Annotated in this window: 53 protein-coding genes and 2 riboswitches (2 of these 55 cut by a window edge); of the genes, 30 read left to right on the top strand and 23 right to left on the bottom strand. The window is 59.3% G+C overall.

What is annotated here, in order from left to right; genetic code table 11:
* Both nosP and ACP86_RS06470 read left to right on the top strand, forming a co-directional pair.
* Window positions 1-309 carry the 3' portion of a nitric oxide-sensing protein NosP gene (gene nosP / locus ACP86_RS06475; RefSeq protein ID WP_053115480.1) on the top strand. The gene continues 861 nt to the left of window position 1, outside the view, so the window shows 309 of its 1,170 coding nt (coding positions 862-1,170); its start codon lies off the left edge, out of view; it ends in the stop codon at window positions 307-309.
* Complete coding sequence (locus ACP86_RS06470) at window positions 287-2,548, top strand: hybrid sensor histidine kinase/response regulator (protein WP_053115479.1); 2,262 nt, start codon at window positions 287-289, stop codon at window positions 2,546-2,548. The genes nosP and ACP86_RS06470 overlap by 23 nt, the downstream gene beginning before the upstream one ends.
* Window positions 2,549-2,621: 73 nt before the next feature.
* On the opposite strand, the gene ACP86_RS06465 is transcribed toward ACP86_RS06470, so the two are convergent.
* A complete protein-coding gene (locus ACP86_RS06465) occupies window positions 2,622-3,299 on the bottom strand; it encodes a response regulator transcription factor (protein WP_041646379.1) in 678 nt (225 codons plus the stop codon).
* 334 nt (window positions 3,300-3,633) lie between these two features.
* On the opposite strand from ACP86_RS06465, the gene ACP86_RS06460 reads away from it, so the two are divergent.
* From ACP86_RS06460 to ACP86_RS06450, 3 genes are read left to right on the top strand one after another with little or no spacing between them, the layout of a single operon-like run.
* A complete protein-coding gene (locus tag ACP86_RS06460) occupies window positions 3,634-4,587 on the top strand; it encodes an ABC transporter substrate-binding protein (protein ID WP_082220546.1) in 954 nt (317 codons plus the stop codon).
* The gene (locus ACP86_RS06455; RefSeq protein ID WP_053113115.1) at window positions 4,584-5,360 is read left to right on the top strand and encodes an ABC transporter permease; all 777 of its coding nucleotides are present in this window, start codon (window positions 4,584-4,586) and stop codon (window positions 5,358-5,360) included. The genes ACP86_RS06460 and ACP86_RS06455 overlap by 4 nt, the downstream gene beginning before the upstream one ends.
* On the top strand, window positions 5,353-6,024 hold the full coding sequence (locus ACP86_RS06450) for an ABC transporter ATP-binding protein (RefSeq protein ID WP_053113114.1): 672 nt from the start codon (window positions 5,353-5,355) through the stop codon (window positions 6,022-6,024). Before ACP86_RS06455 ends, ACP86_RS06450 begins: the two co-directional genes overlap by 8 nt.
* A 133-nt stretch (window positions 6,025-6,157) precedes the next feature.
* Here the strand turns inward: ACP86_RS06450 and ACP86_RS06445 are convergent, their stop codons facing one another.
* From ACP86_RS06445 to ACP86_RS06430, 4 genes are read right to left on the bottom strand one after another with little or no spacing between them, the layout of a single operon-like run.
* A complete protein-coding gene (locus tag ACP86_RS06445) occupies window positions 6,158-6,961 on the bottom strand; it encodes an ABC transporter permease (RefSeq protein WP_053113113.1) in 804 nt (267 codons plus the stop codon).
* A 1-nt stretch (window position 6,962) separates the two neighbouring features.
* The gene (locus tag ACP86_RS06440; RefSeq protein ID WP_053113112.1) at window positions 6,963-7,685 is read right to left on the bottom strand and encodes an ABC transporter ATP-binding protein; all 723 of its coding nucleotides are present in this window, start codon (window positions 7,683-7,685) and stop codon (window positions 6,963-6,965) included.
* Entirely contained in the window at window positions 7,682-8,656 is a 975-nt protein-coding gene (locus ACP86_RS06435; RefSeq protein WP_053113111.1) for a YVTN family beta-propeller repeat protein, read from the bottom strand. Before ACP86_RS06435 ends, ACP86_RS06440 begins: the two co-directional genes overlap by 4 nt.
* Window positions 8,657-8,697: 41 nt before the next feature.
* Window positions 8,698-9,870 (bottom strand): ABC transporter substrate-binding protein, encoded by a 1,173-nt coding sequence (locus ACP86_RS06430; protein WP_176443031.1) that lies wholly within the window; start codon window positions 9,868-9,870, stop codon window positions 8,698-8,700.
* Between the two features lie 260 nt (window positions 9,871-10,130).
* Between ACP86_RS06430 and pedF the strand changes: the two genes are divergently transcribed.
* The 3 genes from pedF to ACP86_RS06415 all read left to right on the top strand — a co-directional run bounded on the left by pedF (window position 10,131) and on the right by ACP86_RS06415 (window position 13,574).
* The gene (gene pedF, locus ACP86_RS06425; RefSeq protein WP_053113110.1) at window positions 10,131-10,559 is read left to right on the top strand and encodes a cytochrome c-550 PedF; all 429 of its coding nucleotides are present in this window, start codon (window positions 10,131-10,133) and stop codon (window positions 10,557-10,559) included.
* A gap of 89 nt (window positions 10,560-10,648) precedes the next feature.
* Window positions 10,649-11,605, top strand: coding sequence for a substrate-binding periplasmic protein (locus ACP86_RS06420; protein ID WP_053113109.1), 957 nt, complete (start codon window positions 10,649-10,651; stop codon window positions 11,603-11,605).
* A 193-nt stretch (window positions 11,606-11,798) separates the two neighbouring features.
* Complete coding sequence (locus ACP86_RS06415; RefSeq protein ID WP_053113108.1) at window positions 11,799-13,574, top strand: PQQ-dependent methanol/ethanol family dehydrogenase; 1,776 nt, start codon at window positions 11,799-11,801, stop codon at window positions 13,572-13,574.
* A 64-nt stretch (window positions 13,575-13,638) separates the two neighbouring features.
* Here the strand turns inward: ACP86_RS06415 and ACP86_RS06410 are convergent, their stop codons facing one another.
* The 3 genes from ACP86_RS06410 to ACP86_RS06395 form a co-directional block, all read right to left on the bottom strand.
* Window positions 13,639-14,424 carry an ABC transporter ATP-binding protein gene (locus ACP86_RS06410; protein ID WP_053113107.1) on the bottom strand — a complete coding sequence of 262 codons (786 nt, stop codon included), beginning with the start codon at window positions 14,422-14,424 and terminating at the stop codon, window positions 13,639-13,641.
* The gene (locus ACP86_RS06405; protein ID WP_008171002.1) at window positions 14,424-15,239 is read right to left on the bottom strand and encodes an ABC transporter permease; all 816 of its coding nucleotides are present in this window, start codon (window positions 15,237-15,239) and stop codon (window positions 14,424-14,426) included. The genes ACP86_RS06410 and ACP86_RS06405 overlap by 1 nt, the downstream gene beginning before the upstream one ends.
* A gap of 66 nt (window positions 15,240-15,305) precedes the next feature.
* A riboswitch (guanidine-I (ykkC/yxkD leader) is annotated at window positions 15,306-15,414 on the bottom strand.
* A gap of 184 nt (window positions 15,415-15,598) precedes the next feature.
* On the bottom strand, window positions 15,599-16,630 hold the full coding sequence (locus ACP86_RS06395) for an alpha/beta fold hydrolase (protein ID WP_053113106.1): 1,032 nt from the start codon (window positions 16,628-16,630) through the stop codon (window positions 15,599-15,601).
* A 154-nt stretch (window positions 16,631-16,784) separates the two neighbouring features.
* Here ACP86_RS06395 and glnT point away from each other — a divergent pair, with 154 nt between their 5' ends.
* Window positions 16,785-18,143, top strand: a complete 1,359-nt coding sequence (glnT, locus tag ACP86_RS06390; protein WP_053113105.1) for a type III glutamate--ammonia ligase — start codon at window positions 16,785-16,787, stop codon at window positions 18,141-18,143.
* A gap of 18 nt (window positions 18,144-18,161) precedes the next feature.
* Here the strand turns inward: glnT and ACP86_RS06385 are convergent, their stop codons facing one another.
* A complete protein-coding gene (locus ACP86_RS06385; RefSeq protein WP_008171006.1) occupies window positions 18,162-18,932 on the bottom strand; it encodes a class II aldolase/adducin family protein in 771 nt (256 codons plus the stop codon).
* A 138-nt stretch (window positions 18,933-19,070) separates the two neighbouring features.
* Here ACP86_RS06385 and ACP86_RS06380 point away from each other — a divergent pair, with 138 nt between their 5' ends.
* On the top strand, window positions 19,071-19,970 hold the full coding sequence (locus tag ACP86_RS06380) for a bifunctional transcriptional activator/DNA repair enzyme AdaA (RefSeq protein ID WP_053113104.1): 900 nt from the start codon (window positions 19,071-19,073) through the stop codon (window positions 19,968-19,970).
* Here the strand turns inward: ACP86_RS06380 and ACP86_RS06375 are convergent.
* The 5 genes from ACP86_RS06375 to ACP86_RS06355 all read right to left on the bottom strand — a co-directional run bounded on the left by ACP86_RS06375 (window position 19,953) and on the right by ACP86_RS06355 (window position 26,918).
* Window positions 19,953-20,564: a TetR family transcriptional regulator gene (locus ACP86_RS06375; protein WP_008171010.1), complete on the bottom strand. Its 612-nt coding sequence runs from the start codon at window positions 20,562-20,564 to the stop codon at window positions 19,953-19,955. The two genes, ACP86_RS06380 and ACP86_RS06375, sit on opposite strands and share 18 nt — an antisense overlap.
* A gap of 222 nt (window positions 20,565-20,786) precedes the next feature.
* Complete coding sequence (locus ACP86_RS06370; RefSeq protein ID WP_053113103.1) at window positions 20,787-21,854, bottom strand: putative urea ABC transporter substrate-binding protein; 1,068 nt, start codon at window positions 21,852-21,854, stop codon at window positions 20,787-20,789.
* A 69-nt stretch (window positions 21,855-21,923) separates the two neighbouring features.
* The gene (gene uca / locus ACP86_RS06365) at window positions 21,924-25,550 is read right to left on the bottom strand and encodes an urea carboxylase (RefSeq protein WP_053113102.1); all 3,627 of its coding nucleotides are present in this window, start codon (window positions 25,548-25,550) and stop codon (window positions 21,924-21,926) included.
* Window positions 25,541-26,179 carry an urea amidolyase associated protein UAAP2 gene (locus ACP86_RS06360; protein WP_008171021.1) on the bottom strand — a complete coding sequence of 213 codons (639 nt, stop codon included), beginning with the start codon at window positions 26,177-26,179 and terminating at the stop codon, window positions 25,541-25,543. The genes uca and ACP86_RS06360 overlap by 10 nt, the downstream gene beginning before the upstream one ends.
* Window positions 26,180-26,192: 13 nt before the next feature.
* Entirely contained in the window at window positions 26,193-26,918 is a 726-nt protein-coding gene (locus ACP86_RS06355; RefSeq protein ID WP_008171023.1) for an urea amidolyase associated protein UAAP1, read from the bottom strand.
* Between the two features lie 57 nt (window positions 26,919-26,975).
* Window positions 26,976-27,082, bottom strand: a riboswitch (guanidine-I (ykkC/yxkD leader).
* Window positions 27,083-27,458: 376 nt separating this feature from the next.
* Between ACP86_RS06355 and ACP86_RS06350 the strand changes: the two genes are divergently transcribed.
* Window positions 27,459-28,979: an aldehyde dehydrogenase family protein gene (locus ACP86_RS06350; RefSeq protein WP_008171025.1), complete on the top strand. Its 1,521-nt coding sequence runs from the start codon at window positions 27,459-27,461 to the stop codon at window positions 28,977-28,979.
* A gap of 185 nt (window positions 28,980-29,164) precedes the next feature.
* Here the strand turns inward: ACP86_RS06350 and ACP86_RS06345 are convergent, their stop codons facing one another.
* From ACP86_RS06345 to ACP86_RS06335, 3 genes are read right to left on the bottom strand one after another with little or no spacing between them, the layout of a single operon-like run.
* The gene (locus ACP86_RS06345) at window positions 29,165-29,743 is read right to left on the bottom strand and encodes a peroxidase-related enzyme (RefSeq protein ID WP_053113101.1); all 579 of its coding nucleotides are present in this window, start codon (window positions 29,741-29,743) and stop codon (window positions 29,165-29,167) included.
* A gap of 44 nt (window positions 29,744-29,787) precedes the next feature.
* Window positions 29,788-30,771: an MDR family oxidoreductase gene (locus tag ACP86_RS06340; RefSeq protein ID WP_053113100.1), complete on the bottom strand. Its 984-nt coding sequence runs from the start codon at window positions 30,769-30,771 to the stop codon at window positions 29,788-29,790.
* Between the two features lie 44 nt (window positions 30,772-30,815).
* A complete protein-coding gene (locus ACP86_RS06335; protein WP_014578351.1) occupies window positions 30,816-31,457 on the bottom strand; it encodes a TetR/AcrR family transcriptional regulator in 642 nt (213 codons plus the stop codon).
* Window positions 31,458-31,734: 277 nt separating this feature from the next.
* Between ACP86_RS06335 and pqqA the strand changes: the two genes are divergently transcribed.
* From pqqA to ACP86_RS06280, 12 genes are all read left to right on the top strand, one after another.
* Window positions 31,735-31,806: a pyrroloquinoline quinone precursor peptide PqqA gene (gene pqqA / locus ACP86_RS22050; protein WP_007153157.1), complete on the top strand. Its 72-nt coding sequence runs from the start codon at window positions 31,735-31,737 to the stop codon at window positions 31,804-31,806.
* Window positions 31,807-31,859: 53 nt separating this feature from the next.
* Window positions 31,860-32,789: a pyrroloquinoline quinone biosynthesis protein PqqB gene (gene pqqB, locus ACP86_RS06330; protein WP_053113099.1), complete on the top strand. Its 930-nt coding sequence runs from the start codon at window positions 31,860-31,862 to the stop codon at window positions 32,787-32,789.
* A complete protein-coding gene (gene pqqC / locus ACP86_RS06325) occupies window positions 32,786-33,541 on the top strand; it encodes a pyrroloquinoline-quinone synthase PqqC (protein ID WP_053113098.1) in 756 nt (251 codons plus the stop codon). The genes pqqB and pqqC overlap by 4 nt, the downstream gene beginning before the upstream one ends.
* Window positions 33,541-33,816: a pyrroloquinoline quinone biosynthesis peptide chaperone PqqD gene (gene pqqD / locus ACP86_RS06320; protein ID WP_053113097.1), complete on the top strand. Its 276-nt coding sequence runs from the start codon at window positions 33,541-33,543 to the stop codon at window positions 33,814-33,816. The genes pqqC and pqqD overlap by 1 nt, the downstream gene beginning before the upstream one ends.
* Window positions 33,813-34,976, top strand: coding sequence for a pyrroloquinoline quinone biosynthesis protein PqqE (gene pqqE, locus ACP86_RS06315; RefSeq protein WP_053113096.1), 1,164 nt, complete (start codon window positions 33,813-33,815; stop codon window positions 34,974-34,976). Before pqqD ends, pqqE begins: the two co-directional genes overlap by 4 nt.
* Entirely contained in the window at window positions 34,942-36,864 is a 1,923-nt protein-coding gene (locus tag ACP86_RS06310; RefSeq protein ID WP_008171043.1) for a prolyl oligopeptidase family serine peptidase, read from the top strand. The genes pqqE and ACP86_RS06310 overlap by 35 nt, the downstream gene beginning before the upstream one ends.
* A gap of 44 nt (window positions 36,865-36,908) precedes the next feature.
* The gene (gene ercA, locus ACP86_RS06305; protein ID WP_053113095.1) at window positions 36,909-38,072 is read left to right on the top strand and encodes an alcohol dehydrogenase-like regulatory protein ErcA; all 1,164 of its coding nucleotides are present in this window, start codon (window positions 36,909-36,911) and stop codon (window positions 38,070-38,072) included.
* Window positions 38,056-39,822: a NahK/ErcS family hybrid sensor histidine kinase/response regulator gene (locus tag ACP86_RS06300; protein ID WP_053113094.1), complete on the top strand. Its 1,767-nt coding sequence runs from the start codon at window positions 38,056-38,058 to the stop codon at window positions 39,820-39,822. Before ercA ends, ACP86_RS06300 begins: the two co-directional genes overlap by 17 nt.
* A 115-nt stretch (window positions 39,823-39,937) precedes the next feature.
* On the top strand, window positions 39,938-41,728 hold the full coding sequence (locus tag ACP86_RS06295; RefSeq protein WP_053113093.1) for a CotH kinase family protein: 1,791 nt from the start codon (window positions 39,938-39,940) through the stop codon (window positions 41,726-41,728).
* Entirely contained in the window at window positions 41,725-42,483 is a 759-nt protein-coding gene (locus tag ACP86_RS06290; RefSeq protein ID WP_053113092.1) for a polyphosphate polymerase domain-containing protein, read from the top strand. The genes ACP86_RS06295 and ACP86_RS06290 overlap by 4 nt, the downstream gene beginning before the upstream one ends.
* On the top strand, window positions 42,467-43,051 hold the full coding sequence (locus tag ACP86_RS06285; RefSeq protein WP_053113091.1) for a DUF4956 domain-containing protein: 585 nt from the start codon (window positions 42,467-42,469) through the stop codon (window positions 43,049-43,051). Before ACP86_RS06290 ends, ACP86_RS06285 begins: the two co-directional genes overlap by 17 nt.
* Window positions 43,041-44,165 carry an OprO/OprP family phosphate-selective porin gene (locus ACP86_RS06280; RefSeq protein WP_053113090.1) on the top strand — a complete coding sequence of 375 codons (1,125 nt, stop codon included), beginning with the start codon at window positions 43,041-43,043 and terminating at the stop codon, window positions 44,163-44,165. The genes ACP86_RS06285 and ACP86_RS06280 overlap by 11 nt, the downstream gene beginning before the upstream one ends.
* Here ACP86_RS06280 and ACP86_RS06275 read toward each other — a convergent pair.
* Genes ACP86_RS06275 through ACP86_RS06265 form a run of 3 tightly spaced genes read right to left on the bottom strand, consistent with a single transcriptional unit; the run spans window position 44,137 to window position 47,623 of the window.
* A complete protein-coding gene (locus ACP86_RS06275; protein WP_053113089.1) occupies window positions 44,137-45,507 on the bottom strand; it encodes a sensor histidine kinase in 1,371 nt (456 codons plus the stop codon). The genes ACP86_RS06280 and ACP86_RS06275 overlap by 29 nt on opposite strands.
* Window positions 45,504-46,145 carry a helix-turn-helix transcriptional regulator gene (locus tag ACP86_RS06270; protein ID WP_227507829.1) on the bottom strand — a complete coding sequence of 214 codons (642 nt, stop codon included), beginning with the start codon at window positions 46,143-46,145 and terminating at the stop codon, window positions 45,504-45,506. The genes ACP86_RS06275 and ACP86_RS06270 overlap by 4 nt, the downstream gene beginning before the upstream one ends.
* Window positions 46,145-47,623 carry a response regulator gene (locus ACP86_RS06265; RefSeq protein ID WP_053113088.1) on the bottom strand — a complete coding sequence of 493 codons (1,479 nt, stop codon included), beginning with the start codon at window positions 47,621-47,623 and terminating at the stop codon, window positions 46,145-46,147. Before ACP86_RS06265 ends, ACP86_RS06270 begins: the two co-directional genes overlap by 1 nt.
* 192 nt (window positions 47,624-47,815) lie before the next feature.
* Between ACP86_RS06265 and ACP86_RS06260 the strand changes: the two genes are divergently transcribed.
* The 3 genes from ACP86_RS06260 (at window position 47,816) to ACP86_RS06250 (ending at window position 50,054) form a co-directional block, all read left to right on the top strand.
* Entirely contained in the window at window positions 47,816-48,100 is a 285-nt protein-coding gene (locus ACP86_RS06260; RefSeq protein ID WP_008171059.1) for a hypothetical protein, read from the top strand.
* 67 nt (window positions 48,101-48,167) lie between these two features.
* Window positions 48,168-49,544 carry a class II fumarate hydratase gene (locus ACP86_RS06255; protein WP_053113087.1) on the top strand — a complete coding sequence of 459 codons (1,377 nt, stop codon included), beginning with the start codon at window positions 48,168-48,170 and terminating at the stop codon, window positions 49,542-49,544.
* A 27-nt stretch (window positions 49,545-49,571) separates the two neighbouring features.
* Window positions 49,572-50,054, top strand: a complete 483-nt coding sequence (locus ACP86_RS06250; RefSeq protein ID WP_008171063.1) for a CDP-archaeol synthase — start codon at window positions 49,572-49,574, stop codon at window positions 50,052-50,054.
* On the opposite strand, the gene ACP86_RS06245 is transcribed toward ACP86_RS06250, so the two are convergent.
* The gene (locus ACP86_RS06245; protein WP_008171065.1) at window positions 50,051-51,025 is read right to left on the bottom strand and encodes a metallophosphoesterase; all 975 of its coding nucleotides are present in this window, start codon (window positions 51,023-51,025) and stop codon (window positions 50,051-50,053) included. The two genes, ACP86_RS06250 and ACP86_RS06245, sit on opposite strands and share 4 nt — an antisense overlap.
* Window positions 51,026-51,190: 165 nt before the next feature.
* Between ACP86_RS06245 and chrA the strand changes: the two genes are divergently transcribed.
* The 3 genes from chrA (at window position 51,191) to msrB (ending at window position 53,575) form a co-directional block, all read left to right on the top strand.
* Window positions 51,191-52,372, top strand: coding sequence for a chromate efflux transporter (gene chrA, locus ACP86_RS06240; protein WP_053113086.1), 1,182 nt, complete (start codon window positions 51,191-51,193; stop codon window positions 52,370-52,372).
* 112 nt (window positions 52,373-52,484) lie between these two features.
* Window positions 52,485-53,138 (top strand): peptide-methionine (S)-S-oxide reductase MsrA, encoded by a 654-nt coding sequence (gene msrA / locus ACP86_RS06235; RefSeq protein ID WP_008171069.1) that lies wholly within the window; start codon window positions 52,485-52,487, stop codon window positions 53,136-53,138.
* An 11-nt stretch (window positions 53,139-53,149) separates the two neighbouring features.
* Window positions 53,150-53,575 (top strand): peptide-methionine (R)-S-oxide reductase MsrB, encoded by a 426-nt coding sequence (msrB, locus tag ACP86_RS06230; protein WP_053113085.1) that lies wholly within the window; start codon window positions 53,150-53,152, stop codon window positions 53,573-53,575.
* Between the two features lie 32 nt (window positions 53,576-53,607).
* Here the strand turns inward: msrB and ACP86_RS06225 are convergent, their stop codons facing one another.
* Both ACP86_RS06225 and ACP86_RS06220 read right to left on the bottom strand, forming a co-directional pair.
* The gene (locus ACP86_RS06225) at window positions 53,608-53,928 is read right to left on the bottom strand and encodes a c-type cytochrome (protein ID WP_053113084.1); all 321 of its coding nucleotides are present in this window, start codon (window positions 53,926-53,928) and stop codon (window positions 53,608-53,610) included.
* A 58-nt stretch (window positions 53,929-53,986) separates the two neighbouring features.
* Window positions 53,987-55,213, bottom strand: coding sequence for a sulfite oxidase (locus ACP86_RS06220; RefSeq protein WP_053113083.1), 1,227 nt, complete (start codon window positions 55,211-55,213; stop codon window positions 53,987-53,989).
* Between the two features lie 214 nt (window positions 55,214-55,427).
* Here ACP86_RS06220 and ACP86_RS06215 point away from each other — a divergent pair, with 214 nt between their 5' ends.
* Window positions 55,428-55,718, top strand: the start of a protein-coding gene (locus ACP86_RS06215) for a lysophospholipid acyltransferase family protein (RefSeq protein WP_053113082.1). The gene runs 474 nt beyond the window's last position; 291 of the gene's 765 nt are visible here — the first part of the coding sequence; its start codon is at window positions 55,428-55,430; its stop codon lies beyond the right edge, outside the window.

Raw genomic sequence — 55,718 nt, 5'->3', positions numbered from 1 at the left:
TGCGCCGTGGAAACCGGAATCGTGATGACGGCCATGGAGCCGGAATCCCTGCTGGACAGCGTTCGTACCCAGATAGAAGCCGCAGAACGGGTTGTGGGGCCACCTCTGGTGACCATCGGCTGCGATTGTTTTCTGCGCAGGCTGGAGGCTGAACTGACCGGGGAGGTGGAAGCGGTCTCGCAGTTCCTCCGCCACCACAATGTGATTGGCTTTAACACGTACGGCGAGCAGTTCGACGGTATGCACATCAACCAGACGTTTACGGGGGTGGTCATTGGCCAGCCTGATGTCCGTTCCGAACAAGATTGAAGCACCCGTTGAAGACAGGCGGGATCTCCGGATTGCCGAACTTGAGGCGGAGAACGAGCGCCTGCGGCGGATTCGCGATGCCCTGATTGTCCGGGTGGAGTCCGGCTCTGCCCATAAGCCGGAGCCCTACGCCGCCTTCGAGCACTCGGTGGTGCTTGCCGAGCAGGTTCGGGAGCGGACCGAGGCGCTGAACCAGGCCATGGAGCAGCTCAAGGGCAGCAACAAGGCCCTGAACCGGGCCAGGGAGGAAGCCGAGACAACCCGCCAGAGACTGAGTGATGCTATAGAGAGTATTGCCGATGGCTTCGTGCTCTTTGATAACAAGCATTGCCTGATCCAGAGCAACAGTCGGTTCCGGAGCTACTGGCGACACGCCGGCGTTGATGCGCCGGGCCAGGGCACCCGGATTTCAGACGTAAAGCGGCAGGCGGTGGCCTGCGGTCTGGTCCTGGAGGAACACAGCCATCCGGATTCGGAAGGCGTGGTGTTTCTGCTGGCCAACGGCCGCTGGGTTCAGGTTACCGAGAGACCGACCCGGGAAGGTGGGTTGGTGGTGCTCTATTCCGACATCACCGATGTGAAGAACAGCGAAATGGCCCGCCGGATCAAGGCGCTCGAAGAGAGCGAGCGCTGGATCCGGGTGGTGACCGACCATGTTCCCGCGCTGATTGCCTATATCGGCGCCGACATGACCATCCAGTTCTGCAACAAGGTCTATGAGTCATGGTACGGGCGCAAAGGCGAGTCGCCCCTCGGCAAACGTCTTAACGAGGTGCATTCGCCAGAGTTCTACCAGCGCCTGCTTCCCCAGATTCTCGATGTCATGGACGGCCACAACGTGACGTTCGAATTCGAGGAGACCGGTGAACAGGGTGAGGTACGCCACATGCTGCGTTCCTACGTGCCGAATTTCGATGAGCAGGGCGACATCATCGGTTTCTTCGTGCTGATCCGGGACATTACCGACCGTCGAAAGACCGCCCTGGCTCTGGAGCAGGCCTATGACAATCTGGAGCGCCGGGTGAAGGAACGCACCGCGGCCCTGACCGGCCTGAACAACCAGCTGCGCCAGGAAATCACCGAGCGGGCGGCGGTAGAGGCACGGCTTCGGGATGCCAAGCTCGAGGCCGAGCGGGCCAACCTCTCGAAAACGAAGTTCCTGGCGGCCGTCAGCCACGACTTGCTGCAACCCCTGAATGCCGCACGGTTATTCACCAGTGCATTGCTGGAACAGTCGTTCGGGCCCAAGGCTGAAGGCCTGGTTCGATCGGTGAGCACCTCTCTGGATGACGTTGAAAACCTGCTGGGCACCCTGGTTGATATTTCCAAGCTCGATGCCGGCGTGATCAAACCGGATGTCACCGCCTTTGACCTTCGGGACCTGCTCAATAATATCGCACGGGAATTCCGCCAGATGGCCATGGCCGAGGGGCTGCAACTGGACTTTATTGCCAGCTCCGCGATTGTGGAGTCCGATTCCCAGTTGCTGGCGCGGATTCTCCGGAATTTCCTCACCAACGCCATTCGCTACACTGGCAACGGCCGGATCCTGCTTGGCGTTCGCCGACAAAAGGATCATGTGCTGTTGCAGGTGTGGGATACCGGCCCGGGGATTCCCGAAGACAAACTCACCGAGATCTTCCAGGAATTCAAGCGTATTCGCCCCGCCGGTTCACAGCCTGATAAAGGCCTGGGACTCGGTCTGGCCATCGTCGACAAAATATCCCGAATGCTGGGGCACGAGGTGACGGTGAATTCCAGCGAGGGCAGGGGGTCAGTCTTCAGCGTCCGGGTCCCCGTCGGAAAGCTGAAGCCCAGGCAAGCAGCGCCCGACCAGAACCGGGCCCTGTCTTTCGATAGCGGTCTGGGTGGGTCCCGGATTTGGGTGATCGACAACGACCAGTCTATTTGCCAAGGCATGCAAACCCTGCTCGAAGGTTGGGACTGCCAGGTAGTGACGGCGGTATCCCTGGAAGATCTCGAACGCCAGTTGGACCCGGCCAGCAGCGCGGTGGACCTTATCCTGGCGGACTACCATCTGGACAACGATGAAAACGGCGTGGATGTGGTTGCGGAGATCAATGGCCGCCGGAGATGTCCGGCGCCAGTGGTGATGATTACGGCTAACTACACCAACGAACTCAAGCAGCATATCCGCGAACTTGGGCACCTGCTGATGAACAAGCCGGTGAAGCCTCTGAAGCTGCGCAGTGCGCTGAGTCATCTACTGAGAAGCTGACGGCGGTCTCATACGAAAAGGGTCAGATGAACATGTCACCTGACCCTTTATAGCCTTTGAAGTCCTGACTTTATTACCGCTTCAGATACTGACTGAAATCCACATCGCTGGCAGACAGAATCGCCTGCACCCGGTTGTGAACCCCGAGCTTGCGTAGGATTGCGGAAACATGGGCCTTCACCGTGGTTTCGGCGATGTTCAGGTTATAGGCGATCTGCTTGTTGGATTCGCCCTTGGACATGCGCTCGAGCACCAGCAGCTGCCGACGTGTCAGTGAGTTGAGCAGCTCCGGTGAAATCGGGTTGTCTTCATTGCGGCCACGACGAGTATTGCTCTCCTTGCCGGTTCGGATGATGTCCGAGGGCAGGTAGACATTGCCGTTCAGTATCTGCTGGATGGCCTCGGTCATCTGGGCCCTGGGCGAGGACTTGGTAATGAATCCGCAGGCGCCGTAGGTAATGGCCTGCAGTACCACCTGCTTGTCTTCCTCGGCAGAGACAATCACCACCGGAATGGTCGGGGCTTCGTTGCGCAACGTGATCAGGCCGTTGAGACCATGCATGCCGGGCATGTTCAGGTCCAGCAGGATCAGGTCCAGGTCGTCATTCTCACGGGTAATGTCGAGAGCGCTGTCCAGATCGTCGGTTTCGATGATCTCGCTGCCCTCAAAGCCAGAGGCGATAACGCTGCTGATGGCTTCCCGGAACAGCGGGTGGTCGTCGGCAATCAGGATCTTGTAAGCCGGCTCCATGGATGGGTCTACCTGTTTGTTTTCAGTGTCGGGAATGGCTTCCGAATCATGATAACGGTTTTCGGAAGAGAGTGCGGCATCGAGCTCGTTCAGCATAGCGGCCTCCTGTGCAGAGAATCGCCGGAGTCGGAGTTGATCCTCTGTTTATTATTGTGATGGTTTCATTACACGCCATCTTGGTCTCGGGTTGAATGCGACCATCGCACCAAAAAACAGGCACCAAAGTACTATTCTTACCGGGCTGTGGGCTTCGTATCGTGGAGCAATGAGCCTACAACCAACAATAACCCCAGTCTCCCAACCCTCTCTTGCCGATCGCTGGATCAAAAAGGGAGTGACAGCCCTGGTGTGTCTTATCTTCAGCCTCGCAGGTGGTGCCCAGGCCGGGGAGGGAGCCTCTGAGCTGCCCGTACTGTCCGTCAGCGTATTGCAGTTCGGCACGGCCCACTGGGAGCTTGACCATATCCTGCATCGGGAACTGGATCGGGAGAATGGCTATCGGCTGGACCTGAAACCGGTGGCGAACCTGCCGGCCTCCAGGCTCGCGGTCACCAGCGGTTCGGTGAATGGCGCAGTGGCCGACCTGCTGTGGGCGCAGTCCAGGTTTCAGGCAGGAGCGCCCTACCTTTATGTGCCTTTTTCATCCCAGATCGGCGATATCGTTGTCGCCGAGACCTCCCTGATCCGCTCGGTGGCGGATCTGGCGGACAAGCGCATCGGCGTAGCCGGCGGGCCGGACAGCAAGGGCTGGATACTGCTCCAGAAAGTCGCAGAGCGGCAGGGTATCAATCTGGACGAATCCGCAGAGATCCAGTTCGCTGCTCCGCCGCTGCTCAGCCAGGCTCTCAAGCGGGGACAGGTAGACGTGATCGTCACCTACTGGCATTTCGCTGCCCGTCTCCGGGGTGAGGGCGGCTGGCGGTCGGCCTTCAGCATGGCCGATCTGCTCACTGAGCTGGACCTGGATCGCAACCTGCCGGTGCTGGGTTATGTCTTCCCTGCGAAATGGGCGACCGATCACGGATCGTTGATAGATGGTTTCGCGGCCTCCCTTCAAGAGGCCAAAGCCGAGCTGGCGGACAGTGAATCACCCTGGCAACGCTTGCGTCCCCTGATGGGTAATCCTGAAGATGGCGTCTTCACGGCATTGCGCGAGGGCTTCGTCGCCGGCACGCCTGCGCCACAAACAGAACAGCGTATTGCAGACCTGCAGCGATTGATGACCCTCACAGGTGCCGACCCGGACCGCCTGATGCCCGCCAATCTGTTTTACCGGAGCCAACCGTGAAAGGCCCTCCCGGCCGCCCGCCGCTCTGGAGCTACTGGATAGTTCTGCCCTCGTTTGTCGTGCTCTGGGCGCTGACGGCGTGGCTCCTTCAGTCGCCTCTGTTACCAACGCCAGTGAGCGTGCTCGATACCCTGGTTCGGGAATCAGCGTCCGGCGAACTCTGGCATCACCTGGGGGCGACCCTGGCCCGCGTGGTGGTCGCCTTTGTTCTGGCAATGGCGATTGGCATCGCCATCGGCATTGTGATGGGCCGGTCACAAACCACCAATGCCCTGTTCGATCCCCTGCTGGTGTTGTTACTCAACCTGCCGGCGCTGGTCACCATCATCCTTATGTACGTGTGGTTCGGCCTGGTGGAAGTGGCTGCCGTGATGGCGGTGGTGATCAACAAAGTGCCCAACGTGGCGGTGACGGTTCGCGAAGGCGCCCGCAGCCTCGACTACCGGCTTGAGGAAATGGCCACCGTTTACGAGTTCACCCGCTGGCAACGGTTGCGTGAAGTGTGGGTGCCGCAGCTGTTTCCCTACCTCATGGCCGCCACCCGGGGTGGTCTTGCCCTGATCTGGAAGATTGTCCTTGTGGTGGAACTGCTGGGTCGCTCCAGTGGCGTCGGCTTCCAGCTGCATATGGCATTTCAGGTATTCGACGTGGCCGCCATTCTGGCATACAGCCTGGCCTTTATAGCCGTGGTCCAGCTGATCGAGCTGGCCATCCTGCAGCCCCTCGAGCGTCGATCCAGCCGCTGGCGCCAGCCGGAGGCCGCTCATGCTTGAACTTAGAATCGCGGGCCGAGAATTCGGTCAGCCAGTCCTGGGAGAGATTTTCGCAACCATAGGACGAGGCGATCGAATCTGCCTGCTGGGCCCCTCGGGTATCGGCAAGACCACACTGTTGAACGCCATTGCCGGTCTCGATAAATCGGTGCCAGAGAGCGCCGTTATCGGCCGGGAGCAGCTCCGGGTGGGCTACCTGTTTCAGGAGCATCGCCTGCTGCCATGGCGGACTTTACACGCCAATCTCAGGCTGGTTGGTGCCAGCGATGACGAGGCCGGGACGTTGCTGGGCCAGGTTGGCCTGGCCGGATACGGCCATTATCTCCCGGACCAACTATCACTCGGTATGGCCCGAAGAGCCGCCCTGGCCCGCTGCCTGGCGGTGAAGCCCGACTTGCTCTTGCTGGACGAGCCGTTTGCCTCGCTGGACCCTGTGATGGCGGGAGAGCTCAAGGCGCTGATTGCCCGGATTCTTGATTCGCGTCCGAAGATGGCGATGATCTGCGTTACCCATGATGGCGAGGATGCAGAAGTACTGGCAAACCGTCTGTGGTACCTGGATGGAAAGCCCGCCCGATTGCAGTGGGATGATCCGATTTGTGAACCCGGATTGATCGATGGGCTGCTTGGCAGGCTTCGTGGTCTGGACTTGGCCGGCTCCTGAATCCGTGCGAGTCAGTTGTCGGGCAGGGCTTTCCAAAACACGCTCCTTGCGGCACATCCATGTGACGCTTGGGCTCCGCCATCCATGGCTCCGCACAGTTTTGGAAAGCCCTGCCCGACAACTGCCCCGAGCATTATGCTGGCTTCCCGCCCAGTATTTTTGTGCGTTGCGGGCGAAAGCCAGCTGTGGCAAATAACGCCAGGAAAACAGTCACACCTGCTGTAATCCCATAAGCCATCGGATTCCACTCCAGGTAAAGTGAAAACCGTATCGCCTCTACCGCGTGGGTGAACGGATTGAACTGGCAGATCCAGTACAGCCAGGGGCTGGCCTCGTTCATGCGCCAGAGCGGATAGAGCGCAGAGGACATGAAGAACATCGGGAAAATGACAAAGTTCATCACCCCGGCGAAGTTCTCCAGCTGCTTGATCCAGGTGGCGATCAGCAGGCCCAACGCGCCCAGCATCAGGCTGGTGAGAATCAACGCCGGCAGCACGGACAGGTAGCCCCAGAGTGGTGGCTCCACATCCACCAGCAGCGCCAGCAGCAGGAACACATACACCTGGCCGATGGACACCACACCCATTGCCAGCAGTTTGGTCACCAGCAGGAAAGGTCGGTGCAGGGGGCTCATCAGGAGAACCCGCATGCTGCCCAGCTCCCGGTCGTACACCATGGACAGGGCGCCCTGCATACTGTTGAACAGGATGATCATGCCGCATAGCCCGGGGGCAATGTAGGTCTCGTAGGTGATGTAGGTTTCATAGGGCGGGATGATGGAAATGCCAAGAACCGCCCGGAACCCGGCGGCGAACACCACCAGCCAGAGCAGTGGCCGGACCAGGGCACTGGCAAAGCGGGTGCGCTGCTGCCAGAACCGCAGCCATTCACGGGTCTGGATGCCAACAAAACAGTGCCAGTAGTGCGCTGCGTTCATATCAGCCGGCTCCGGTCAGGGCATGGAAGGTTTCAGCCAGGTCGCGGGTGCCTTCGGCGTCGCAGATGGCCTGGCCGTTGCCGTCGGCGAGCAACTGGCCCTGATGCAGGATTAGCACGCGGTCGTCGGCGCGGACTTCTTCAATCAGGTGGGTGGCCCAGAGCACGGTCAGGCCGTCTTCTTCGCACAGAGTCCGGACGTGCTCGTTGAGCGCTTTGCGGCTTGCAACGTCCAGCCCCACCGTGGGTTCGTCGAGCAACAGCAGCGAGGGTTCATGCAGCAGGGCCCGTGCTATTTCCACTCGCCGACGATGGCCGCCGTTGAGCTGGCGGACAGCGTCGTTGGCCCGGTCCTCAAGGCTAAAGCGTTCCAGTTCCCGATCACCCCGAACCCTGGCTTCCTTGCGGGACAGACCGTGCAACGCGGCGTGGTATTGCAGGTTCTGGCGCACGGTCAGATCAAGGTCCAGGGCGTTCTGCTGGAATACGACGCCGATCTGACGCATGGCCTCGGCCGGCTGTTTTTTCAGGGATTGCCCGGCCAGCAGGAGTTCGCCCTGCTGCAGGGCCAGCAGTCGGGTGAGCAAACCAAACAGGGTTGATTTGCCGGCGCCGTTGGGCCCAAGCAGCGCGTGAAAACGGCCAGAGGTCAGCGTAAAGCTGACCTCCCGGAGCACCGGCTTGTCGCCGTAACGAAAGCTGAGGTTGCTCGCTTCGATGGTCATGACGTCGGATCGATGACCACACCCCAGGGGTAGCGGCCTACCTTGATGGACTTGATGACCTTCAGGTCTTCCACATCGATCACGGATACATCGCCGGACACGCCGTTGGTGGTGTAGAGGTGCTTCTCGTCCTTGTCCAGATCCAGCTGCCACACCCGGGCGCCCACCAGCAGGTAATCCAGGACTTCATAGGTCTGGGCATCAACAACCGCTACATGATTGGAGGGGCCGAGCGCTACGAAGGCGTATTTGCCGTCTGAAGTCAGTTCAATACCCACCGGCTGGACCCGATCCTGATTAACGCCAGGCACCTTGAAGGACATCTCGTGAATCTGCTCCAGGTTGTCGACATCGATGATGTGCACGGTGCCGCCGATTTCCGCGGAGGCCCAGGCAATCTTGCTGTCCTTGCTGAACTCCACGTGGCGCGGACGCTGGCCCACTACGATGTTCTTCTCGATCTCGAAGGTCTCGGTGTTGATCCAGTGCAGCATGCTGGTGGTTTCGGAGGTGTTCACGGCCCACTTGCCATTCGGGCTCACCGCCATGCCCTCCGGCTCGATACCTACGTCAATCTGGGCGAGCACCTCTTTGCTGTCGACATCCACCACGGTCACGATGGCGTCGTCCTCGTTGGCGATGTACAGGTGCTTGTTATTCGGATGCAGCGCGAATTGTTCCGGATCTTCACCGGAAGGCAGGGTGTCGACAATCTTGCGGGTAGCCAGATCCAGCACCTGAACCGTGTCATCGTCGCTGGCGCAGATGTAGAGCTTGGTATAGTCCTTGGAGAGCAGAATGCCCCGGGGCCGCTGGCCGACATCGATGGTTTCAATCACTTCCTGGGTTTCGGTATCAATCACCGACAGTGTGTTGTCCTTCTCGTTGGACACATAGGCGACGCTGGCCAGTGCCGGTGTCGATAGGCCGATCATGGCGGCCAGTGCGGTCTGTTTGAACAGGGTTTTCATGGTGTGACTCCTTCTTGTTTTGAACGTTGGCCGCCATGGGCTCAGCCGTTAATTCGACAATCGCTTTCAGGTCTGTCGAAACCGAGGGTGTCCATCTGGCTGTTGGGGTGGAGAAAGCCTTCGAAGGGTGCGCGCGCCACCAGTCCCCGGGGATGAACCAGCGGAATTGGTTGTCTCAGCTGGCCATTCCAGTTGCGGAAGGTGAGCTTACGGCCCTTGAACGCAGCCAGTTGGAACTTGTCACTGAACAGGTAATTCCGGATCTCGGCGGGACTGGCGGAGTTCAGGTCGGTGATGGCGGTACCGATGGAGCGAACGGCTGTCCAGGCGGCGTAGTCCTCGCTGTTCATGTCCCTGCCTGCCAGCTCGCGAAAACGATTCTGGAGCTGCGCAGCCCCCCAGCTCTCCACCACCCGGTGCCAGGTAACGGGTGACATGCCCTGTGTACCCACCACCGGTCGCGGCAGCCAGGTATTGAAGGGCACGTACTCGCCAAAATCCCCGCGTACATCAGCAACCACCACAGCGTCGTAATCGCTGGCCTGGGTGAATAGCGGCAGCTCCTTCGAGGCGGTTCGGCGCAGGTCGGCGTCAAAGGTCCAGGGCTTGTCTTCGACGATCTCCAGCCCGAAGCGCTTCGCTGAACGGCGGAAGGCATCGGCCCAGCCTTTGTCAGCTTCGGTTGGCCCGGTAATCAGGAACACCTCATCCCAGCGTCGCTGGTTCAGCCACTGGCCGAGGGCATCGGTGAGCATAGAATAGCTGGGCATTGTGTGCAGCAGGTTCACGTGGCACTGGCCGGTGCGCAGGGCGTCGTCTTTGGCGCCGGCATTGAAGATCAGGGTGTTGTCGCCTGCTTTTTCCGTGAGGGTTTTCAGGGTCGAGGCCGGCGCGTTCACCACGAACAGGTCGAGACCGCTTTCGCGCATGGTCTCAAAGGCCGCGATAGCCGCTTCTTCGGTATCGGCAACGTCACTCTGGAGTGAGTAGGTCTGGCCCAGAAACTTACCGGTGGTGCTGTTGTCGTTCATGGCCAGTTCGGCACCGCGAAGGCCGGCATCGTCCGGCTCCGGGATCACGTTGGAAAGTACCGGTCCCTGGTCCGGAATCCACTGTAGATAGCCAATCTGCACGTCCAGGGATTCCGCGTGCAGCGGGCATGCTGCTGCCATGGTGATTAATGAAGTGGCCGCTGTCCGGGACAGAAAAGACATGGGGTTCTCCGGTTTGTTGTTGTGCTTCCAGCTTATGGAAGGGGGAGAGGCCCGGAAATATTCAGAAAGTAGGAATCAGGCAGTACCAAAGGATGAGATTTCTTCTCGCAGACCAAAAATCTACTACCAAGGAACTAAACCAAAAACCTTAAAGTGGCATTCGGATTGGGCATCGGGATTCCTAGACTGGTGATCAGCAAGTTGGCAACTGACAAATCCAATAGCCAACCACGGGGAATCCAATAACAGAGGTAAGACCAATGGCAATGTCCTTTTCACTCAAAGCAATCGTGGCTTCGGCCATGTTTGGCCTGGCCGGCTTCGCTATCGCGCATGGCAATGTCACCCCACAGGAAGTGGATACGGGCAATCTGCCGGAGCTGGGCGATGAGGTGCGCATCGAGAACCCCTTCCGCGAGGGCAATGAATTCGGCGAGTTCAACGCCCAGGCCGCGAAAATCGGCGAAAGTGCCTACGCTGGCAACTGCGCCGCGTGCCATGGCATTCGGGCGATGTCCGGCGGTCTCACGCCGGATCTTCGCGAACTGACCGAGTGGGATGACGAGTACTACATCGGACGCGTGATGAACGGTACCGATCGCGGAATGCCGTCCTGGAAAAAGAGCATGGACCAGAACGCCATGTGGGCAATCCGCACCTATGTGGAATCCCTGCCCAAGCCAGAGTGATGAGCGCGGCTACTGTCAAAACGAGCGCCTGAATTCGGGTCGGCCATGTGCCGGCCCTTCGTCGTTGGGAGAAAAGGTGGGAGAAAACAATGAAAAGTCTACTTGGAATACTTGCCCTGTTGCTGTTCGCCCAGGTGGTCCTGGCCCAGGAGGTTAACGACGGGAACGAACTGCTCAACCGGCCTGCGGAGCGCACCTACGACATCATCCTGGATTCCGGCTACCTGAAGGTCGGTGTCTATGAGAATTTCCCGCCTTATTCCTACGAGGTTGATGGTGAGCCAATGGGTATCGACATCGAACTCGGGCGGCGGATTGCCGAGGAAATGGGCGTTGAGTTCAAGGTGCACTGGATCATCCCCGACGAGAATCTCGGAGACGACTTGCGTAATAACGTCTGGAAAGGGCACTACCTGGCCAAACAGCGGCTTGCGGATGTGATGCTCCGGGTGCCCTACGACAAGACCTACGCCTACATGCAGGATTCCACCGGCGAATACATCAACGAACAGGTCGTTCTGTTCGGCCCGTATCAGCAGGAAACCTGGCAGATTGCCTACAACCCCGAGAAGCTCGATGCCGTCGAAACCGTGGCGGTTTTTCAATACAACCGTATTGGCGTCGAGATAGATACCTTGCCTGATTTTTATCTGACCTCCGCGTTCGGCGGCCGCATGCGGGAACAGGTTCGCCATTACACCAACGTGGCGGACGCGTTCGAGGCCATGCGCAAGGGTGAGGTAAGTGCCGTGATGGGTATGCGCTCGGAGATCGATCACGAACTGGCCAAATCCGAGAACGCCATGTTCGAAGCCGCTGGAAACGGGTTTCCGGGTATCGGCAAACAGGTATGGGATGTGGGTATGGCGATCAAACACACCCATCGCCAGCTGGGCTATGCCCTTGAAGCCATCATCGACAGGCTGGTGAAGACCGGCGAGATGAACGAGCTGATGGCCAGCCAGAAACTCCGATACAGCGTGCCGGGTTATTACCGGGAATTTCTGGATGAGCAGGCTATCGCCAGGGCCGAAGGGGATCTCTGAGGGGTTGCCCCGAACGCCGGGGCCGGAAGAGCCGGTGTAGTCGTACTACCAAGTGATGAGAAAACCTGTTCCGGCGAGCAATTGTTGGTTTTTTCCACAAAGCGAAGAATCGTATCAGAGGCGGGAAAAGTTCCCGGTTCGGCCTGAAACGAACTCAAGAGAACTGAAAACAAGAGACTTGGAGAGCGCAACCATGAGAACCAACAAGTTCGGGATTCGCATTGCGGCCAGCGCCCTGGCCATGGCAGTTTCCTACGGGGCCCATGCGGTAACCGACGAAGACATCATCAACGATCACAAGACCCCTGAAGACATTGTCAGCTATGGCATGGGTACCCAGGGACAGCGCTACAGCATTCTGGAAGATCTGAACACCAGCAACGTTCAGTATCTGCAGCCGGCCTGGGCTTTCTCCTTCGGCAGCGAAAAAATGCGTGGCCAGGAATCCCAGCCGCTGATCAAGGACGGCGTCATGTACGTGACCGCCTCCTACTCCCGCATCTATGCCATCGATGCCAGAACCGGCGAAGAGATCTGGCAGTACGATGCCCGTCTGCCCGATGGCATCATGCCCTGCTGTGACGTGGTTAACCGCGGTGCCGCCATCTACGGCGACAAGGTGATCTTCGGTACCCTGGACGCCAAACTGGTTGCCCTGAACAAGGACACCGGTAAGCCGATGTGGATCAAGAAGGTAGCCGATTACCAGGCCGGTTATGCAATCACCGCCGCGCCCATGGTCATCAAGGGCAAGGTCATTACCGGCGTTTCCGGTGGTGAATTCGGTATTGTCGGCAAGGTGGAAGCCTACGATGCCAATACCGGTGATCTGGTATGGACCCGTCCGACGGTAGAAGGCCATATGGGTTACGTTTACAAAGACGGCAAGAAGATCGAGAACGGCATTTCCGGTGGCAAGGCAGGCGTGACCTGGCCCGGCGAAATGTGGAAGAACGGCGGCGCGGCTACCTGGCTGGGCGGCACCTACGATCCGGACACCGATTCCCTGTTCTTTGGTACCGGTAACCCGGCGCCCTGGAACTCGCACCTGCGCCCCGGCGACAACCTGTTCTCCTCAAGCCGACTGGCGATTGATCCGGACGACGGCAGCATCAAGTGGCACTTCCAGACCACCCCGAACGATGGCTGGGACTATGATGGTGTTAACGAACTGATCTCCTTCAACTACGAAGAGAACGGTAAAACCGTGAAAGCAGCGGCCACCGCCGACCGTAACGGGTTCTTCTACGTACTGAACCGCGAGAACGGTGACTTTATTCGTGGCTTCCCGTTCGTGGACAAGATCACCTGGGCAGAGGGCCTGGATCCGAAGACCGGCCGTCCGATTTACACCGAGGGCGGACGCCCGGGCAATCCTGCCGATATGGAAGGTGGCAAGGGTGAAATGGTTCTGGCTCAGCCAGCCTTCCTCGGCGGCAAGAACTGGATGCCCATGGCCTTCAGCCAGCAGACCGGTCTGTTCTACGTGCCCTCGAACGAGTGGTCCATGGATATCTGGAACGAGCCTGTTTCCTACAAGAAGGGCGCTGCGTTCCTGGGTGCAGGGTTCACCATCAAGCCGGCCAACGATGACTACATCGGCGTACTTCGGGCCATGGATCCGAAAACCGGTGAGGAAGTCTGGCGTTACGAGAACACCGCACCGCTGTGGGGTGGCGTGATGACAACGGCCGGTGGTCTGGTGTTCACCGGTACGCCCGAGGGCCATCTGAAGGCGTTTGATGCCAAGACCGGCGAAGAGCTCTACCGCTTCAACACCGGTTCCGGTGTCGTGGGCACGCCCATCACCTGGACCATGGATGGCGAGCAGTACGTCTCTGTGGCGTCCGGCTGGGGTGGCGCGGTTCCGCTCTGGGGTGGCGAAGTGGCCAAGGTAGTGAAGGACTTCAACCAGGGCGGTATGGTCTGGACCTTCAAGCTGCCGAAGGATCGGGTTGCCAGCAACTGATCCAAGCGAAAGTGAAAAAAAAGGTCGCCCTGGGGCGACCTTTTTTATTGAGCTGTCCGTTAGATCAGGCGGCCTGATTACGGGCTGTCTCGCTGACCGACTGGTGAATGTCTTCGAACAGTTTTCGATCTGTCTGCCCGATCGGCAAGTCGTAGGTGATGGTGGCACCAAATGCCTGTGGGTCATGGGGATCGTTGCGCACCTTGTCGAACACCAGCAGTCGGGTGCCCAGGTAAAAACCTTCCTTCAGATCGTGGGTCACCATGAAGATGGTGGTGCCGGTTTCCTGCCAGAGTTTCAGCAGCAGGTCGTGCATGTCACCGCGAATCCCCGGGTCCAATGCGCCAAAGGGCTCGTCCAGCAACAGAACCCGCGGGCGCATGATCAGCGACTGGGCGATAGCTAGGCGCTGCTGCATGCCGCCCGACAGTTCGTGGGGCCATTTGTTGGCGGATGGGCTCAGGCCCACCGACTCCAGCATGTCGTCCACTTTTTCGAGAGCTACCTTGCGGGCGCCGCCGAACAGCTTGCCCAGCCAGGGTTTCTGTTCGAGTTCCAGGCCCATCAGCACGTTCTGGCGCACTGTCAGGTGCGGGAACACAGAGTAGCGCTGGAATACGATACCCCGGTTTCTGTCCGGCTCGCCGGGGAAGGCCTCGCCCTCCAGTAGCAGTTCGCCGCGGGTTTGGGTTTCCTGGCCCAGAAGCATTTTCAGGAAGGTGGACTTGCCGCAACCGGAGGCGCCCACGAGGGTGCAGAACTCGCCCTGTTTCACGCTCAGGTTCAGGTTCTCCAGGATCACCTGATCGCCGTATTCCTTCCAGAGATTGTTAACGGTAATAAAGCTCATCAGTGGCCTCCTGCGTTGTACCAGGGGAACAGCCTGCGGTTTGCCAGACGCAGGCACTGGTCGATAACAATGGCGAGAATGGTGATCCAGATGACATAGGGCAGGATCACGTCCATGGCCAGGTAGCGCCGCACCAGGAAGATCCGGTAGCCGAGGCCTTCGGTGGAGGCAATCGCCTCGGCAGCAATCAGGAACAGCCAGGCGGGGCCAAGGCTAAGGCGCACGGCGTCGATCAGGCGGGGCAGCACCTGGGGCAGGGCCATGCGGGTGATCACCTGCCAGGAATTGGCACCCAGGGTCTGGATCTTGATCAGTTGCTCGCCGGGAAGTTCGCGGACCCGCTGGGCCACATCCCGCATCATGATGGGCGCGGTTCCGATTACGATCAGCATGACTTTGGAAAGCTCGCCCAGCCCGAACACAATGAAGAGAATCGGTAGTATGGCCAGCGGCGGCACCATGGAAAGGGCAGAAACCAGAGGAGCAAGGTTGGCCCTGACCAGTGGCAGCACTCCATTGAGAATACCGACCACCAGCGCCAGCGAGGCGGCGATACCGACGCCCATTCCAAGGCGCGCCAGACTGGCGGTCGTGTCCTGCCACATCAGGTAGTCGCCGCTGCGACGGTCCTCCTGAAAAGCCATGCGATCCACGGCCGCGGTCATCTGCTCCAGGCCGGGAAGGAGTTTGTCGTTGGGGTTGTCTGCCAGGCGCTCCTGGGAGGCCAGGCTGTAGATGAGCATGATCAACAGAAAGGGCAGCAGGCCCAAGAGGGTAGCGGAAACACGCCCGGGGTGATGGTTGATCATTCGCATGAATCGTCTCCTCTGGTTACACAACACGGCAAGGTCATCGCGGGTAACAGCGTCCCTTGCGATTCAGTCTCCCGGGCTTTTGTCCCGCCGTGTAACCTCCCCAGAGGTCGGTAACTCTCGGACCAGCCATCCGGGAATCTTGACTGCCCGGACCGGAACCCTAGTCACCCATTTTGTCCGTCGCTCTGTCTGCGGTGTTGTGAACAGTGCTTTGAACGGATCGGGTTTTTGAAAACCGTCAGTCGGAAACAGTGCAGATGGCATGCCAGATCCGAAGAGCGGGCGAAAACGGGTCATCCCGGCAAAAGCATCGGCAAAAATATGCACCGGGTTGGTGCGGCATAGGTTCGGATGCTCGATCATGACGCCTTTCCCGAGAGCAAGGCCCGGGCGGCCGCAAGGATGCGATTGTGGCTTGCAGCCTCCCGGCCCGCACCACCGGCAACGTGGCCCCAGTCCGATTCCAGCGATTCCACGGTTGCGCCGGGCATCCGGCGGCCATCCTCACTGGCGTCCTCCTCGGTAAAGTAGAGATCGGTGGTGCAGAGCATCATTCGGGTAGGCATGGCAATGGCAGAGAGCGCCGCTTCGTAATCCATGCCAAATACGGGGTTGTCGCTGATATCACCGTTCTGCCAGGTGTTCAGTACGGTGAGCAGATCATTGGCGTCCTGGCCCAGATGATCCTGCTCCCAGAATCGAAGCAGCTCTTCAATGGAGCCAAAACCCTGTTCGCGCCAGAGCTCGTGACGGAAAAACGCCTGGGAATAAGCCCAGCCCGCATAAACCCGGCCGAAGGCCCGGAGTCCGCGTTCGGGTGGACTCCGGTAACGGCCATTCTCGAAGGCGTGGTCACAGGTCAGTGCCGCCTTTACGCCCTCAAGAAATACCCGGTTGTGGGGATAGCACCGTGCGGTGCAGCAGGTAGCCAGCACCGCGCGCACCTGCGTCGGAAACAAACAGCCCCACTGCAGTGCCTGCATCCCGCCCATGGACCAGCCCATTACCAGCGCGATCCGGGCGTCTCCGAAGATGTCCTCCACCAACCGCTTTTGTAGCATCACGTTGTCATTCAGGGACACGGCAGGAAAGCCCGGGCCGCGCTGCGCTCCGGCGGTGTTCGAGGGTGAGGATGATTCGCCTGCGCCTAACAAAGCGGGAATAACGATGCAGTAACGGTCTGGATCGAGGGGGCTGTTGCCTCCAACCCACGGGTGATTACCCGCGGCTGCACCACCGTAGTACGTGGGCAGCATAATCAGGTTGTCTTTTGGTGCGTTCAGCTCGCCGATGCGGTGGTACCGCAATCTCGCGGAGTGCAACGTTTCGCCGGAAGTCAGAGGCAGGTCACCTGCTTCGTAATCTTCTACAAGCCATTGCTTCGACGCCATTTTCCCCTCTCTTTCAGGCTGACTGTTTGCCTGAAGTCTCTCGCCTTCGCTCTTATATATACACGCTGGCATGTAAGTTGAATGGCAAAAACAAAGAAAGAAACGTGCCAGAACCCAAACTGATTGCCCGCATGACGGGCCGGAGAAAAACAGGATGACGGAATTGACCAACACCCAGGCCCTGAAAGAGAAGCTCACAGAGGAAGGTGTGAAATACGCCATTGCCAGCTACGTGGACATCCACGGTGTGACCAAAGGCAAGTTCGTGCCCGTGGCTCACTTGGGGCAAATGATGGAAGGCTCGGAGCTTTACACAGGCGCCGCCCTGGATGGCGTGCCCCAGGATATCTCCGACGACGAGGTCGCCTCCATGCCGGATGCCGATGGGCTGGCCATCTGCCCCTGGAATCGCCAGCTGGCCTGGTTCCCGGGCAATCTGTTCCTGAACGGCGCGCCTTTCGAAGCCTGTTCCCGGAATATTCTACGTCGTCAGCTGAGTGCGGCGGCCGATATGGGGTATCGCTTCAATCTCGGTATTGAAACCGAGTTCTTCCTGTTCCGGGATACCGAGGATGGCGGCTTTGCCCCGCTGAGTGATCGCGACAACCTGGGCAAGCCCTGTTATGACCCCCGCACGCTCATGGATAACCTGCCCATCATGGATGAGCTGGTAGACGCCATGAACGAGCTGGGCTGGGATGTGTACTCGTTTGATCACGAAGACGCCAACGGCCAGTTCGAAACCGACTTCAAATATGCCGACGCACTGACCATGTCCGACCGCCTGGTGTTCTTCCGGATGATGGCCAACGAGATTGCCCGCAAACATGGCGCTTTCGCGAGCTTCATGCCCAAGCCCTTTGCCGACCGCACCGGCAGTGGCGCCCACTACAACATGTCGCTGGCGGATCTGAAAACCGGCGAAAACCTGTTCGAGCCCAAGGGCGACGATCTGCACAACTGCGGCATCAGCAAGATCGCCTATCACTTCACTGCCGGTGTGCTGAAACACGGCGCGGCCATCAGTGCCGTGATTGCACCGACAGTGAACAGCTACAAACGGCTCGTTCGCCAGGGCAGCATGTCCGGTTCCACCTGGGCACCGGTATTCATGTGTTATGGCTCCAACAACCGCACGAATATGATCCGGATCCCCGGCATGGGCGGGCGTATCGAATGCCGTGCCGCAGACATTGCCTGCAATCCCTATCTTGGCAGCGCGCTGATTCTCGCTGCAGGGTTGGAAGGCATCCGTGAAGGTCTGGACGCGGGCGTACCCCACCACGAGAACATGTACAACTACAGCGATGCTGAAATCGCCGAGCAGGGCATTGAGTATCTGCCCCGGAACCTGGGCGAGGCGGTGGAGGCCTTTGAGGCCGATCCGCTGGCGAAAGAAGTCTTCGGTGAAGCCATGTTCAAAAGCTTTATCGACTTCAAGAAAGGCGAGTGGGAGAGCTATCAGAACCACGTGTCGGCCTGGGAAGTGGACCGTTATCTGAAAATGTTCTGATAGCTACAGGGCCTGATGTCAGCTTCGGAAGCCTGGATCGATGCGGTCCAACTTCCGGAGAAGTCCTGGCCAGGCAAGGTTGCCACCCATGCCCTTGGTGACCTTTTTGGCCTGCTCCCGAATGGAGCTGAGAATGGTATCGGGAATACGTACCAGCGGCTGGCCTCCGGACATGGCCTGAATCTGGACCTCGCAGGCGCGCTGCAGGATGTACATGTTCAGGAAGGCCTCGGCGACGCTGGGTCCCGTGGTCAGCAGGCCGTGGTTGCGCAGGATCATGAAACGGGCGTGGCCCAGATCTGCCTGCAGGCGCGCTTTCTCGTCTTCGCGCAGCGCCACGCCTTCGTAATCGTGGTACGCGAGTCCGGATAGCGGAAAAAGACTTTGCTGGGACAAGGGCAGCAAGCCTTCCTTCTGCGCTGACACAGCGACACCGGCGGTCGTGTGGGTGTGCATGACACAGGCAGCATCCTCACGAACCGCATGGATGGCGCTGTGAATGGTGAAACCGGCAGGGTTGATGTCGAAATCGTCTGGATTGATCTTGTTGCCTTCCTGATCAATGCGCACCAGGCTGGAAGCCGTAATTTCCTCGAACATCATTCCGTAGGGGTTGATCAGGAAATGATGCTCGTCACCGGGAATTCGCACCGAGAGATGGGTGAAGATAAGGTCGTCCCAGCCGTAGAGAGCAATCAGTCGGTAGGCGGCGGCAAGGTCAATGCGAAGCTGCCACTCCTCCTCACTGACTTCACCCTTTTTGGATGGAATTGCCAATTGCTCGGACATAGTGCTGACCCCTCGGAATCGGTTGGTTTTATTGTTGATTGACGGTCAATGTAGCGCCCGCAAGAATCGGATGGAAGGGGGCGAAGCAAACGCGCATCATATGGATGATGGGTTGTGCGCACATGAAGGAGCCGAAGCATGGAAAGTTTCCGAACCCCGATGCAGGACGAGAAGGATAGTGACGCGAAAGCATCCATGCCCGTTGCCGATCGAATGGTCGCACTGGCCAGGTACATCGAGAGCCGGCCAGATGAACCGTTGAGCCTTGCCGACCTCGGCGCTGTGGTTGGGTTGTCGCCATCCCGCGTACAGCGGGTGTTCAAGGAAACCTTCGGTGTCTCACCAAAGGCTTATCAGGATGCACTGCGCCTGAACCACTACAAGCGGGCGTTGAGAACAGGCCGGACCGTGACCGATGCAATCTACGATGCCGGCTTTGGTTCGGTCAGTCGCGTCTATGGCAAGGCAGACCGACAGGTCGGCATGCCGCCTTCCCGCTACGGCAAGGGTGGGGAAGGTGAAACCATTGCCTATGCCTGCCGGGAAACGGCTCTCGGCCTGCTGATGATGGCCGCCACCGATCAGGGTGTGTGTTTTGCCGAATTCGGGGATGATGAGACGGCACTGGGAGATCAGTTACAGAAGGAGTTTCCGAAGGCTCGACTGGCTCCGTCTGGGGCAAAGGGATCGCCGGAGCTGGATGCGTGGATGTTGGCTCTGGATGAGCATTTGAGCCAGAACATGCCCAGACCGGATGTCCCTCTGGATATCCGTGGCACCGCATTCCAGACACGCGTCTGGAAACTCCTGCTAAGCGTCCGTGAAGGTGAGGTGGTGAGTTACACGGAGCTGGCAAGGCGACTGGGCGAGCCCAAAGCCGTTCGGGCTGTGGCCTCCGCCTGCGGGCGAAACCGCATCGCCGTGCTGATTCCCTGCCATCGGGTGTTGCGCAGTGACGGTTCCCTCGGTGGTTACCGCTGGGGCCTCGACCGAAAACAGCAATTGCTGGAGAAAGAGCGCTCAGCCTCGACCCAGTAGCACCCAGAACTGTCGCTGGAAAAACGCCGTTTCCTGTTTCAACGAAAACAGCTTCGGCGCAAACAGCCAGGTCTGGGTAATGCCCATCAGATAGGTGTAACTCAGCAGTCCCAGATCCTCCGGGTCTTCCTGTGTAGAAATCAGACCCTGCTCAGCTGCCTGGGCAACCAGGTGCCGGAACATCGCAATAATCGACCGGGTCAACGCCCGTTCCCGCTTCAGCGTTCGGCTCATGGCATCGGTTAGTTCGGTCTTGTTCAACAGAATCTCGAACGACTGACGATACTTCCGGTCATTGGCCAACAAGCTCAGCCAGCGTTCAATAAAATGATCCATGGCCTCAATGGGCGTTTCCCGCATGCCAGAACACTCCGCGACCAGGGCTTCCAGCGGTTCCTGGGAGTAGGCAAGTACAGCTTCGTACAGATCATCCTTGTTCTCGAAATGCCAGTAGATCGGCCCACGGCTACAACCGGCTTCTTTGGCAATACGGCTCAAAGTCGTTAGTGAGTAACCGTCCCGGCTAAACAACTTGAGCGCGGCCTCAAGCACAGTCTGGCGGGTTTTCTCGGCATCTTCCTTGGTACGGCGCATCTGATTCGTCTACTTAACTTGGCTTGGGAGTTTCGGGGTGGTATGAGGGTGCCTTTCCAAAACACGCTCCTTGCGGCACATCCATGTGACGCTTGGGCTCCGCCATCCATGGCTCCGCACAGTTTTGGAAAGGCACCCCCACACCACCCCTCCCGCGAAGTCTAAACAAAAACGGGCACGAATGTTCGTGCCCGTAGCTTCAATGTCAGTAGTGCGGCTTGTTCAGATCTCTCCGTCAGCCGCCATCTCCATGTAGCTATCATTAAACCGCAGCTTCACGTTGCCAGAGTCACCCATGATCGACCCATCGGGGAACTCAATGCCTACGAAGTCCGGGCTCATGGCCCCCTGGCCCAGCAGGCCCTTCTCGAAGGAGAACTCACGTACGCTGTCCATCGCTTCAGACGCCTCGTCGCTGTTGATGAAGTCCACCGACATCTGCGGCTCCCAGAACATCTTCATGCCTGCCAGCTGTGCTTCGTAGCCGCCCTGGTCCGTGCCGGAAAGCTCGCCCAGGTATGCCCGCGCCTCCGCACCCTCTGGGGTATCGGACTCAAGAATACTCATGGTCTCGTACCAGGCTCCGACCAATGCCTTGCCCAGCTTGGGATTGTCGGCCAGGGTCTCGGTGTTTACCAGAGTCAGATCCTTGATGTGGCCCGGAATCTGGCTGGAATCAAACAGCTTTGTAGCACCGGGATAGGCTTCCACTTCGCTCAGCAACGGATTCCAGGTTGCCACATGGCGAACATCGTCGGTCTGGAATGCAGAGACCAGATCAGCGTCAGAAATGTTGACCACGCTCAAGTCACGTTCTTCCAGGCCAACGCTGGCCAGGGCGCGGGCCAGGAGGTAGTGGGAGACGGACAACTCAACCAAATGAACGGTTTCGCCTTCCAGCTCTTCGATTCTGGACGCATCTTTTGAAACCAGGCCGTCGTTGCCGTTGGAGTAATCACCGACGATCAGCGCGGTGGTATCCACACCAGAGGCTGCGGGAATCGATAGGCCGTCCATGCTGGTAGCGGTCACGCCATCGAACTGGCCGGCGGTGTACTGGTTGATGGATTCGATGTAGTCGTTCACCTGCACGATATCCACCTCGATATCGTACTTGTCCGCCCACTTTTTCATGATTCCGTAGTCCTCGGCGTATTGCCAGGGCACCCAGCCGGCATAGATGGTCCAGGCGATGCTGAAGGAATCCTTTTCCTGGGCCATTGCACCCATGGACAGGGAGGCCGTGAACAGACCGGCCGCCAGACGTTTGGTGATGTCGCGTGTATTCATGGTGTCTCTCCTCGGGCCTTGCCCGTGTTTGCAGGTTTGGTCTTTTTCAGGTTTTTTTGGTTGCTGGCATTACTCGTTTGTCTCTTCCACGATCACCACCGGCGTTCCGGGTGATACCGCCTGGCCGGCTTCCCGGCGCACGTCTACCACGCGACCGCTCACCGGGCTCAGTAGCTCAATTTCCATTTTCATGGATTCGATGACGGCCACCGGTCGCTGGGCCTCGATGGTGTCGCCGGGCTGGACCAGGCATTCCCAAAGGTTGCCGGCCACGTGGCTTTCCACGGCGTGTTGGCCGGCTGGCAGGTTGGCGATATCGTCCTCGCCGGTGTCCTCGATGGGCGCCTCGGAGCTGAAATTGATCTGGCCGGATTCGATCCAGCGCTGCAGTTCCTCGTCGAAGGCTTGTTTGCGCTTGGCTGTGAAGGTCTGGATTTCGTCGTCGTTGTTCGCCAGAAACTGCTCGTAGTCCTTCAGGTTGAAGCGGGTTTCCTCGACCTTTATCGGGTAGTCGCCATTGGGAAAGTCCCGTCGGATTTGCTGCAGTTCTTCGGCACTGACCTCGTAGAAGCGCACCTGGTCAAAGAACCGGAGCAGCCAGGGCTTGCCGGGCTCGAAGAAATCGGTGGTGCGGTAGCGATTCCACATCTGCAGGGTACGACCGACAAACTGGTAGCCGCCTGGCCCTTCCATGCCGTAGATGCACAGGTAGGCGCCGCCGATGCCCACGGAGTTCTCCGCGGTCCAGGTTCGTGCCGGGTTGTATTTGGTAGTCACCAGCCGGTGCCGGGGATCCAGCGGCGTGGCCACCGGTGCGCCCAGATAGACATCGCCCAGGCCCATGACCAGATAGCTCGCCTCGAAAAGCGTCTTCTTCACCTCATCGATGCTGTCCAGCCCGTTAATACGGCGGATGAATTCCAGGTTGCTCGGGCACCAGGGGGCGTCCTTGCGCACTGACTGCATGTACTTGGCGATGGCGGTCTGGCAGGCCTCGTCATCCCAGGACAGGGGCAGCTGCACGATGCGTGCGGGCACATCCCACTCGGGCTGTTTTTCCAGTTCCTTTTCAGCGCTGATCAGCAGATCCAGCAGCGTGCGTTGGCACAGTTTCTGGCTGTCGTAATGCACCTGCAGGGAGCGGATGCCGGGGGTCAGCTCCAGAATGGCATCGTGATCCTGATCGCGCAGCCACAGCATCAGCGCGTGGGCGCGGAAGCGCAGACGGATATCCAGTTCCATCGGGCCGTATTCCACCAGCACGTAATTGTCGCCGGCGGCCCGGTAGACCACCCCGGTTTCATGCTCGTTGACGCTCAGCGAGTCCAGAATCGGGGTGGTCGGCTTGATGGGTTTGATGTGGGCCGTAGCGGCGGTCAGTGTTGCCACGGACTCGTCCAGCGCTTCCCTGAGGGCCACGGCCTGGTCCTGGCTTACCGGTACAAACTTCACCTTGTCACCGGCTTTCAGCTGGCCCAGTTTCCAGAGGTCAGCGCTGATGACGGTCACCGGGCAGACAAAGCCGCCCAGGCTGGGGCCATCGGGACCGAGAATGACCGGCATATCGCCCGTGAAATCCACGGTGCCAACTGCGTAGGCGTTGTCGTGGATATTGGACGGATGCATACCGGCCTCGCCGCCATCGCTGCGCGCCCATTCCGGTTTCGGGCCAATCAGGCGAACGCCGGTGCGGCTCGAGTTGTAGTGAATCTCCCAGTCGCTGGCGAAGAAGGTGTCTATATCTTCTCCAGTGAAGTAGTCCGGCGCGCCATGGGGGCCATAGGTGACGTGCAGTTTCCAGGTTTTGCCGATGGTCGGTTTCAGTTCGGCAGGAAGGGCTGTCAGACCGGTTGGCTCCGAATCCGCCAGGGCCAGCACATCGCCGGCCCGCAAGGCGCGACCACAATGGCCGCCGAACTGGCCCAGGGTAAAGGTGCTGCACGAGGTCAGGTATTCCGGGCAGTCCAGCCCACCGCTGAATAGAACATAGGCCCGTGCTCCGTCCGCCGTGGTGGCACCCAGCTTCAGGGTAGCGCCAGCGGGCACGTCAATCACCTGCCAGAAGGCGACCGGCTTATCGTCCAGCGTGGCGTCCAGCTGGGCGCCCGTCAGCGCAATCTGGGTGGCGCGGTTGAAGGTGAGCACTGGTCCCTTCAGGGTGATTTCCAGACCTGGAGCCCCTTCCGGATTGCCCAGCAGTCGATTGCCAAGCCGGAACGAATAACTGTCGAAAGGACCCGACGGTGGTACGCCGATTTCCCAATAGCCGATGCGACCGGGGTAGTCCTGGATGGTGGTCAGGGTGCCGCCACTGAGCACATCCACGGTGGCCGGCTGGTAATCGAATTCGTTGAGGGTTCGAGTAAACAGTCTGCCCTCGGCAAAGCGCGGGTCGTCCAGTACCTGGCGCACGTATTTCAGGTTGGTCTCGATGCCATAGAGCTGGCTGTCGTCGAGTGCCTGCATCAACCGCTGGCGGGCCGATTCGCGATCGGCCTCATGCACAATCACCTTGGCGAGCATGGGATCATAGAGCGGCGACACCTCCGTACCCGGTTGGATCCAGGTGTCGATTCGCAGGCCATCCTCGTCGGGCCAGGCCACGTTGGTGAGCAGACCGGCGCCGGGCTGGAAATCCTTGTTGGGGTCTTCCGCATAGATCCGGGCCTGGCTGGCGTGGCCAGAAGGCGCAAGTTTGCTGCCCAGTTTCGCCAGGTCGGGCAGGGTGCCTGCGCCCAGTTCCACCATCCATCGGACCAGGTCTACGCCATAAACCTGCTCGGTCACACCGTGCTCCACCTGTAAGCGGGTATTCACTTCCAGGAAGTAGAACTCGGTGGTGTCCGGGTCGTAGATAAACTCCACGGTGCCGGCGCTGCGGTAGCCAATGCTTTCACCCAGCTGACGGGCTGTCGCGTGCATGCGGGAGCGGACGTCGTCGGATAGCCCTGGCGCCGGAGCTTCCTCGATCACTTTTTGGTTGCGACGCTGGGCCGAGCAGTCACGCTCGCCCAGGGCCAACACCTGCCCTCCGCCATTGCCAAACAGCTGCACTTCCACATGGCGGGCGTGTTCCACGAATTTTTCCAGGAACACGCCGCTGTTGCTGAAGTTGTTCTGGCTCAGGCGCTGGACCGACTCGAAGCTTTTGCTGAGATCATCCGGGCCATAGCAGCGGGACATGCCGATGCCGCCACCGCCGGCGGTGCTTTTCAGCATCACCGGGTAGCCGATGGTGTCGGCGGCTTTTAGCGCTTCCTCCAGATTGGTCAGCAAGCCGGTGCCTGGTAGCAGTGGTACGCCGGCGCTTTCAGCCAGTGACCGTGCCGTATGCTTGAGACCGAATTGCTCCATCTGCTCGGGTGTCGGGCCCAGGAAGACCACGCCTTCGGCGTCACAGCGTCGGGCAAAATCGGCGTTTTCGCTCAGGAAGCCGTAGCCGGGGTGGATGGCGCCGGCACCGCTCTCGCGGATTACCTCGAACAGTTTGTCCTGATCCAGGTAAGTGGTCGCTGCCGGGCCGTCTCCCAGGGAATACGCCTCGTCCGCCTGCCGTACGTGAAGCGAATCGGAATCCGCTTCGGCGTAGACGGCAACCGAGGTCAGCCCCATGTCACGCAGCGTGCGAATAACCCGGCAGGCGATGGCGCCGCGGTTGGCGATCAGGACCTTTGAGAATCTGCCGCTCAGCTCCATACCAGCACCTCAATCGGTGTGGGGTTCCAGCCGTTGCAGGGATTGTTGAGCTGCGGGCAGTTGGAGATCATCACCAGAACATCCATCTTCGCTTCCAGCTCCACGTATTTGCCGGCATCGGAAATCCCGTCGGCGAAGGTGAGTCCGCCGTCGGCCGTGACCGGGACATTCATGAAGAAGTTGATGTTGTGGGTGATGTCCCGTTTGCTCATGCCCAGTTCTTCGTGTTCGGTGACGGCCACCAGCCAGCTGTCCCGGCAGGCGTGCATGCACTTTTTCTCAAGGGCATAACGGGTTGTGTTGCTCTCGGCCGCACATGCACCGCCCAGGGTGTCGTGACGGCCGCAGGTGTCGGCGGTGATTTCCAGCATCACGTTGTTTTCAGAAGACATCAGTTTCGAGCCAGCCGTCAGGTAGACGTTGCCCTGCTCGCGGATGGTGTCGACGGCGCTGTAGCGTTCGGTCGGATTATGGGCGTTGTAGAACAGGGTGTCGGCGGCCTGGTTGCCCTCCAGATCCAGAATCCGGATGGTTTCGCCGGCGTTCACCACTTTCAGGAAATACTCGCCTGCCGGTACGGTTTCACGGAAGGCGGCATTTTCGGGCTTCAATGTGCTTTGCTTGATCATCTCCGGCCTCCCATTACTGCATCAGGTGATAAAGAGCGGTGTTGGCAAATGCCCGTGTCGCCTCGGGCGACGAGGTTTTGCACGGATCGGCATCGGTCACCGGGGCCGCCTTGAACAACTGGTACCGCAGCGGATGGCTGGGGTATTCGCTGGCCGGATTCATCGGATGCGGGCAGGTGTGCAGCACCACGATGGTGTCCATCTCGAATCGAAGGTCCACTGTGGCGCCGGCGTGGGAGTGGCCCTCGGAGAAGGCCATGTTGCCGTCGTCATCTGTTTTTACTTTGCTGAACCAGTTCAGGTTGGCGGTCAGGTCTTTCTTGCCAAGGCCGTACTTGGCCAGTTCGTTCAGAAAGCTGTTGAAACCGTTTCGGTGGTAGTGGTTATGGGCTTCCTGATAGGTCTTTTTGCCCCAGCGCTTTTCCACCAGATCGGCATTGCAGGTGCCGGCGACGGTGTCGTGCCAGCCCAGGTCATCGCGGATGATGGAGGCAAATACCCGGCCCATGTCCGAGAGCAACACGTGGCCCTTGGTGAGCAGGAAGGTGTGCTGGTTTTTCAGGGTGTCCGGCATGTTGTACCGCTCGAGCGGGTTCTCGGGGTTGTACATCAACATGCCGACGTTGGCACCGCCGGTTTCGTCAATCAGGCGCAGCACGTGGCCGCGGCGCATGATAAAGGACCAGTGGGATCCGCCGGGAATCAGATCGTCGTAGAGGGGGGTTGCGGTTTGCAACATGGCCTTTTCCTCCTGGTTAGGGCATTTAAAAAGCGAGAGGCGTCAGTAACTGAGCGATCCTCCCGGGCTTTTGTCCCGCCGTGTAACCTTGGAAAAGGTCGTCAACTCTCGGACCAGCCGTCTGCACGGATTGATGGCAGACCGGAACCCTAGTTGACCATTGGTCAGATTGTGGCGCGTTGATTGTGGTTTCAGTAACCGACTTCTCGCTGCGTAATGGATACTCTGCAGAGTCCATGCCAATCGCTAAATTACTGTTTTTTATTGTGGTGGGATTTGAGGTGTCTGACAGGTCTGCTTCTTGCCTGGGCGAGCGCACTGTTTTTGTGCATCGAGCAGTGCCTTTCCTGTGCATTTATTTTCGGAGAGTGATTTCGGAGCCGCGCCAATGGTGGCATGGCCTTCGAGCCATCTACTACCAAGGGAGGAGTTTTTCGCCTCCATCGCACCATTCAACTTTCCGGGTTTGGCGTCTACATTGAATGGGTAAACGCGAAAGGCCGCGTTGCCCTGCGACAAACACAACAAGAGGTCGAGATCATGATCTACGCACAACCAGGAAAGGATGGCTCCGTCGTTTCTTTCAAATCCCGTTACGAGAACTACATCGGTGGGGAGTGGGTTGCCCCGGTAAAAGGCCAGTATTTCGAGAACATCACACCGGTCACTGGCAATGTGATCTGTGAAATTCCGCGCTCCAGTGCCGAAGATATTGATCTGGCCCTGGACGCAGCGCACAAGGCGGCACCTGCGTGGGGCAGGACCTCTCCCACCGAGCGTTCCAACATCCTGCTGAAAATTGCGGACCGCATCGAGGCCAACCTCGAGAAGCTCGCAGTCGCTGAAACCTGGGACAACGGCAAGGCCGTGCGCGAAACCCTGAATGCCGACATTCCTCTCGCGGCTGATCACTTCCGCTACTTTGCGGGTTGTCTGCGTGCCCAGGAAGGCCATATGGGCGAGATCGACCACAACACCGTGGCGTACCATTTCCATGAGCCGCTGGGTGTCGTTGGCCAGATCATTCCATGGAACTTCCCGATTCTGATGGCGGCCTGGAAACTGGGCCCCTGTCTGGCTGCGGGTAACTGCACCGTGCTGAAGCCTGCCGAGCAGACGCCTGCCAGCATCCTGGTACTGATGGAAATCATTGGTGACCTGCTGCCGCCGGGCGTGCTGAACATTGTTAACGGCTACGGCATCGAGGCCGGCCAGGCCCTGGCCACCAGCAAGCGTATTGCCAAGATTGCCTTCACCGGCTCAACCCCGGTTGGCTCCCACATCCTCAAGTGCGCGGCTGAAAACATCATCCCGTCCACAGTGGAGCTGGGTGGCAAATCCCCGAACATCTACTTCTCCGACGTGATGAAGGCCGAGCCGGAATTCATCGACAAGTGCGTGGAAGGTCTGGTGCTGGCGTTCTTCAACCAGGGCGAAGTCTGCACCTGTCCGTCGCGGGCGCTGGTTCAGGAAGACATGTTCGAAGAGTTTATGCAGAAGGTGGTTCAGCGCACCAAATCGATCAAGCGCGGCAACCCGCTGGACACCGATGTTCAGGTAGGTGCCCAGGCGTCGAAAGAACAGTTCGACAAGATCATGTCTTACCTCGCCATTGGTAAGGAAGAGGGCGCTGTGGTGCTGACTGGCGGCGACCGCGAGCATCTGGATGAAGAGTTCAACAACGGCTTCTACATCCAGCCCACCCTGTTCAAGGGTGACAACAAGATGCGCGTGTTCCAGGAAGAAATCTTCGGACCGGTCGTGGGCGTTACCACCTTCAAGACCGAGGAAGAAGCCCTGGCCATCGCCAACGACACCGAGTTTGGTCTGGGTGCCGGTGTATGGACCCGCGACACCAATCTCGCCTACCGGATGGGCCGCAACATCCAGGCCGGTCGGGTGTGGATGAACTGTTACCACGCCTACCCGGCTCACGCAGCCTTCGGTGGTTACAAGAAGTCTGGCGTTGGCCGTGAAACCCACAAGATGGCGCTCGAGCACTATCAGCAGACCAAGTGCATGCTGACCAGCTACGACACCAACCCGCTGGGTTTCTTCTGAATCAATGAGCGGTAAGCGGGCCTCCCACACGGGCCCGCCTGTGAGTCAGCACAGCGGATGTGCACCTTCATTCCCCGGCGTCTGGCTGGGGCGGCTCTCTGACGAGAGTTCGGGTTTTTCTGTCACTCTCTTTTGGCCCTTCCCAGGGCCTTTTTTATTGGGGCGGATTGTGGTGTCAAAGCGCTTTATCGCCCCAGTGAGTAGAACTCTGCGTTAGGCCGCATGTTTGTCACGTTTGCCATCCGATTGGAAAGCCCGAAGAACGCGGCGATGCCGGAGATGTCCCAGATATCCTCGTCGTTGAAACCATGGCGTTTGAGTTCCTCAAAGTCCGCGTCACACACCTCTTGGGCTTGTTGCGAAACCTTTATGGCGAAATCAAGCATGGCTTTCTGGCGTTCAGTGATGTCGGCCTTTCGGTAGTTCACGGCGACCTGATCTGCGATCTCCGGGTTCTTTTCACGGATGCGCAGAATAGCGCCATGGGCCACCACGCAGTACTGGCACTGGTTCAGGTTGCTGGTAGCGACCACGATCATCTCGCGTTCGCCTTTGGTGAGGTTGCTGTCTTTTTCCATCAGGGCATCGTGGTAATCAAAGAAGGCACGAAACTCGGCTGGGCGATGTGCCAGTACCAGAAAGACATTGGGGATAAACCCCGACTTTTCCTGAACGGCAAGAATCTTCTCCCGTATGTCCGCCGGGAGTGATTCAAGCGACGGAACCGGGAATCGGCTTATTGGTTGTTCGTTGGACGAGCTCATAACAATTCCTTTAATGGCGGTTTTATGGTTCAAGAAGTTTCGGTTCAGCCTGCGACCGGTACGACGATACGTCCACGAACCTTGCCTTCCAGCAGTTGGCTGGCACCTTCGATGGCGTCTTCAAAGGGTATTTCCGTGATCATGCGCTCGAGCAGATCGATGTCGAGATCCTCCGACAGGCGCTTCCAGGCTTCGAGTCGCTCAGCTTTGGGCGCCATCACGCTGTCCACGCCACACAAGGTCACACCCCGAAGAATGAACGGGGCAACGGTGGACGGGAAGTCCATGCCGGCCGCCAGACCACAGGCTGCGACGACGCCACGGTATTTCATGCCGGCACAGACATTGGCCAGCACCTGTCCACCGGCCACATCAATGGCGCCGGCCCAGGTCTCGCGCACCAGGGGTTTGCCTGGTTCACTCAGCTCAGCGCGATCGAGGATGTTTCCGGCCCCCAACGACTTCAGATAGTCTGCTTCCTCGGATCGGCCGGTCACCGCGGTCACGGAATAACCCCGCTTGGCCAACAGCGCCACCGCAATGCTTCCAACGCCGCCGGTTGCCCCGGTCACCAGGATGTCGCCGGAATCAGGTGTTACGCCATTCTTTTCCAGTGCCATGACACAAAGCATGGCGGTATAGCCGGCGGTGCCGATGGCCATGGCCTGTCGAGGAGAAAACGCCTTGGGCAGAGGAATCAGCCAGTCACCGGAAACACGGGCTTTTTCGGCCAGGCCGCCCCAGTGTTTCTCGCCAACGCCCCACCCGTTCAAGACAACCGGGTCGCCTGCCTTGAAGTCTGCATGCGTGGAGCTTGATACGGTGCCGGCAAAGTCGATGCCTGGAATCATCGGGTACTGTTTCACGATCGGTGACTTTCCGGTGATGGCCAGAGCATCCTTGTAGTTCAAGGTTGAGAAGGCTACATCCACGGTAACGTCGCCTTCCGGCAGTTCCGATTCTTGTATGGATGTCAGTGACACTTTTTGGTCGCCGCGTGATCCTTCAATGAGTATGCCTTTAAACATGTTGCCTCCGTGTTTGGGTTATGAGGATGGTTTTTCGTCCCGGGTCATGAGCCGCGAAGTAGCGACAAAAATCCCTGGGCGAACCGATCCAGTGGTTCTGGGGATTGATCCAGCTTTGCGCGCAACACCGCGCCCTCCCAACCAATCCAGAAGAAGTGCGCCATCTGATCGCACTTTAGATCCTTGGAAATCTCACCGGCCTGCTGGGCCTCTCTCAATACCCCAGCGGTGCGGCACTCCCAGTCCGTGAAAACGTCCTGTAACAGAACACGGAAACCCTCGGGCAGGGCGGTCATTTCCTGTCCCAGATTGCCGATCAGGCAGCCGCGGCGATACTCGAACCTGGCCATGCCCGTTTTGGCATCCTCAACAAACGCTTCGAGCCGCTGCAGGGGAGTGAGGGCGCGATCTTCAAACCAGCGATCAAGTTTGCGCGCAAAATAGCGGCCGTAGGCTTCGATCAGGATCCGGCCGAAGGCTTCTTTATTGTCGAAGTAGTGGTAGAAGGAGCCTTTCGGTACGCCGGCTTTGCGAAGTATTTCGTCGATGCCGGTGGAGGAGTAACCCTTCTCCGTCAGCACTGACAGGCCCACGGTGATGAGCGTTTCCCGGGTATCCCTGAAATCGGCATTTTCAGTCTTCGGGGGGCGGCCCCGTTTTCGCTTGATGTCTGCTGTCTGGTTCATCGTCTTGACTCAATTTAGACCGATCGTCTATTTAATTATCAGAATAAACTAGACTGGTCGTCTAATAAAATCAAGTGAAGTTGCTATGGGGTGCAGCCAGGGCGGAATGGGATTCGCTCTCCCAAGTGGGAGCGATGCTACTTTGTGGTGGCCAAAAACAGTTCCAAAGTACCATATTGGCCCCTTGCCCCGGCCGATAGGATGGGAACTGGGTTATCGGCAATGTCGTTGATTCACCCTCAATGCGCTAACAATCATGACAATAGAGGTGAGCATTATGTGGACCAAACCAGCCTACGAAGATCTCCGCATCGGTTTCGAAGTCACCATGTACTTCGCCAATCGCTGAGTGCTGAAGCGGCCAGCCTCGAGCTGGCCGTTTTGCTTGTGGAGTGACCCACCATGTTGATTCACGTTCTGGGCTCCGCTGCAGGCGGTGGCTTTCCCCAGTGGAACTGTAACTGCGCCAACTGCGACGGCTTCCGGAAGGGTACCCTGAACGCCCGGGCCCGTACCCAGTCTTCCATTGCCATCAGTGAAGACGGCGAGCACTGGATCCTGTTTAACGCGTCCCCCGACATTCGCGCCCAGTTGGCTTCCTTCGAAGCGATGCAGCCGGCACGTGCTTTAAGGGATACCGGCATTGATGCCATTGTGCTGATGGACAGCCAGGTGGACCACACCACCGGCCTGCTGTCCCTGCGCGAGGGTCTTCCGATGGATGTCTGGTGTACCGAACAGGTGCATGAAGACCTCAGCGGTGGTTTTCCGCTGTTCACCATGCTCAAGCACTGGAACGGTGGCCTGAACTGGCAGCGCATCGAGGCATCCGAGCAGACGCCTTTTGCCATTCCCTGCGCACCGTCCATCGAGCTGACCGCCATTCCGCTGCTGAGCAACGCACCCCCGTATTCACCGCGCCGGGACAACCCGCATCCGGGCGATAACATTGGCCTGTTCCTGAAAGACACCCGCACCGGTCAGACAGTCCTTTATGCCCCGGGCCTCGGCGAGCCGGACGACCGTATTCTCGGCTGGATGCGCCAGGCCGACGTGCTGATGGTGGACGGGACCGTCTGGCACGACGACGAGATGATCCGCCAGGAAGTAGGCACCAAGACCGGCCAGGCCATGGGTCATCTGGCCCAGAGCGGCCCGGGTGGCATGATCGAGGTGCTCGACACCATGCCGGCCCAGCGCAAGATCCTGATACACATCAACAACACCAACCCGATCCTGAACGAGGACTCCCCGGAGCGGGCGGAGCTGACCCGCCACGGCATCGAGGTGTCCTGGGATGGAATGCACATCGACCTTTCGGGGCAGCCATGAACGCCAAAGCCAACACCGCCATGAATCGGACGGATTTCGAGCAGGCCCTGCGCGCCAAGGGCCAGTACTACCACATCCACCACCCGTACCATAAAGCCATGTACGGCGGGCAGTGCACGCCCGAACAGATCCGCGGCTGGGTGGCCAACCGGTACTACTACCAGATCAAGATTCCCCAGAAAGACTCCGCCATCATGGCCAACTGCCCGGACGCTGGTGTGCGCCGGCTCTGGCTGCAGCGGATTCTGGATCACGATGGCCACGACGGCGATGTCGGCGGCATCGAAGCCTGGTTGTCCCTGGCCGAGGCGGTGGGCCTTAGCCGGGAAGAGGTGATTGACCAGCGCCACGTTTTGCCGGGTGTCCGCTTTGCCGTGGACGCCTACCTGAACTTCGCCCGCCGGGCGACCTGGCAGGAGGCGGCCTGTTCGTCACTGACCGAGCTGTTTGCCCCGGAAATCCACCAGTCTCGACTGGACAGCTGGCCCGCCCACTATCCGTGGATTGAAGAGAGCGGCTACAGCTACTTCCGCAAGCGTCTGTCCGAAGCTCGACGAGACGTGGAACATGGCCTGATCATTACCCTGGACCATTTCACCACCGAGGCGCAGCAGGCCCGGGCCCTGGAGATTCTTCAGTTCAAGCTGGACATCCTCTGGACCATGCTGGATGCCATGACCATGGCCTACAGCCACCGCACCCCGCCGTACCACACCGTGACCGACGAACAGGTCTGGCACCGGGGACTGTAATGGAGGTGGGTATGCACGAAGTACCGCGTTTTCGGCGAGGATTCCGGTTCCAGTGGGAGCCGGCCCAGGAAAGTTATGTGCTGCTTTATCCGGAAGGTATGGTGAAGCTCAATGGCAGTGCCGGCGCCATTCTCAACGAGGTGGACGGCCAGCGTACCGTGGCCGACATCGTCGCCAGTCTGGAGCAGCAGTTCCCCGACGCCGGCCCGCTTGGCAAGGACGTCAGCGAATTTTTGCAGGACGCCCGGCACCAACACTGGATTGAACTGTCATGAGCCGTACCGAGACTGCCGAACCGATCAAACCGGCCAACCCCCATAACGCCGGGCCGCCCCTGTGGTTATTGGCAGAACTGACCTATCGCTGCCCGCTGCAGTGCCCCTATTGCTCCAATCCGCTGGACTTTGCGCAAACCCAACAGGAGCTGACCACCGAGGAGTGGGTGAGTGTGCTTCGACAGGGCCGCACGATGGGGGCGGCGCAACTGGGTTTTTCCGGCGGCGAGCCCCTGGTCCGCCAGGACCTCGCGGAGCTGATCGCCGAGGCGCGGCACCTGGGGTATTACACCAACCTGATTACTTCAGGGCTGGGCCTGACGGAGGCCAAGGTGGATGCCTTTGCCGAGGCGGGGCTGGATCATATCCAGGTGAGCTTTCAGGCGTCCGATCCGGAACTGAACAACGCCGTGGCCGGCTCCCGAAAGGCCTTTGACCAGAAGCTGGCCATGGCCCGGGCGGTGAAGGAAGCCGGCTATCCCATGGTGCTCAACTTCGTGATCCACCGCCACAACATCCACCAGATGAACGACATCATGGATTTGTGCGAGCGCCTGGGGGCGGACTACGTCGAGCTGGCCACCTGCCAGTATTACGGCTGGGCCTTCGAAAACCGGGAAGGGTTGATGCCTTCCAAAGCGCAGCTGGTGAAGGCAGAGCAGGAAGTGAACCGGTACCGGGAACGGCTGCAGCAATCCGGTTCGGCCATGAAGCTGATCTTTGTGACACCGGACTATTACGAAGAGCGCCCGAAAGCCTGTATGAACGGCTGGGGTAATCTGTTCCTGACCGTGGCCCCGGATGGCACCGCACTGCCGTGCCACAGCGCCCGTTTGCTGCCCATCGACTTTCCCAATGTCCGAGACATGGATCTGCAAAACATCTGGTACGACAGCCCGGGGTTCAACCACTACCGCGGCGACACCTGGATGCCCGAGCCTTGCCGTTCCTGCGATGAGAAGGAGAAGGACTTCGGTGGCTGTCGCTGTCAGGCCTATCTTTTGACGGGCAAAGCGGATAACGCAGATCCAGTATGCAGCAAATCGTCGTATCATGATCGAATACTGGCAGCGAGGAAAGCTGCCGATCATGCCACGGCCGGCCTGACTGAACTGGTATATCGAAATGCGGATAATTCACGGCTTTTCTTCCGGGGTTAACAACTCCGCCATCAAGCCTGCACTGGTCGGCCATCACCACGACAAAACGGTACTGAGTGCCTACGAGGCCTGCTCGGCGCATGTCCAGCGTGGGGAACTTGCGGTGGCCCCGGCGGGTGTGTTCTGGCTGGAGACGGATCCGGCACGCGGCTGCAATACGCTCTGGCACCTTTCCGATCAGGGGCCTGTTCGCCTTGGACCTGATGATCTTGGCATCCGCAGCCGGGTAAATGGCTATGGTGGTGGCGCCCTGGCGGCTGCCGACAGCGGTGTGTTCGTGGTTGGCGAGGATCAACAGATACGGTTTGTCAGTCTGCCCGACGGCCAGTGCCACAACCTGACCGATGACCCCGGAGCGGCCTATGGTGGGTTGGTCGCTGACCAGTCCCGTCGACGGGTGCTCGCGGTACGGGAAGCAGAGGGCAAGCAGCAGCTGGTTGCCGTCTCCATGCTGGGCGAGCGTTCGGTGCTTCATTCCGGCCTGGATTTTTACAGCGCGCCGGCGGTCTCGGCCGATGGCAGTCAGGTTGCCTGGACCAGCTGGCAGTTGCCGGATATGCCCTGGCTGCGTTCACGGCTGTGGACCGCAAATTGCTCTGAAGATGGATTGCTGGATCAAGGCCGGGAATGGCCCACACCTTCTGAGGCGTCGGTACAGCAGCCGGTGTTCGATGGCAACCAACTCTGGGTTTTGTCAGACCACGGGGGTTGGTGGCAACCCTGGCATATTGATACTTCGGGCGAGGGCGCTTGGCACGCCACCGAATCGCCAGCCCGGGATCATGGCAACGCGCCCTGGCAGTTGGGTGAATCCCACCACTGCCCGACAGGCAGTGGCAGTTGGGCCCGGGTTCGTTACTGCAATGGGACCGGCGAGCTCTGGCTAAGCTCCGGCGAAACGGGTGAAGCAATCCGGGTTGCCCGGGGCTTTGGCGACTTCCGATGTCTGCAGTCGGCTGGCGAGCATCTTTACTGCATCGGGCGAGCCGCCACCCGCCTGGACGCGGTCCTCCAGATTGATCTCGAGACCGGCCAGGCCCGCACCATTGCCGGGGGCGAGGAGGCCATGCCAGAGCCGCGGGCGGCACTGCCGCTGGATATCGAGATTCCGGCTCTGAACCCGGGTGAAGCTTCTATCCACGGATTTTTCTACACTCCGAAGCTGGCCACGCCAGATGTCCCTCCACTGATTCTGATTGCTCACGGAGGACCCACTTCGGCGGCCTATCCGGTGTTCAATCCCCAGGTTCAGTACTGGTGTCAGCGGGGCTTTGCCGTCGCTGAAATCAACTATCGAGGCAGCACCGGCTTTGGTCGTGAGTTCCGCCTGGCCCTGGAAGGTCGGTGGGGTGACGTGGATGTCGCGGATATGGAACGGGCGGCAGACCACCTTGCCTCCTTCGGCCTGGCTGATGGGAGACGGGTGTTTATCCAGGGTCGCAGCTCCGGGGGTTACACGGCCCTGATGGCGATGATCCGGAGCAGGCGTTTCACCGCTGGCGCGAGCATGTTCGGCGTAACGGATCCCATGCGTTTACGGGCCATGACCCATCGGTTTGAATCCGGTTATCTGGATTGGCTACTGGGGTCGCCAGAAAAATACCCGGAGCGGTGGCAGGAGAGAACGCCCCTGTTGCACGCCGAACGCATTACCGCGCCCATGATCTTTTTCCAGGGCGGACAGGACCGGGTTGTGGTGCCTGAGCAGACCCGGGCAATGACCGAGGCCATGAAAGCCGCGGGCAGGGCGCCGGAGCTGCACTGGTTTGAAGACGAGGGGCATGGTTTCCGGCGACAGGCCAACCAGGCAGGTATGCTCGAATGGATGTTCAGCTTCTACCGAAAGCATAGCCAAAAGGCCAATGATCAGGCGGAGAACTTGAGTTAAACTCTCGGCTATTCCTATAACAACAAACGGTCGAGTGCAGTCTGATGAGTCACGATATATCCAGCTTGCGAAAGTTTGTCTCACCGGAAATCGTATTTGGTGCCGGCTCCCGGAAGTCCGTGGCCAACTTCGCCAGTAATTTCGGTGCCCGGCATGTCTTTCTGGTGTCCGATCCGGGTGTGGCTGCCGCCGGTTGGGTCGATGAGATCGTGACGCTGCTGACCGATGCAGGTATCCGCTCCACCGTTTATACCGGTGTTTCACCAAACCCCAAGGTGGATGAGGTGATGACCGGGGCCGAGCTCTACAAATCCAGTGAATGTGATGTCATTGTCGCCATCGGTGGCGGCAGCCCCATGGACTGCGCCAAGGGCATCGGTATCGTGGCCACTCACGGTCGCAGCATCCTGGAGTTCGAGGGCGTCGATACCATCACCAACCCGTCACCGCCTCTGATACTGATTCCCACCACGGCAGGTACCTCGGCGGATGTGTCCCAGTTTGCGATCATTTCCGACCCCAACCGCCGGTTCAAATTCTCGATCATCAGCAAGGCCGTAGTGCCGGATGTGTCACTGATCGATCCGGAAGTTACCGAGACCATGGATGCCTACCTCACCGCCTGCACCGGGGTGGATGCCCTGGTGCATGCCATTGAGGCTTACGTGTCGACTGGCAGCGGCCCGCTGACCGATACCCATGCCCTGGAGGCAATCCGGTTAATCAACCGGAATCTCGAGCCGCTGGTGGACAACACGGCAGATCCCTATCTCCGGGAGCAGATCATGCTGGCCTCCATGCAGGCGGGGCTGGCCTTCTCCAATGCTATTCTCGGGGCAGTACACGCCATGTCCCATAGCCTGGGTGGTTTCCTGGATTTGCCTCATGGTCTGTGTAATGCGCTGCTGCTGGAGCACGTGGTGGCTTACAACTTCCAGTCTGCCGAAGACCGTTTCCGCCGCGTTGCCGAAGCCATGGATATCGATACCCGGGGTATGAACAAAGCGGAAATCAAGAAGCGGCTGATGAACCGTATTGTGGAGCTCAAGCGGCGGGTTGGTCTGGAGGCCCGTCTTGCCCAGCTGGGTGTTTCGGTGTCCGACATTCCCCACCTGTCCGGCTTTGCGTTGCAGGACCCGTGCATTCTCACCAACCCCCGGAAGTCGTCGCTGCGGGATGTCCAGGTTGTCTATGAAGAAGCCCTCTGACATCAAGGATGGCGAACAGGACAGTAGCTACGGAATTGGCGATCTTCTCGGGCTGGGCAGCCAGTCCGTCCGCAAGAACTATTACCCGGCTCTGCAGGAACGCATTGACGAGCTGGAGCAGGAACGCAACCGCTACAAATGGCTGTTCGAGAACGCCCTGCACGGTATCTTCCAGGCCAACCTGCGGGGCGGCTTTCTGGCCTGCAACCCGGCGATGGCGAGAATCTGCGGTTATGACAGCCCCGAGGCGCTCACGGAAAAGGTCATCCGGCTCCGTGAACAGTTGTTCTGCAGTTCCAGTGAATTCGATGCCATACGGCAGGAGCTTCTCAACGAGGGCAGCCTGAGTGCCCGGGAAACCCGTTTCCAGCGTGCTGATCGCACGCCGGTCCACGTTGCTGTCACCCTGCTGCGACGCCCGGACCTCGGACCGGAAGTGGTGGAAGCCTTCGTTGCCGACATTACCGAGCGAGTGTTGGCCCGGCAGAAACTGGAGCAGTTGAACGCCACCCTCGAGCGGCGCGTGGAAGAGCGGACCGAAGCACTGCAGAATGCCAATGTGGGCCTGCGCTACCAGATTGAGGAGCGCGAGAAGGTTGAGCGCGAGCTCTTTGTTGCCATGGAGGCCGCCAAAGAGGCCAACCGCAGCAAGGATAAATATCTCGCGGCGGCCAGCCATGACCTGCTTCAGCCGCTGAATGCAGCCCGGCTGATGATATCCGCGCTCCAGGACAGCACGCTGCCGGAACAGGAAACCCGCATGGTGCACCAGGTACATCGGGCTCTGGAGGGCGCCGAAGACCTGCTGGCGGACCTGCTGGATATCTCCAAGCTCGACCAGCAGGCAATGAAGCCTAATCTGGTTTATACCGATGTGGCCGCCCTGGCCAGATCCCTCGGGGAGGAGTTCGAGGCCGTTGCCAGCAATGCCGGCCTCGGGTTCCGGGTACGCACCATTCCGGCGATGGTGCGAACAGATCAGCGCATGCTGACCCGTATCCTCCGAAATCTGCTCAGCAACGCCTTCCGGTACACCCGCAAGGGCGGTGTTGTCATGGCGTTGAGATCCCGCGGCGACCGTCTGCGGATTGAAGTCTGGGATACCGGTGTTGGCATCGAGGAAGACAAGCTCCGGGACATTTTCACCGAGTTTCACCAGCTGTTGCCCCAGGGCACCGGCGGCCGGCAGGGTGTGGGCCTGGGGCTGGCCATCGTGGAACGGATGGTTCGGGTGCTGGGGTACGACATTGATGTGTCATCACGGCCCGGTCGTGGCTCCCGCTTCGTGCTGACCCTGCCGCTTGAACCCGCTCAGGCCAGACCGGATATGGCCCGTACAGATTCGCTCCAGAATTTCGCCGATGGCTTTGACGGTGTGCCGGTGCTGGTGATCGACAACGAGCCGGCGGTTCTGGAGAGCATGCAGTTGCTGCTGGAGCGTTGGGGCTGTGATGTGCTCACAGCCGCCAGCAAGGCAGAGGCCGTGGAGGCTCTCGAGCAAACCGGCCAGATACCGGCCCTTATCCTTGCGGACTATCACCTGAACAATGAGCGAACCGGTTACGATGCAGTTCACGGGGTTCGCCGCCACCTTGGTCGTGATATTCCCGCCGCCATCATTACCGCAGATCGCAGCGATGACACCCGCAAGATACTGCGCGCCCAGTACCTGCCAATACTGAACAAGCCGGTGAAACCGAACCGGCTCAGGGCCCTGATGACCAGCCTGCTGACCTCTGCCTCGGCCTGACCCCTTCTCGCCAGTCCTGTAAGACCTTCTTACATACACTCTGAAGCGCTTCGCGAAATACTCCCTCAACCGGTCTCCGATACCGGCAGGTTTCAAACATCTGAGGGAGTAACAGATGAAAACAACAACGATTGGCCGGAAAGCCGGCAGTGGATTTGGGCATTGGTGGCTGGCAATGATCGGCGCTGTGCTGTTGGCCGGTTGCGGCGGTGGGGGCGGCGAGACGGAGGTGTCCAGCCCCTCGGATTTCGAACCCCCGGCGGAGCCCGTGAACATAGGGGGCGATGCCGAGCTTTATGATCCCGAGCGGCTGATTGATGTGTCGGTCACCATGAGCTCCGCCGATTTCAGCAAACTGAAATCGGAAGCCCGAACCCTGGCCAGCACCGACCGGGAATGTGTGCCCGAGTTCGAATACACGGAATTCACGGCCAGCGTCACCATCGACGGTGACCGCATGGACCGGGTGATCGTGCGCAAGAAGGGCTACATGGGCTCCCTGAGCCCCAGTATCCCCTCTCTCAAGCTCGATTTTAACGATCTCTGGCCTGGTCGCACCTATCAGAACATGACCCGGATGACCCTGAACAACAACCGCCAGGACCCCTCCAATGCCCGCCAGTGCATGGCCTATGACCAGTTTCGGCAGGCCGGGCTCGCGGCGCCGAAATGCAATTACGCCAGAGTGTCTGTCAATGGCGAGGATCTGGGTGTGTTTACCAATGTCGAGCCTATCAAGAAGCCCTTTCTGGCACGGGTATTCGGGGACGACGACGGTAACCAGTACGAAGCCCAAACGGCGGACTTCGGTACCTGGCTGAGCGAACGTTTTGAGAAAAAGACCAACGAAAAAGAAAACGACCGAACTGACCTGCAGGCCGTTACCGATGCTCTGGCCTTGCCCGATGAGCAGATGGTGAATGTATTGCCGCAGCTGGTGGATGTGGATGAATTCATCCGGTTCTGGGCGGTGGAAACCCTGTTGGGCGCCTGGGATTCCGCCACTGGCAACGCCAACAATTTCCACATCTATCGGGACCCCGGAGACGGCCTGTTCCATTTTATTCCCTGGGGCGCTGATACGGCCTTTCGTGGGGCGCATCCCCTGAGGCCGCTCACGGGGGTGCTATACCGCAACTTCTCGCTGGCGGACCGGCTTTTCAGCATTCCCGAGTACCGGGCGCGCTATGAGACCGAGCTTGAAGACCTGCTGGCCACCCAGTGGGATGAGGCCGATTTGCTGGCGGAAGTGGAGCGGATACGTGAACTCACCGGCACCAGCGCGGAGGCGACGGCCAGCCTGAATGCCTTCATTGGTGGCCGCGGCGTGGCCGGTGATGACGATTTCCGGCCTGCGCGTCGAGCTGTTATTGAACAGGCCATCGCCGAGGAGACGCCCTCCGGGGAAGTGTACCGGCTTGCGGACACGCAACCGGATTGCAGCGTGCCGGCGACAACCAGCCTGACCGGCACCATCAAGTCCGAGGACGGTGCCGACACAGGTGCCTTCCGCTTCACGCTGCCCGGAGGTCGGGCGGTGAACGCGAGCCTGACTTTTGCCGCCTTCGAGGTGGACAGCCTGGTTTACTCGGTTGATCGCGAATCAAAGCCGGCGGTGATCAGCCTCCTGCTGATTGGCGCGGATATCAACGACAACTTCACGCCCTATGTGCTGCAACTGTTTATCGAGGCATCCGATTACGTGCCGGGCACACACGAGTTCCATGGCTTTGCCACCAACGCTCTGTTGTTTGAGGTGGATGAAAGCCAGCCCGGGGATGTGCGCACCCTGGCCCTTGGCGCAGAGGGCAGTATTACTGTCATCGGGGTGGGATCCGGGGCCAGTGAGGGCGACGTGGAACTGAGCCTGAACGCCACCCTGGAATACGATTCGGCGATTCGATGAACATGGCTGTCGCCAGCCCGCTGGAAGGATTCCGCGGGCATTGTCTGGCCGAACAGATGCAGGCCCGTTTGATGAATCGGGTCGACACCAAGTTTCTGGTGCCTGCATACCTGCTGGATGCCTGTCTGCGTGGATTGGAGCACCATTACTCCATCCTGGAGATCGACGGGCGCCGGCGGTTCACCTACGACACCCTGTATTTCGATACACCGGAACGCCAGCTTTACCTGGATCACCACAACGGCAAGTTGAACCGGTTCAAGCTCCGCATCCGGCACTACCGTGAAACCGGGGACAGCTTCCTGGAGGTCAAGAAAAAGAACAACAGGGAGAGAACCATCAAGAACCGTTTGCCGCTGACATCGCAAACCGTTGAGAGCAGCCGGGTGGTCCCTTTCCTTGAAGAGCAATTGGGCCGACCGGTGGCAGGGATGCTGCCGGCTCTTTTTGTCGGCTACCGCCGGATGACCTTCATGAGCGCACGGGGGACCGAGCGTATTACGGTGGATACAGGGCTGGGTTTTCACTCGGCCGACCGTCGCAGCGGTCTGTGCCTGCCTGATGTTGCCGTTTTCGAGGTCAAGTACGATCGCAAGGTCCCATATTCCCCTTTCCTGGAACGTCTTGGTCAGCTCGGCTGCCGCCCCGTGCAGTTCGGCAAATACTGCATCGGCACAAGCCTGTTGTTCGGCCACGAATGCAAAACCAATCGCTTCAAACCGCTGTTAAGGAGACTTCATGGAATCTGCAGTTGATGTCCATTTTGCGATCCGGCTTTTGATCAATACCGCCTCCGTGTTTGTGCTGATTCGCTGCTACTACGCGTTTTCCCGTCACCGGGAGAATGCCGCCTCGTTCATTCTTTTTGGTGTCGGCGTTTTCCTGGTGACCGCATTGCTACATTCGGTCACCGTCACCATGGGCTTTGCCTTCGGTCTGTTCGCCGTTTTCTCAATGCTCCGGTACCGAACCGAGGCCCTGGGCATAAAAGAGATGACCTACCTGTTTCTGGTGATCGCCATGGCCCTGCTGGCAGCAGTTGGCAACATGCACCACCTGGAGCTGGTGTTTCTGAACCTGCTGGTCATCGTTCTGGCGCTGGTGCTCGAAACCCATGTGCTTTTGCCGCGACACAGTGAGAGAGAGGTGGAGTACGAAAAGATAGAGAACGTTCACCGGGACCGCCGGGAGTTGCTCATTGCGGACCTGCGAGAGCGCACCGGTCTGGATGTGTTCCGGGTGGATGTGGTGTCTGTCAGCTATCTGAGGGACACCGCCATGCTACGTATGCACTTTAGTCAGGAGGCCGATCATGCTCGCTGAGCTGAAATGGGCGTGGCTGGTGATCGGTCTGACACTGGCGTTCATGTTACAGCCTCTGCTCGCTGTGGCTTCCCCTGTCGAGGCAGAAGTGGGCGGTTACGTCGCCGCCGGTGTTGACCATTACGGGTCATTTTATGATGAAGACGGTGAGCGCAGCACAGCCCGGGGCGTCCTGAGAAATGCGAAAATTGAACTGGAACTGGCCTTGGGCAAGCGCTGGGAGGCAGAGCTGGATGGCAGCTACAAGATTGAAGGCGACAAGAAAGAGCTGGATCTGGGCGATGCCTATCTCCTGTATGACGGGGAGAGCCGTTTCGAGGCTCAAATTGGGCGCTTCAAGGAGCCTTTTGGCCTGGAACGCCTCGCCAGCTACACCAGCCTGAACACCAGCGAACGTTCGCTGGTGACCTCGGCGTTCGCACCGGGGCGTTCCATCGGTGTTATGGCGGGGCAGTACCGCAAACGCGGCACCTGGTCCCTGGGTCTGTTCACCGATGAGCCCGATGGTGGCTCCACTCACGCTATAACCGCGAGACTGACCCGTGCCCCCATTCGTTCAGAAAACCAGACCCTACATCTGGGCGCCGCGGCCTCTTATCGTGATCTTGGCGACAGCCGCTTTCAGATCAAGGATGAGGGAGAGGTGTTCAGTGCCGATAATGTCATCCGCAGCCCACGATTCGAGGCCGGTGATGCTTGGCTGGCAGGTCTCGAGGCCGCCTGGCTTTATCATCGTCTGACCCTCGTGGCGGAGGCCATGGCTCAGAGCGTGCGTCGAACCGACGGGTCACGCTGGCAGTTCGGTGGCGCCTACCTCCAGGCCGGTGTGTTCCTGACCGATGATCGGCGCTATTACAGCCGGGGTGAGTTTGACTGGATAGAGCCCCGGCACCGGGCGGGCGCCCTGGAACTGGTCGCACGGCACAGTGCTGTGGACCTGAGAGACCGGAACCTGGGCGCCGAGGCGAGTGTGACGCTGCTGGGTCTTGCCTGGTATCTGGGCGAGCTGTTCCAGCTGCGCCTGAATTACCTGATGCCGGATATTCGCGGCAATACCCTGATGGCCGTGCCGGACGGAGACGCTGTTACCCTGCGTGCTGTGCTGCGGTTCTAGGCAGCGTGAGGGTCACCTGCGTCCACTGGCCGGGTTCGCTGGTAATCGACATGTTGCCCTTGTGATGGCGCATGATGGTCTGACAGATACTGAGGCCCAGCCCCAGGTTGTCCGGTGTATCACTGGTGGAATAGAACGGATCAGTGAGCCGCTTCATATCGTCTGGCGCGATGCCCTGGCCGTTGTCCCGAATTACGATTCGATGGGCACTGTCAGCGCTTTCGGCCGTTATCTCGATTTTGCCGGGCTGCCGGTTTTTGCTCACGGCAGAGACGCCATTGAGCAGCAGGTTAACGAACACCTGGGTCAGGGCAGATGGATAGCAGGGAACGGTCGTTCCCTCCGGGATGTCAGTCTGAAGCTCGACACCTCGTAGCTGATGCTGGCAGAAGCGGGTGGCGGTGGTCACCAGTTTGCCGAGGTCTGCCGTTTCCAGGCTGTGTTCAGGGACGGGGCGGGAAAACTCGATCAGGTCAGACACAATATCGGCAATGCGTTTCTGGTGGGTGCTAGCGTCGGTCAGGGCGTCTGCGACCTCGACATCCCGGTTTACCGAGTTGGCAAAATCCACGGCCTGGCTGGCGCAGTTCAACGGGTTCATGATCTCGTGGAGCAGCCCCTTAGCCATATGGCTAAGGGCCTGATGTTTCTGTTCCTGGGCCAGTCTTTCTTCCGTTGATTTCAGGGTTTCCAAAGTGCGGGAAAGTTGTCGATTCCGGTCTCGGAGCAGGAATTGGAGCGCCAGCAGGTTGCGCAGGAACTGCGACAGGAACCAGGCCGATAGCGGTGCGACCACCAGGCACATCAGAATCAGCCAGTTGGTCAGAATGCCGATCAGGGTGTCGCTTACCTGAGTGCTGTCGACCGCCACGAACGTGGCGAGTACCAGCAGTGTCAGGTTGATCAGGATAATCACGCTGGTGTGGAACAGGGACAGGGTAATGATGCCCACGGAGCTGATGAAAAAGAACAAGCCCACGATGGGAGCGAGCGACGCGCCCGTTGCCATGTATCCCAGGTAGCTGAACGCCGCCATGTTGAAAAACACCAGGTAGACAATCATCGGCGCTGACCGACGCAGGCGCGTGAACCGGTGAGCGGCGATCAGACCGGTCAGAATCGCGGTGTAGATGAGGTAGATACCGAATACGTCCGGTGCATCCGGGTTCAGGGCCAGTCCCCCGAGAAACAGCAGGGTACCGATAAAGGCAATCACCAGGTAAACGTCGGCGAACAGTGGCAGCACCCGGTACCGATACTGGGTGTGGTAGAAGCGTTCGAAGCGTCGCTGTCGGTAGGCGGGCAGCTGGCGGATCTGATCCATCCCGGAAAGCAGTTTCACTCGGCGGCTCCGTGTTGGTGTCGTTGCATAAAGAGAATGAGCTCGGGCAGGCGCTCGAAGCCCAATTTCACGAAAATCCGGTCCTTGTAGGAATGCACCGTCTTGCAGGAAACGCCAAGCCTGCCTGCAATATCGCGTACCGGCAGCCGGTTGGCCATCAGCTGTGCCACTTCCCGCTCCCGTCCGGACAAGGCCTGATAGGCGAGCATGGCGGCCGGTGCTGGTTCCTGCTGCCAGTTACCGACATAAACCTGCCCGTTTCGAATGTAGAACAGCGTCTTGATCAACTCCTGTACTGGCTGGTCCTTGGACACCACGGCCTTGATGCCTGCTTCCAGATAGATCGCCATCCGCCCGCTGCTGACCGGCGTGTCCGATATCAGCAGCACGGACAATGACGGATTCACCGCCAATGCATGCTCGGCGATGGTGAGCCCGTCGTTGTCCTGCAGGTTTTCCTCAATCAGCAGTACCGAAGGGGTGGCCCTCTTTAGCCGATTGAGCGTTGCCACTCCGGTCTCCGATTCGCCAACCAGCTCGACCTCATCGTGCAAGAGGATCTGGAATAGCAGGCTGTCACGGAGCAGTCGCTGCCCCATGGTGACGTACAACCTGAGCCTGCGCTGACCTGACGCCATCAGTCTGCCCTGGCCGGCAGATGGAGACTCAATCGAAGACACTGGTCGCCTCCGGTCACGTCGATATCGCCAGCAAGCAGTCGGGTGCTTACGAAGAGCATCAGAAGAGCGCTCTGCTGCTTCAGCAGGGGGCGGGAGAGGCGGGTGATTGGCGCCAGCAGATGGCTGTACATGTGAAGTGGGCTGGCGCTGGCGACCATGAGGCCGCTTTCGGTCCGGGTCAATTCCAGAGCAGAGCGCTCCAGCCCGGAGGCCTTCATCAGGGTTGCCAGTGCCTGGCAAAGGGCCATCAACGGTGTTTGTGTTTCGCTCGTGCCTGCCGGGTTCTCCAAGGCGTTCGCGAGAGCCTGGTCAAAGGCTTGCCGGTTCTGGATGCCGTGCACGTGGCCTGGCTGAAGGGTGCTGAGCTGCCTGCCCGCCATTCCGGCAAAGTCTCTTACAAGATCATGCTCAAGCGCGGTTTCCCGGCTTGCGCGCAGATGGGGTGGCTGGGCAGGAAGTGTGCGAACGGTTGCCAGGGCATCCAGAAAGTCGGCGGTGATCGGTTCGCCGGTAAAACCGTCCACTCGCTCGTTTAGATGTTCAAGCAGTCTGGCTCGTCGTTGCTGGCGAAGCTCCGCGAACTGTTGTTCTGCAATTGAGCGTGAACGGTCTCTTGCAGAGACCAGGGTGCGATGTTGGACAAGAGCCTTGCGGAAGAGCGACAGCAATTCGGCTGCGTTCCATGGCTTCTTCTGATAGCGGAAGATCCGGCCCTCGTTAACTGCATCCATGGCCACATCAACCTCGCCCCAGGCTGACGTGAGAATTCGGACAATTGTCGGGTGCGACTGGCGTAGTTCGTCCAGCAGCTCTTTGCCATGCATCCCGGGCATTCTCTGGTCTGTCATCACCACCGCGACATCGCTGTCTTTCTGCAACACGAGCTGAGCCTCTTCTGCACTGATGGCGCTCAGCACGCGGAATTCGTCCTGCATGCGCTCCAACTGCCTCGACAGATAACGGGTGGCAGTCGGTTCGTCATCCACGATCAGAATCGCCGGTTTGGGGCCCTCGTGGGCCTCGCTGGTATCCGGAGAGAAGGTTTGTCCTTCGCGGGTAAGCGCGGCTGTGAGCACGTGCGACCGGATAACATCGGGATTGACCGGCTGTTCGAAGCAGCGATCGACCAGCTGATGGTCGAGCAGTTTCACGAGGAGGTTCAGCGCAATGGCATCTCCTATGAGGATCTTCAGAATCCGGGGGTGGTGGTCCCTGGCCCGTGCCAGTAGCGACGACTCAAGATAGTCATCAGCGCGGTTCGGAAGCAGAACGATGGCGGTGGGTATGGTGGCAGCCGAGGGCAGGTAGTCGAGTGCCCCCTGGTCAGTGGCGAACGCGTGAATAACGAAATCGCTGGCAAACAAGGTTTCGAAGTGCTGTCGGTCCTGGTCGTCGTCATACCGGAGAAGGATCTCCGCCGCTCCGCTGGTCGCCATGATTACTCTGTATCCTGTTAATGGGGTAGGGAAGAGATTAGCAACAACAGTGGCTTAGCGGTGTAGGAACTTCCTACAGCAGTGCCTTTGCCGGCAATGAAAATCTGGTTCTGTGACAGCCTTGGCACTATGGACTGTCCTGGCGTCAGGAGCGACTACACTTACCAGAGGCTCATCGAAAGGGAGATAACCATGACAGTTCCTGAGAATGGTCTGACGAATCACGAAGTCACCATCTGCCTGGCTGGCGGTGCCGTGCTGGGTCCGTTCAATGCGACCTGGAGCAAGGATTCCGGTGGGGATGTGCGTGAGCTGGTCCGCGAGTACGATGCGTTTCTGCAGGGTGAAAAGCAGCACCGTTACAAGTTTCACCTGCACGACACCTACACCAACACCGTTCATACCCTGATCCTCAATTTTGAACAGGTTACGGGCATCTGCGACCATGTCCGGCTCAGATCCCAGGGCGGCGGCTGAGCCATGGCCGGGCCCCTGGCGTACACGCCAAGAAGCCCACAGTGCAAATGCACGGACAGGAGGGAATATGAGCGAATTCAGAACGGAAACCGACAGCCTCGGGGACGTCCAGGTACCTGCTGATGCGCTCTGGGGCGCTCAAACCCAGCGGGCGGTGGAAAACTTCCCGGTCAGTGGCCAGCCAATGCCTCAGCCGTTTATTGCCGCCGTTGCCCAGATCAAGCGCGCAGCCGCCGAGGCCAATACCAGCCTGGGCCTGCTCGACAACGATCTGCGGGATGCGATCTTCCAGGCTTGCGAAGATCTGGTCAAGGGCGAATACGCAGATCAGTTTCCGGTAGACCGCTACCAGACCGGCTCGGGCACCAGCACCAATATGAATGTCAACGAGGTGATCGCCAGTATCGCCCGCAACGCAGGCTTCGAGGTGCACCCGAACGATCACGTGAACATGAGCCAGAGCTCCAACGACGTGATTCCAACGGCGATCCACGTGAGTGCCGTGATTGCAGCCAAGGAGAAGCTACTGCCGGCGCTGTCGCATCTTTGCGGTGTGATCTACGAGCAGGAAGCGGCATTTTCCAGCCAGGTAAAAACCGGCCGCACCCACCTGATGGATGCCATGCCGGTGACCCTCGGCCAGGAGTTGAAAACCTGGCGCGAACAGCTTCTGGCCGTGGAAAAGCGGGTAGAAGCCGCAGCTGATGAGCTGTTGGCCGTTCCCCAGGGCGGCACCGCGGTGGGTACCGGAATCAATGCGCTCCCGGAATTTCCGGGCCAGTTCGTCAAGTTCCTGCGGGCCAACACCGGCTATCCCTTTACGTCGCTCGATCACAAATTCACCGGCCAGAGCGCGGTGGATGCCCCGGTGGCCCTCTCCGCACAATTGCGCGGTGCAGCCATCGTGCTGACCAAGATCGCCAACGATCTACGCTGGATGAACAGCGGCCCTATTCACGGCCTGGCTGAAATCAGTCTTCCGGCATTGCAACCGGGCAGCAGTATCATGCCGGGCAAGGTCAATCCGGTCATCCCGGAGTCCGTGGCCATGGTTGGCGCCCAGGTGATGGGGCTGGACAGCGCCGTGGCCATTGCCGGTCAGTCCGGTAATTTCCAGCTCAACGTCATGCTCCCTCTGGTGGGCGGCAACCTGCTGGACATGACCGATTTGCTCGCCAATGCGGCCATCATGCTGGCGGACAAGGCGATCAAGGATTTCACGGTCAATGCCGACAACCTGAACGCAGGTGTGGGCAAGAATCCCGTACTGGTGACAGCGCTTAATCCCGAGATCGGCTACAGCCTGGCGGCAGACATCGCCAAGGAAGCGTATAAAACGGGCCGGCCAGTCATCGATGTGGCGGAGGAACGCAGCGGCCTGAGCCGGGAGCGGCTCGAGGAGTTGATGGATCCGCTCAAGCTGACCCGGCGCGGTATCGCCTGATCGGTCGTTTCAGAGGGGCGCAAACGCTTGCTGATCATCCTGGAGCTGTTTGTGATGCTGGTGCTGGCCAACGGCACGCCGGTGGTTGCGGCCGGGCTGCTGAAAAACCGCTGGTCGGCCCCGGTGGACGGCGGTCGACTGCTGTCCGATGGTCGCCCCGTATTTGGTGAAAGCAAAACCTGGCGGGGTGTTGTATCCGGTGCACTGGCTTGCGGGCTTTTTGCGCTGTTTACCGGGCTGGGATTCGTGTTCGGGCTTCTGTTCGGCCTGCTGGGGCTGGGAGGAGATCTTCTGAGCAGCTTCATGAAGCGTCGAATGGGTTTGGCATCAAGTGCCCGGGCTGTCGGGCTGGATCAGATCCCGGAAGCCCTCCTGCCCATGCTGCTGGCGATGTGGTGGCTGCCGGTGAGCCTGTGGGTAGTGTTGGTTGTCGTGGTGGTTTTTACCCTGTCCAACATCTATGGCTCACCGCTGCTCTACCGTCTCGGTATACGCCGGCAGCCCCACTAAACCGGGCCGCGAGTCAGGGTGTGAAGGGTTACTTCCGGCGGGCAGTTCAGGCGAACGTTTACCACGGACGTTCCGGAACCCGGTGAGGTGTAGCCCTGCATGCCATTCATCCGCCAGTAACCTCGACCGAGTGTGCGCGGGCAGTCAGAGTCGAGAGTCACCGGTATACCTCCGGGCAGGCAGATCTGGCCGCCGTGTGTGTGTCCGCAGAGAAAGACGTCGTAGCCGGCGTGGGCAGCCTCGCGCCAGATCTCCGGCGTATGGCTGAGGAGGATGCTGGTGCCTCCCGCAGGGATATTGTCCCCCGCCTGGTGCAGGTTGTGGACCTTGAAGAAGTGGGCGTCGTCCACACCCGCGAGGTACAGGGTCTGGCCTCCCCGTTCAATGGGCGCCATTTCGTTCATCAGCAGTTGGTAACCCATGTCTTCCAATGCCGGTACCATGCGAACGCTGTCGTGGTTACCCAGAACCGCATAGGGCTTGCTTTTTATACCGTCCCTCAGCCGCGCCATGCCGTCCAGGGCGCCCTCAATCGGGCCCCACGTGAGTTTCCGGTAGTCGCCGGTCAACACGCACAGATCGTAGTCTAACGGTTCGATCTGGCGCAGGACTGCCTGCAGGTTGGCTTCGTCCATGTCTACGTGCAGGTCGGTCAGATGCAGAATGCGAAAGCCCTCGAAGGCTTCCGGCAGGCCGGGAAGCTGGAAATGATTGTGCACGGTGTTCAGACGCCGGCTGTTGCTCTGGCCCCGGCCCCAAAGGCCAACCATGCGCAAACAGGTACGGATAAAGCCGGGCGCGGTGGCCCAGTTTTCCAGATGGAATGAGCTGTGATCCTGCCCGAATACCTTCGCTTCAGCTTCCCGTTCAATGCCGAGCCTCTGGCGGGCGTGAACAGGGCCGAGCCTCAGGCTCAGGCGGTATTCCAGGAGTTCATCCTGGTTCTCCGGTGTACGAGCCCTTGCCGTCATTTTTCTTCCCTTATATGCCGAGCCGGGCATGGCCGATGTGCTAAGTGGCAAACCCTGTCTGTCATTATGGATGGCCCTCGAAGGTATGCAACCAAAACGACACAATGTTCATGTTTGATGACACACTGGCGGTGAAACCGGCGGAGCAACAGACTCAGGAGATTTATGACGGAACCATCGAGTGATGACAGGCTGTCGTTCAGCCAGATTTTCCTGCTGTTCCTTCGGCTGGGGCTGACGTCGTTTGGTGGTCCGGCAGCGCATCTCGGATTCTTTCACGATGAATTTGTCAAACGTCGGCGGTGGCTCTCAGACAGTGCCTACGCAGAAGTTGTGGCCCTCTGCCAGTTGCTGCCGGGACCGGCTTCCAGCCAGGTCGGTCTAACCATCGGGTTCCTGCGCGGCCATTACCGCGGCGGACTCGCAGCGTGGCTGGGGTTCACCCTGCCATCGGCGGTGATCATGATTGGTCTTGCGTTGGGGTTGAACGCCTGGCCAGAGGCCAGCAGTGGCGGCTGGGTACAGGGTCTCAAGTTGTTTGTGGTGGCGGTGGTGGCCAAGGCGGTCTGGCAGATGGGAACAACCCTGTGCCCGGACCGTCCCCGAATCGCCATGGCGTTGCTGGTAGCGGTGAGCCTTCTGATGATGGGCGAAACCTGGATGCAGATACTGGCGTTGGTCATTGCCGGGGCTGTGGGTTCCTTTCTGGGGTTGGGGAGCGGAGAGGCATCTGAGCCGCTGCATGTGCCACTGCAATCCCGGAAACCTGCGCTTTTTGCGGGGGCCTTTTTGATTCTGTTGTTGGTTTCCTTTCTGCCTCAGGCCACCGGCAGTCTTGGCTGGATAGGCGCTGAAATGTACCGGGCCGGTGCCCTGGTGTTTGGCGGCGGACATGTAGTGCTGCCCTGGCTGCAGGAGGGCTTCGTGGCCTCCGGTGCCATGCCGGCGGACACTTTCCTGGCGGGGTATGGCGTTGCCCAGGCTATGCCGGGACCGCTGTTTTCCTTTTCAGGATTTCTGGGTGGTTCACAGGCCGGTGTTCTCGGTGGTGTGATTGCGGTACTGGCTGTGTTCCTCCCGGGAACCCTGCTTGTATTCGCCGGTCTTCCCCTATGGAGCTGGCTTCGGGAGCATCGTCGCGCCCGGTCAGCGCTGGCCGGCGTGAATGCAGGCGTGGTGGGGTTGTTGCTGGCGGCTCTCTACGATCCGGTCTGGGTCTCCGCCGTCCATGGTGCGCATGATCTGGCACTCGTGCTCGCCATTTGGGTCTGTCTCGCTGTCTGGCGGGTTCCGGTCTGGGTACTGGCGCCGCTGAGTGCGCTGGCTGGAGTGATCCTGCTGTCCTGATCAACGTACATATAATCCCTTCTTCCTGAGCCGGCACATGGGTTGGCAAATCGGCAGGTTTCCAGCCACAATCGAGCGGTTAAAGGCAGATAATTCGAACGCAGAGGTTACCATGACGACATCCTGCAGTATCCCGGGTCTCAACGTACCACGTAGTCGTTTTCCTGATCCTGAACAGGACCTGCCGGCGGCCGAGGGCGAACAGCGTGTCGTGCTGGCTGGCGGCTGTTTCTGGTGTGTGGAAGCCGTTTTCCTGGCCATCGATGGCGTAACCAGTGTTGAGTCCGGTTACGCTGGCGGTCACGCCAGCTCTGCCAATTATGAGGCCGTATGCTCAGGTACTACCGGCCACGCAGAAGTGGTGGATGTTCACTATGATCCCGCCAGGGTCAGTTTTGGCGAACTGCTGAAGGTGTTCTTCTCGGTTGCTCACGATCCCACCCAGTTGAACCGCCAGGGCAACGACCGGGGCACCCAGTACCGCTCGGCTGTGTTCTACGAGACTGCCGAACAGCGGCGGGTAGCCGAGGCCTACATCCACCAGCTCAATCAGGCCGAGGTGTACCCGGATCCGATAGTGACCACGCTGGAGCCGCTGGAGGCATTTTACCCGGCAGAAGAGTACCACCAGAATTTTGCTGCCCGGAATCCCTACCAGCCATACATCATGGCCGTGGCCGCCCCGAAAATGGAAAAGCTTGTAGACAGCTATCCTGATCGCCTGAAGCCGGAATTTACAGACAACGACGCAGGCAGCACCGCCTGAGGAGGCAGACTATGGGAGTTTCCGCTGTAGGTTATGACCTGACACCACTAAACGAAGCACAGGTTGAGGAGAAAGCTGCGGATCTGACATCGGAAGAGCGGCGCGTGCTGCTCGACCATGGCACCGAGCATCCGTTTTGCGGAACCTTGCTGGATAACAAAAAAGCCGGTGTTTACCACTGCCGGCTTTGCGATCTGCCTTTGTTCAGCTCGGACTCGAAGTTTGACTCGGGAACCGGCTGGCCGAGTTTCTTCCAGCCCTTTGATCCGGAGCATATCCGATACATTGAGGACACAAGTCTTGGCATGACCCGCACCGAAATCCGCTGTCCCCGTTGCGACAGCCATCTCGGCCATGTCTTTCCTGACGGCCCGCCGCCAACCGGGCAGCGCTACTGCCTGAACTCGGTTGCCATGGTGTTTCAGGAAAACGCCTGAGACGAAAAAAGGGGGCCGCAGGGCCCCCGATTCTATTTATTGCCGCCTGTCACAGTCGCCACGTAGTGTGCTACCGCATTTATCTGTTCCTCAGACAGCGACTCGTTGAACGCCGGCATGACACCCACCCCGCTGGTTACGGCATTGACCACCTGTTCCATCGTGGGTTTGAGTTCATCGAGATCCGGGCCGATTGCACCAGCCGAACCGGCGTCCGCCAGGGTGTGGCATATGGTGCAGGAAGGTTGAGCCTCCTGAGTGAATACCTGTTTCCCCTTGTCAAAGTCGCTGGCCATCGTCAGGGGCGACAGTCCGATCAGAGCTATGGCGCCCAGTACTGCAGTTTTTCTCATATCATTGCTTTCCGGATAGGTCGGAGCCGCCTTACTCCCGGGTCGGCTCCGCCAATGATCAACTGATGGCAACCGTGACTCCGTGGTCGCTCCAGCCATTGTGACCGTAGCCACGTTCATTCTCGGTCCGACCCTCAGGCTGGGTGTTGCCCTGCACGTCGGTCGCCCGGCTGACAATACGGTGCTCTCCGGCCGCGAGATCCGCTGCCAGGACAAACGGCCTCCAGGCATAGGGGCCAAGGTCCGGTCCCAGGAAACGAGCCTGTTTCCAGGTTTTACCACCATCCACTGAAACGTCGACTTTTTCGAGCGGAACAGTGCCACCGAAAGCGACGCCATAAATCATATTGCGACCGTTCTGACCGCTTTCCAGAGGCGATGTTACCCAGGATTTGACGTTCATTTCCCACATGGAAGGCTGATCCGGGGCGCCTTTCACGCCGACATCACGAACCCGGTAGCCTGAAGCCTGGATCTTGGCGTCCGTCTGGTTTTCGGTGAAGGCAAGGTTCTTGACGTACTTCACGTTGTTCACGCCGTAGTAACCCGGCACAACCATTCTTAGCGGGCCACCGTGCGTGTGGGTCAGAGGCTCGTCATTCATTTCCCAGGCCAGCAATGCGGTTTCCATGGCACGGGTGGGAACGGAACGTTCCACGATAATCGTTTTCGGGTCCAGGCCGTCGGGAAGTGTCTCGCCGCCGGTGCTGGTGATGTACCGTGTACCGTCAACAGGGCCGCCAAGAGCCTCCACAACATCTTTCAGCGGTACACCGGTCCACATGATGCAGCCCGCAGCGCCAACAGACCATTGGGTACCACTCGCGCCATGGGGGAAGAAGGCGCGACCGTTACCGGAACATTGTAATACGGAGGCAACGGTGGTAACCCCCATCTGTTTCAGGTCGCCGACCGTCAGGGTTCGGGGATTTTTCACGCCCTCGATCCGCACCTCCCAGACATCGGGGTTATCGGTTACCGAGGCTGGTGGCGCGGGCAGGTTATTACGAACGAACAAGCGGTCACTTGAGGTAATAACGCCATTGCCGATGGCCCCCCGTTGGGTTTCCATCGTGTTTGCGCTGTGAACAATCAGGGCGTTGCGTTCTTTCCAGGCGGCGTAATCCGGGAGTGATTTTGGTTCATCGGCTTTGGCAAGGGGCGTAAATCCCAGCACGCTTACCGCGGCCATGGCGCCGGCACTGCCAAGTAGCAGGGTGCGGCGGGAGGGGTTCTGAAGGCCCGGGTCATTCGGGCCGCGCATCAGCGCTGATTCCTGCTTCATTATCCGTCTCCTTCTTAGGGTTGTCGTCGGACGGTGGGACTGCTTTTTCAATTCTTCGCGGTTATATCCTTATATCTTATAGGTAATGGTTAAAAATTAATCAATACTTTTGTGTGTTATTCAACGGGTTTTTCAGTCGCTATAATTCGCCCCCTATTGAACGCGCAGCAACGAGGCCGCGAACGAACCCGGGAAACAGAGAAGGGTAGCTGAGATGATTCGATTGAAGATGAATCCGCTAACGGAGTCAGCAACGCTTCTTCGGCGGGCGGGTGTGGTTCTGGGCAGTGTCGGATTGACAGCACTCTTTTCCCTGTTGGTTTTGCTGAGGGCGCTGTTCGGGAGGTTGAACCGGCCCATCGTCGACAAATACTGCCGCGAGTGGTCGGCCTCGCTGTTACGATTGGTTCGTGCCAGCCTCACCGTACGCGGGCAAGTGCCTGATTTCGGCGACGGGCGCCGGTACATCATCATGTGCACTCATGCCAGCCACTATGATATTCCG

It is taken from the genome of Marinobacter sp. CP1, from assembly GCF_001266795.1.
Lineage (GTDB): Bacteria > Pseudomonadota > Gammaproteobacteria > Pseudomonadales > Oleiphilaceae > Marinobacter > Marinobacter flavimaris.
This window is presented reverse-complemented; position numbering and strand designations above follow the sequence as displayed.

Excerpts from the sequence above, each read along its gene's own strand:
- ACP86_RS06345 (WP_053113101.1), bottom strand. The coding sequence starts at position 29,743 with ATGAGCTCGTCCAACGAACAACCAATAAGCCGATTCCCGGTTCCGTCG.
- ACP86_RS06280 (WP_053113090.1), top strand. The coding sequence starts at position 43,041 with ATGCTCGCTGAGCTGAAATGGGCGTGGCTGGTGATCGGTCTGACACTG.
- pqqE (WP_053113096.1), top strand. The coding sequence starts at position 33,813 with ATGAGCCGTACCGAGACTGCCGAACCGATCAAACCGGCCAACCCCCAT.
- ACP86_RS06385 (WP_008171006.1), bottom strand. The coding sequence starts at position 18,932 with ATGTCCGAGCAATTGGCAATTCCATCCAAAAAGGGTGAAGTCAGTGAG.
- ACP86_RS06450 (WP_053113114.1), top strand. The coding sequence starts at position 5,353 with ATGCTTGAACTTAGAATCGCGGGCCGAGAATTCGGTCAGCCAGTCCTG.
- ACP86_RS06380 (WP_053113104.1), top strand. The coding sequence starts at position 19,071 with ATGGAAAGTTTCCGAACCCCGATGCAGGACGAGAAGGATAGTGACGCG.
- ACP86_RS06445 (WP_053113113.1), bottom strand. The coding sequence starts at position 6,961 with ATGAACGCAGCGCACTACTGGCACTGTTTTGTTGGCATCCAGACCCGT.
- ACP86_RS06260 (WP_008171059.1), top strand. The coding sequence starts at position 47,816 with ATGACAGTTCCTGAGAATGGTCTGACGAATCACGAAGTCACCATCTGC.
- ACP86_RS06430 (WP_176443031.1), bottom strand. The coding sequence starts at position 9,870 with ATGTCTTTTCTGTCCCGGACAGCGGCCACTTCATTAATCACCATGGCA.
- pqqC (WP_053113098.1), top strand. The coding sequence starts at position 32,786 with ATGAACGCCAAAGCCAACACCGCCATGAATCGGACGGATTTCGAGCAG.
- uca (WP_053113102.1), bottom strand. The coding sequence starts at position 25,550 with ATGGAGCTGAGCGGCAGATTCTCAAAGGTCCTGATCGCCAACCGCGGC.
- ACP86_RS06265 (WP_053113088.1), bottom strand. The coding sequence starts at position 47,623 with ATGGCGACCAGCGGAGCGGCGGAGATCCTTCTCCGGTATGACGACGAC.
- ACP86_RS06360 (WP_008171021.1), bottom strand. The coding sequence starts at position 26,179 with ATGATCAAGCAAAGCACATTGAAGCCCGAAAATGCCGCCTTCCGTGAA.
- ACP86_RS06375 (WP_008171010.1), bottom strand. The coding sequence starts at position 20,564 with ATGCGCCGTACCAAGGAAGATGCCGAGAAAACCCGCCAGACTGTGCTT.
- ACP86_RS06285 (WP_053113091.1), top strand. The coding sequence starts at position 42,467 with ATGGAATCTGCAGTTGATGTCCATTTTGCGATCCGGCTTTTGATCAAT.
- ACP86_RS06440 (WP_053113112.1), bottom strand. The coding sequence starts at position 7,685 with ATGACCATCGAAGCGAGCAACCTCAGCTTTCGTTACGGCGACAAGCCG.
- ACP86_RS06270 (WP_227507829.1), bottom strand. The coding sequence starts at position 46,145 with ATGGCGTCAGGTCAGCGCAGGCTCAGGTTGTACGTCACCATGGGGCAG.
- ercA (WP_053113095.1), top strand. The coding sequence starts at position 36,909 with ATGAGTCACGATATATCCAGCTTGCGAAAGTTTGTCTCACCGGAAATC.
- ACP86_RS06415 (WP_053113108.1), top strand. The coding sequence starts at position 11,799 with ATGAGAACCAACAAGTTCGGGATTCGCATTGCGGCCAGCGCCCTGGCC.
- chrA (WP_053113086.1), top strand. The coding sequence starts at position 51,191 with ATGACGGAACCATCGAGTGATGACAGGCTGTCGTTCAGCCAGATTTTC.
- ACP86_RS06290 (WP_053113092.1), top strand. The coding sequence starts at position 41,725 with ATGAACATGGCTGTCGCCAGCCCGCTGGAAGGATTCCGCGGGCATTGT.
- ACP86_RS06405 (WP_008171002.1), bottom strand. The coding sequence starts at position 15,239 with ATGCGAATGATCAACCATCACCCCGGGCGTGTTTCCGCTACCCTCTTG.
- ACP86_RS06420 (WP_053113109.1), top strand. The coding sequence starts at position 10,649 with ATGAAAAGTCTACTTGGAATACTTGCCCTGTTGCTGTTCGCCCAGGTG.
- glnT (WP_053113105.1), top strand. The coding sequence starts at position 16,785 with ATGACGGAATTGACCAACACCCAGGCCCTGAAAGAGAAGCTCACAGAG.
- msrA (WP_008171069.1), top strand. The coding sequence starts at position 52,485 with ATGACGACATCCTGCAGTATCCCGGGTCTCAACGTACCACGTAGTCGT.
- ACP86_RS06340 (WP_053113100.1), bottom strand. The coding sequence starts at position 30,771 with ATGTTTAAAGGCATACTCATTGAAGGATCACGCGGCGACCAAAAAGTG.
- ACP86_RS06350 (WP_008171025.1), top strand. The coding sequence starts at position 27,459 with ATGATCTACGCACAACCAGGAAAGGATGGCTCCGTCGTTTCTTTCAAA.
- ACP86_RS06370 (WP_053113103.1), bottom strand. The coding sequence starts at position 21,854 with ATGAATACACGCGACATCACCAAACGTCTGGCGGCCGGTCTGTTCACG.
- ACP86_RS06470 (WP_053115479.1), top strand. The coding sequence starts at position 287 with ATGTCCGTTCCGAACAAGATTGAAGCACCCGTTGAAGACAGGCGGGAT.
- ACP86_RS06410 (WP_053113107.1), bottom strand. The coding sequence starts at position 14,424 with ATGAGCTTTATTACCGTTAACAATCTCTGGAAGGAATACGGCGATCAG.
- ACP86_RS06355 (WP_008171023.1), bottom strand. The coding sequence starts at position 26,918 with ATGTTGCAAACCGCAACCCCCCTCTACGACGATCTGATTCCCGGCGGA.
- msrB (WP_053113085.1), top strand. The coding sequence starts at position 53,150 with ATGGGAGTTTCCGCTGTAGGTTATGACCTGACACCACTAAACGAAGCA.
- ACP86_RS06225 (WP_053113084.1), bottom strand. The coding sequence starts at position 53,928 with ATGAGAAAAACTGCAGTACTGGGCGCCATAGCTCTGATCGGACTGTCG.
- ACP86_RS06245 (WP_008171065.1), bottom strand. The coding sequence starts at position 51,025 with ATGACGGCAAGGGCTCGTACACCGGAGAACCAGGATGAACTCCTGGAA.
- ACP86_RS06310 (WP_008171043.1), top strand. The coding sequence starts at position 34,942 with ATGCGGATAATTCACGGCTTTTCTTCCGGGGTTAACAACTCCGCCATC.
- ACP86_RS06255 (WP_053113087.1), top strand. The coding sequence starts at position 48,168 with ATGAGCGAATTCAGAACGGAAACCGACAGCCTCGGGGACGTCCAGGTA.
- ACP86_RS06295 (WP_053113093.1), top strand. The coding sequence starts at position 39,938 with ATGAAAACAACAACGATTGGCCGGAAAGCCGGCAGTGGATTTGGGCAT.
- ACP86_RS06220 (WP_053113083.1), bottom strand. The coding sequence starts at position 55,213 with ATGAAGCAGGAATCAGCGCTGATGCGCGGCCCGAATGACCCGGGCCTT.
- ACP86_RS06465 (WP_041646379.1), bottom strand. The coding sequence starts at position 3,299 with ATGGAGCCGGCTTACAAGATCCTGATTGCCGACGACCACCCGCTGTTC.
- pqqB (WP_053113099.1), top strand. The coding sequence starts at position 31,860 with ATGTTGATTCACGTTCTGGGCTCCGCTGCAGGCGGTGGCTTTCCCCAG.
- ACP86_RS06335 (WP_014578351.1), bottom strand. The coding sequence starts at position 31,457 with ATGAACCAGACAGCAGACATCAAGCGAAAACGGGGCCGCCCCCCGAAG.
- pqqD (WP_053113097.1), top strand. The coding sequence starts at position 33,541 with ATGGAGGTGGGTATGCACGAAGTACCGCGTTTTCGGCGAGGATTCCGG.
- ACP86_RS06300 (WP_053113094.1), top strand. The coding sequence starts at position 38,056 with ATGAAGAAGCCCTCTGACATCAAGGATGGCGAACAGGACAGTAGCTAC.
- ACP86_RS06435 (WP_053113111.1), bottom strand. The coding sequence starts at position 8,656 with ATGAAAACCCTGTTCAAACAGACCGCACTGGCCGCCATGATCGGCCTA.
- ACP86_RS06395 (WP_053113106.1), bottom strand. The coding sequence starts at position 16,630 with ATGGCGTCGAAGCAATGGCTTGTAGAAGATTACGAAGCAGGTGACCTG.
- pedF (WP_053113110.1), top strand. The coding sequence starts at position 10,131 with ATGGCAATGTCCTTTTCACTCAAAGCAATCGTGGCTTCGGCCATGTTT.